Raw genomic sequence first — 57,490 nt, 5'->3', positions numbered from 1 at the left:
GGAACGAGGTTGAGCTTGCTCCACTGGACGACGAGCCGCTGGTAGGAATCGTCGCGCGTGACCTGCTTCGCGAGGGCGGCATCGATCAGCCGGTGGTAGGAGGCGTAGACGTTGTTCTCGTTCGCCGCGATCTGCTTGAGCAATGCGGGGGTGGGAACGGGGATCATGTCGCCGTTGTAATCCCCCGAGATCGGTTCCCGATTGCCAAGCACTTGCAGAAGGTGACATATCGGTAGGCGCTCTGTGGTGCTGTTCCTACCCATGCCACGGCACGTCGCGTTGGCAGGCCCGCAGGTCTTGACGGCTTCGGTACCGTGCGGGGCTATGGCGGAGAACGTATACGTGGGTAACGCTCATCTGGACTCGGTCGCCGACCGCGGGTGGCTGCTGGGGCATTTCAAGCCCGCCGACGATGTGCGGCACAGCGAGGACGTCGAGATCAAGTGGTACGCGCATCCCCGGGGCGATCGGCGTGCGGAGTGGGTCACCGGCGAGAAGCGCACCGCGCTCCTCGTGCTGATCAGCGGCCGTTTCCGCGTCGAACTTCCCGGGCGGAGCGTGCTGCTGGAGAAGCAGGGCGATTACGTGGTGTGGGGCCACGGAGTCGATCACTCCTGGCACGCCGAAGAGGAGTCGGTGGTGCTCACCGTCCGGTGGCCGTCGATTCCGGGATACGCGGTCTCCGGCCCGGATTCCGCGTAGCGCCACGGACGCGCCCGGGTCGGCGGGCGGACCCCCGAGTGGTGAGGGCACCGGCCGGAGGGCCCGCGGAGCCGTCTCTAGAATCTTGTTCCATGGCGATGTACGTGTCCCTCGGCGAGGGCCGATACCAGGCGACAGAGCACACCCAGGGGCCGTGGGATCCACGGCAGCAGCACATGGGACCCGTCACCGCGCTGCTGGTGCACGAGCTCGCCCGTGTTCCCGGCCTCCCTCTGGCCCGGCTGGCGGTGGACGTGCTCGCCCCCGTCCCGGTGGCGGAGGTGGAGGTGCGGACCGACATGATCAGGGACGGCAGGCGGGTGCAGTGCCTCGGCGCGTCCGTCACCTCCGGCGGGCGTGAGCTGGTCAGGGCGACCGCGTGGCGGATCAGGGAGGCCGACAGCCCGGGGGGCGGGGCCGCGCCGCCGCCCGCGCCGGTCCCGCCACCGGCCCCTGCCGACGCGGAGTCGTGGATCGCGCAGGGCTTCGGGTACGGCAGGGCCACGGATTGGCGGTTCGTCAAGGGCTCCGCCGACGAGGCCGGGCCCGCGGTCGCCTGGGGCAGGGCGCGGGTGCCGCTCGTCGACGGTGCGGAGATCACGCCGCTGGAGCGGCTCGCGATGTTCGCCGACAGCGGCAACGGCATCAGCGGTGTCCTGGACTTCGACGACTACCTGTTCGCCAACGTGGACCTCATCATCGCGCTCTTCCGCGCGCCGGAGGGGGAGTGGATCTGCCTGGACGCGGCCACGACGATCGGCTCGCGGGGACGCGGCCTCACCCGCACCACGCTGTTCGACCAGTCCGGCGAGATCGGCACGGCCACACAGACGCTGTTCGTCGGGCCGCGCTGATCCGGGCGGGCGTCACGACGCCGTGCAGGTGACCGGCGACGGCGTGCCGTTGGCGCCGCCGGACCAACTGCCGGTGAAGCCGATCGTCGTCGACGCGCCCGGGGCGAGGGCGCCGTTCCAGGACTCGTTGGTGACGGTCACCGTGGATCCCGACTGCGTGTAGTGGCCGCCCCACAGCTGGGTGATGCTCTGGCCGTTCGGGAAGGCGAAGGTGACGGTCCAGGAGGAGACGGCCGCCTTTCCCGAGTTGCTGACCGTCAGCCCGCCCTGGAAGCCGCCCGGCCACTGGTTGGAGATCTGGTACGTCGCGGAGCACGCGCGCGTGCCGGCCGACGGCGAGGCGCTGGGGGAGACCGTGGGGCGGGCGGACGGCGACACGCTGGGCGACGCTGAGGGGCTGGGCGATGCTGAGGGGCTGGGCGATGCTGAGGGGCTGGGCGACGACCCGCCCGCGGGCGGAACGCGAATGATGCGGTCGTCGGCAGCGACCGGGGTCCCTCTGCCGTCACGGTTGCTCGTCGTCACCCAGAGCCAGCCGTCCGGGCCCACGGCCGCGGCCCGCAGCCGGCCGTAGGTCCCCTGGAACTCGGCCACCGCGTTGCCCGTCCTGCTGCCGGCGCTGACCGGTACGGTCCACAGCCGCTTGCCGCCCAGTGCCGCGGCGAAGAGCGTGCTGTTGGCGTACGCGAGACCGCTCGGTGAGGACTCGGAGGTGCTCCAGGTCTGGATGGGGTTGGTGAAGCGCGAGTCGCTGCACACGCCCTCGCAGGTCGGCCAGCCGTAGTTGCGGCCCGGCTGGATGTAGTTGATCTCATCCCAGGTGTTCTGGCCGAACTCCGTGGCGTACAACCGGCCGCTCTCGTCCCAGGCGAGCCCCTGGACGTTGCGATGGCCGTAGGTGTAAACGCGGGAACCGGAGAACGGGTTGTCCGAAGGGACCGTGCCGTCGGGCCGCATCCGCAGGATCTTGCCGCCGGGGCTGTTCAGGTCCTGGGCGTTGGCGGAGGTCCCGGCGTCTCCCGTGGTCACGTACAGCATGCCGTCCGGGCCGAAGGCGATGCGTCCGCCGTTGTGGAACTGGGCGCGAGGAATGCCGGACAGGAGCACCTGCTGGGTCTGGGGTGCGCTGAGCCGGAACCGGACCACCCGGTTGTCGGACGCGGAGCTGAAGTAGGCGTAGACCCACTGGTCCTGGGCGTAGGTGGGGGAGACCGCGATGCCGAGCAGGCCGCCCTCGCCCTGCGGTGACACGTTCGGGACGGTGGCCACCCGCGTCGGCGCCGATCCGGGACGCACCTGCGCGATGGCGGCGGTGTCGCGTTCGGAGACGAGGGCGCTGCCGTCCGGAAGGAAGGCGATGCTCCAGGGGACCTGCAGCCCGGTGGTCGCGATCTGGGCGCGCGTGAAGTCGAACCCGCCGGTCGCCGCGCTCGTGGGGAGCGGCTGGGTCACGACGAGCGCGGCGACGGCGGTCACCGTGCCGAGTGTGGTTGCGAGTGCCGCGGCGAGGCGCTTGGGCATCAGAGGCTCCAGGTCGGGACGTCGGGTTCCGGCTCGTGACCCATCGAACGCGCCCGCCGTGCCCCGTGCAATCACCGCTCTGCGAACCGGGCGATCATTTCCACGCCACACTCTCGCCGTTTCCCGCTGACCAGCGTGTTGTGTCCTGTGCCACCGACCGGGACGGCGGCCGGGGCCGGGAAAATTTCATCGCCAGGGGAAGGTTTCCCGGGGCTTCCGCCGCCACGGTGACCGTGGCGCGGACAGGACGGACAGTAGTCAGGCGGCCGTGCAGGTGGCCACCGGCACCTCGACATCGCCACCGGGCCAGCCGATCGCGAAGTCGATCGTCACCGCCGCGCCCGGCGGCAGCGTGCCGTTCCAGGACTGGTTGGTGACGGTCACCGTGCCTCCCCGCGGGGTGTAACCGCCGCTCCCCAGTTGCACGTAGCTCAGACCGTTGGGGACCGTGAAGGTGACGATCCACGCGGAGATGGGCAGCGTTCCCGTGTTCCGCACCGTCAGCTCGCCCCGCGAGGCCGCCGTCCACGACAGGATGAAACGGATGGTCGCTTCGCACGACCGTGTGCCCGCGGACGATGAAGGGCTGGGGGACGGTGAGGGGCTGGGCGACGGTGAAGGGCTGGGGGACGGTGAGGGGCTGGGCGACGGGGAGGGGCACGGTGAGGCACTGGGCGACGGCGACGGCGACGGCGACGGCGACGGTGAGGGGCTGGGCGAGGGAGACGAGGACGCGCTGGGCGACGGTGAGGGGCTGGGCGAGGGAGACGAGGACGCGCTGGGCGACGGTGTGGGGCTGGGCGACGGGGAGGGGCTGGGAGATGGTGAAGGGCTGAGCGACGGGGAGGGGCACGGCCCGGGGCCGCCGGAGGGCGAGGGCGACGGGCTTGCAGACGGTGAGGGCGACAGCGACGGACCGGCCGACGTCGAGGGCGACGGACTCGCCGGCGGCCACGAGCTGCCGACGGGCGGGATCCGGATGATCCGGTCGTCGCCGAGGACAGGAGTCCCGCCGCTGTCGTAGTTGCTCGTCGTCACCCACAGCCAGCCGTCCGGACCGAGGGCCACGGTGCGCAGCCGTCCGTACCTCCCCTGAAGCTCTGCCACCGGGGTGCCCACGGTGCCGCCCGCGACCGGCACCGCCCACAGCCGCGTGCCGCGCAGGGCCGCGGCGAAGAGCGTCCCGTTGGCGTACGCGAGACCGCTGGGTGACGCCTCGGCCGGGTGCCAGGTCACCAGCGGGTCGCGCACGCGCGAGTCGCCGCACACGCCCTGACAGACCGGCCAGCCGTAGTTGCCCCCGGGGACGATGGCGTTGAGCTCGTCCCAGGCGTCCTCACCGAACTCGGTGGCGTACAGCCGGTCGTCGGCGTCCCAGGCGAGGCCCTGGACGTTGCGGTGGCCGTAGCTGTAGACGGGCGAGCCGGCGAACGGGTTGTCCACGGGCACCGAGCCGTCGGGCCTGACACGCAGGATCTTTCCGCCCAGGACGCCGGGGTTCTGGGCGTTGGCGCGGTTCCCGGCGTCGCCGGTGGAGACGTACAGCATGCCGTCGGGGCCGAACGCGATCCGCCCGCCGTTGCCGGTCAGGCCGCGGGGAATCCCGCTGAGGACGACCTGCTGCGCGTCGGGGTAGCCCCACCGGAACCGGACCACGCGGTTGTCGGAGGCGCCGGTGAAGTAGACGTAGACCAACTGGTCCTGCGTGAAGGTGGGGGACAGGGCGATGCCGAGCAGGCCGCCGTCACCCGCCGTGTACACGTTCCGGATGGTGGTGACCAGCGCAGGGGTGTATCCCGGGTACACCCGCCAGATCTGCGCCGTGGTGCGTTCGGTCACGAGGGCGCTGCGGTCCGGCAGGAAGGCCATTCCCCAGGGTGACCGCAACCCCGAGACGGCGACCTGCGCCTTGGTGAAGTCGAACCCGCCGGTGGCCGCGCCCGCGGGTGCCGGCCGGGTCACGACGAGCGCCGCGGCGGCGGTCACGACGCAGAGGACGGCCGCGAGTACCGCGGACAGACGCTTGGGCATCACGTGCTCCCGGGAGGGTCGGGGGGCGCATACCGGCTCGTCAACCATCGAAAGTGCCCACCGCGCCCGAGGCAATCGACCGGCACAGGTCCTTGCACCGGCCTGCGCGTTCGTCCGCCGCCGGTGCCCGGGTGAGGAAACTTTCAGACCCCGCGGCGGTGAGGGCGACGGTCAGCGGGCCGCGGGCGGGACGCGGATGATCCGGTCGTCGCCGTCGGCCGGGGTTCCCCTGCCGTCGCGGTTGCTCGTCGCCACCCAGAGCGAGCAGTCGGGCCCGACGGCCACCGCACGCAGCCGCCCGTACGTCCCCTGGAACTCGGCCGCCGGGGTGCCCGGCGTGCCGCCGCTGATCGGGACCGTCCACAGCCGCGTCCCACGCAGGGCCGCGGCGAAGAGCGTGCCCTTGGCGTACGCGAGACCACTGGGGGACGCCTCCGCGGGGCTCCAGACCACGAGGGGATTGGTGAAGCGAGGGTCGGAGCACACGCCCTCGCAGATCGGCCAGCCGTAGTTGCGGCCGGGGAGGATGCGGTTGAGCTCGTCCCAGGTGTTCTGGCCGAACTCCGTCGCGTACAGCCTGCCGCTCTCGTCCCACGCGAGCCCCTGCACGTTGCGGTGGCCGTAGCTGTAGACGGGCGAGCCTGCGAACGGGTTGTCCACGGGCACCGTGCCGTCGGGTCTGATGCGCAGGATCTTGCCGCCCAGGCTGTTCGGGTTCTGGGCGTTGGCCGAGTTCCCGGCGTCGCCCGTGCCCACGTAGAGCCTGCCGTCCGGGCCGAACGCGATCCGCCCGCCGTTGTGGGTCTGGGCGCGGGGGATGCCCGTGAGGATCGGCTGCTGCGCCTGGGGCGAGCTCAGCCGGAACCGGACCACCCGGTTGTCGGAGGCGCTCGTGTAGTACGCGTAGACCCACTGGTCCAGGGCGTAGACCGGGGAGACCGCGATGCCGAGCAGGCCGCCCTCGCCGCCTGGCGACACGTTCGGGACCGTGGCCACTTTCACGGGAGCGGATCCGCGGCGCACCCGCATGATGTCCGCCGTGTCGCGCTGGGAGACGAGGGCGCTGCCATCGGGAAGGAAGGCCATCCCCCAGGGCGCCCGCAGCCCCGTGGCGACGACCTGCGGGTGGGCGAAGTCGAACCCGCCGGTGGCCGCGTTCGCGGTGCCGGGCCGGGCCACGACGACACCGGCGGCGGTCACCGCGCTGAGTGCGGTCGCGAGCGCCACGAAGAGACGCTTGGGCATGAGAGGCTCCCGTGGCGTGACATGGGCTTACGGCTCGTGACGTACGACTCGCGAACCATACAACTCACGAATCCGGGAATCCTCGTGCCGCGCCGCTGTCGCCGTCACGGAGACGGCGCCGCGGAGGGTGTACGGCAGGACGCGCCTGCGGGCCGGCTTTCCAGGCAGGGGGTGAGCACCTCCAATTCGGCGGCAAGCCGCTCACAAGTCGCGTCGCGTACAAACAGTGGCGTGAACGACTACGACATCCGGCGGCCGACGACCGCCGACGCGGCGGCCATCCACGAGCTGGTCGCCGAGCACGACATCGAAGTGACCGGCAAACCCGACTGGACACTCGACGACATCGCCGACACCCTCGGCGAGCTTGACCTGGAGCACGACAGCTGGGTGGTCCGCTCGGGCGGGCGGCTGCTCGGCTGGGGTTACGCCATGCGCAAGGGCGCGAGCGACAACGTGGACGTCGAGGTGCAGGCGCGCGAGCCCGGCGCGGGCGCCCTCATCTGGGACCTGGTGCTCGGCCGGGCCGGCGACCTCGCCCGTGAGGCCGGGCATGACCACGCCGTCGTCGACGTCAGCGTCTACGAGCGGGACACGGTCATGCGCGAGGCGGCCAAGGAGCGCGGCTTCGCGCCCGCGACCAGTTTCCACCGCATGCGCACCGACCACGCCGGTGTACGGCCCCTCTTCCTGCCCGGCGCCACGGTCGAGACCGGCGCGCCCGGCGGCCAGGAGGTGCTGCGCACGGCACACGCCGTGCAGCAGGAGGCGTTCGCCGAGCACTTCGGCTTCGTGCCGAAGACGTTCGACGAGTGGGCCGACGAGATGGAGGCGTCGAGCGCGAACGACTGGACGCAACTGCTGCTGGCCCGGGTCCACGGCGAGCCCGTGGCGATGCTGCTCGGCACCAACCACTTCGTGCCCGACGAGAACTGCGGCTACGTCCGGACGCTGGCGGTGCGGCCCGCCTTCCGCGGGCGCGGGCTCGGCCGGCTGCTGCTCTCGCGGGCCTTCGAGGCCGACGAGCGGCGCGGGCGGGTGGGCACGATCCTGCACGTGGACAGCAACAACACCACTCCGGCACTCGGTCTCTACCGGTCGGTCGGCATGCGTCCGGTGCTGGTCATCGACGTCTGGCGGGCCCTCGTACGTCCCACGCGGTGAGACGGTTGCTCACACCCCGGATACCTCTAGTGTGAAATGGGGAGGAACCAGACAACAAGGGAGTGGTTGATGCTGCACGAGAGACTCGAGGCCGTTTACGACAACGTTTTGCGCCGCAATCCCGGTGAGACCGAGTTCCATCAGGCGGTACGCGAGGTGCTGGAGAGCATCGGCCCGGTGCTCGGGAAGCACCCCGAGTACGCGGAGCAGAAGATCATCGAGCGGATCTTCGAGCCGGAACGGCAGATCATCTTCCGGGTGCCCTGGGAGGACGACCGGGGAGAGGTGCACATCAACCGCGGCTTCCGCGTGGAGTTCAACAGCGCGCTCGGGCCGTACAAGGGCGGCCTGCGCTTCCACCCCTCCGTCTACCTCGGCATCATCAAGTTCCTGGCGGTCGAGCAGATCTTCAAGAACAGCCTGACCGGCCTGCCGATCGGCGCGGGCAAGGGCGGCTCGGACTTCGATCCGAAGGGCCGTTCCGACCGGGAGATCATGCGCTTCTGCCAGAGCTTCATGACCGAGCTCTATCGGCACCTGGGCGAGAACACCGACGTGCCGGCGGGGGACATCGGCGTCGGGGGCCGGGAGATCGGTTACCTGTTCGGCCAGTACAAGCGCATCACCAACCGGTACGAGTCCGGCGTGATCACCGGCAAGGGCCTGGCGTACGGCGGCGCCCAGGTCCGCACCGAGGCCACCGGCTACGGCTGCGCGTTCTTCGTCGAGGAGATGCTCAAGGCCCGGGGCACGTCGTTCGACGGCAAGAGGACGGTCGTCTCGGGCTCGGGCAACGTCGCCATCTACGCCATCGAGAAGGTGAACGAGCTGGGCGGCGTCGTCGTGGCCTGCTCCGACTCCTCCGGCTACGTGGTGGACGAGAAGGGCATCGACCTCGACCTCCTCAAGCAGGTCAAGGAGGTCGAACGGCGCCGCCTCAGCGCGTACGCCGAGCGCCGCGGCGCCGAGGCGACGTACGTGTCCGGGCGCAGCGTGTGGGAGGTGCCCTGCGAGGTGGCGCTGCCGTCGGCCACGCAGAACGAGGTCACCGGCAAGGACGCCGAGGCGCTCGTGCGGGGCGGGTGCGTCGCGGTCGGCGAGGGCGCCAACATGCCGACCACGCCGGAGGGCATCCGGGTGTTCCAGGAGGCCGGGGTGGCCTTCGGTCCCGGCAAGGCCGCCAACGCGGGCGGCGTGGCCACCAGCGCCCTGGAGATGCAGCAGAACGCCAGCCGCGACTCGTGGACGTTCGAGTTCTCCGAGCGGCGGCTCCAGGAGATCATGAGCGACATCCACGCCCGCTGCCTGGAGACCGCCGACGCGTACGGCATGCCGGGCGACTACGTGGCCGGCGCGAACATCGACGGCTTCAGGAGGGTCGCGGACGCGATGCTCGCACTCGGCCTCATCTGAGCGCCCGCCCGGGTGCTCGTCCGGTGCTCGTCCGGTGCCTGACGGTGCTCGGACGGGTGCTCATCCCGGGTCCCGGCGGGTGCGCAGGAGAGGCAGCGCGCACCCGCCCGCGGCCAGCGAGACCGCGGCCAGCCACAGCGACGTCACCGTGGCGGCGTGTGCGGACGGGGCGAGGCTGAGGAACAGCGTGCCGAAGACGGCCACGCCGACGACCTGGCCGAGCTGGAGCATCATCGCCAGCAGGCCGCTGGCGTCGGCCGCGTCGGCGGGCGCGACCCGGGCCAGCGCCACCGCCATGAGCGGGCTGAAGGTGCCCGCCATTCCGGCTCCGATGGCCGCGAAGCTGATCTCCAGCAGCGGCTCGCCGTGGCCGCCGCCGGACAGCGCCGCCGCCAGGGCCAGCTCGCCCGCGGCGGTGACGACGGCGGCGGCGACGATCACCGGCCGGTGCAGGCGGGCCGGCAGCCGCTTCCAGTTGAGGCTGGTCAGCCCGAAGGCGGCGGCCGCGGGGATGAACAGGCAGCCCGCCCGCAGGGCGCTGTCGCCGAGGCCGCCCTGCAGGTGGAGGGCCATGGCGAACAGCCAGCCGCCGTAGGCCGCCATCACGAGGAAGATGCCGGACGCGGCGGCGGCCACGCCGGGGGCGCGCAGCAGGCGGCCGGGGACGAGCGGATGCGCCGTACGCCGCTCCACGAGCAGGAACGCGCAGAACGCGAGAACCGACAGGCCCATCGCGACCCACCCCCACAGCGGCCAGTCCTCCTCGTGCCCGAGCACGAGCGGCACGACCAGCAGGCAGACCGCGAGCGACAGGGTGACCAGGCCGGGCACGTCGAGACCCTGCTCACGCCGCACGTGCGCGGCGGGCAGCCTCCGCGCTCCGACGGCCAGCAGGGCGAGCCCGATCGGCACGTTGACCAGGAAGACCGGCCGCCAGGCCGTGCCGAACAGGTCGGCGGTCACCAGCAGCCCGCCGAGCACCTGTCCGACGACCGCGCCGGCCGAGATGACCGTGGCGTAGACGCCGAGCGCCCGCCCCCGCGAGGCGCCGTCGAAGGTGACCTGGATCAGGCTGAGCACCTGGGGCACCATCAGGGCGGCTCCCGCGCCCTGCACCAGCCGGAAGGCGATCAGCACGCCGGTCGACGGGGCGAGCCCGCACATCAGCGACGCGGCCGTGAACACCGCGAGCCCGGTGAGGAACAGCCGCCGGTAGCCGAGCAGCCCCCCGAGGCGCGCCCCGGTGATCAGCAGCATGGCGTACGCGACGGTGTAGCCGGAGATGACGAGTTGCAGCCCGGAGCCGGTGGCCCCGAGATCGGCGCGCATCGTGGGCGCGGCGACGTTGACGATGGTGGCGTCGAGGATGGCCATGAACTGCCCCGCCAGGATGACGGAGAGCAGCAGAGCCTGCGAGGTTCGCCGCGCGGCCGGCGCGCGGGTGGTGACAGTGGTCATGCAGGCAACGATGCGGCCGCCCGGATACCGGTAACGAGAGCCTGCGGATACTGGTACTGACACCACCTGGCAACGCGGTCGCGCAGCCGCGAGGATGGGGAGGTGACGACGGGGACGCGCATCAGGAACACCAGGCGTGAGGAGCTCGCGGCCTTCCTGCGCAGCAGGCGCGAGCGGATCCGGCCCGAGGACGTCGGCCTGCCGCCCGGCCTGCGCCGCCGTACGCCGGGCCTGCGGCGGGAGGAGGTCGCCCAGCTCGCGGGCGTTGGCGTGACCTGGTACACCTGGCTGGAGCAGGGCCGCCCCATCAACGCGTCGGTGCAGGTGCTCGACGCCATCGCCCGCACGCTGCGGCTGGACGCGGCCGAACGGGAGCACCTCTACCGGCTGGCGGACCTGCCGGAGATCGCCGATCCGGCGGGCGACGGGGAGGGCCTCGACGCCGAGGTGCACACGATCCTGCGCCAGCTCGGCCCGCTGCCCGCGTGCGTCTACAGCGGGCGTTACGACCTGCTCGCCTGGAACGCCGCGTACGGCACGCTCTTCGCGTCCGTGGTCGATCGGCCGCGGCTGGAGCGCAACGTCCTGTGGCGGGTGTTCACCATGCCCGACTGCTGCTGCCCGCTCGTGAACAAGAACGAGGAGCTCCCGCAGATGGTCGCCACGCTGCGGGCCGCCTTCGGCAGGCACGTGGGAGAGCCGGCCTGGTCGGGTTTCGTCACCCGGCTGTCGGCGGCCAGCCCGGAGTTCGCCCGGATGTGGGCGATGCACGAGGTGGCCAGGCCCGGCGTCCGGATGAAGCTGTTCAAGCACTCGTCGGTGGGCCTGATCCGCCTGACGTCCACCAGCATGGCGCTGGCGGCGCCGCCGGAGGCCCGCGTCGTGGTCTACACGCCGATGGACGACGAGAGCAGGCAGCGCATCGATTGGCTGGCGGTGCATCCGGAGGTCGCCCACTGCCCGCTGCATGGGGAGCCGGTCCGCGGGTAAAGCGGCAGTCATGGCCTGTCGTATCAGTGAACTCGTCGTCGACTGCCACGACCCCGAGCGGCTCGCCGCCTTCTGGTGCGAGGTGCTGGGCTTCGAGGTGATCGAGCGCAAGGACGGCTGGGTGGAGATCGGGCCGCCCGGCACCGGCTTCGGCGGTCTGCAGCCGACGCTCATCTTCGAGCCCGTGCCCGAGCCCAAGCGGGACAAGCTGCGCCTGCACATCGACGTCAACCCCACCGACCGTGACCAGGAGGCGGAGCTGGAGCGCCTGCTGAAGCTCGGCGCCGTGCCGGCCGACGTGGGCCAGACCGGCGAGGAGGACTGGCACGTGCTCGCCGACCCGGAGGGCAACGAGTTCTGCCTGCTGCGCCGCCGCCTGTGAGCCTCGGACGGGGTGATGCGGTAGCGTCCGGAGGGTGGCGAGGATCTTCACGGTCGACGAGGCCAGGTCGCTGATGCCGGCGGTGCTGGAGCACGCCCGCGCGTTCGTCGCCGTACGCGCCGACCTGGCCGAGCTCACCCACGACCTGCGGCACTCGGGCGCCTCACCCCTCGGCGGCGTGCCGGAGGCCAAGGGCCTGGAGGCGCGGATGGACGAGATCCTGAGCTGGTTCGACGCCGAGGACATCGAGATCAAGGGCGTCGCCCCGCTGCTCGTCGACTTCCCCGCCGTGCTCGGCGAGGTGTCCGTACGGCTGTGCTGGCTGGAGGGGGAGACCGCCCTCGGCTGGTACCACCGCAGCGACCTCGGCTTCCCCGGCCGCCGCGCCCTGCCGTGACCCGCCGGCCTCGCCTGCCCTGATCGTCGTCGCCTCGATCGCGGCTTCTCCGAAGCGGGCACGCCGTGGATCATGAGGGGATGTCGCGGAACTCGCTGGATCGGGCCCGCCGGATGTGGGCGGCGCTGGCCCGCGTCCCTGTCACGTTTCCCGGTCCCGGGAACGTGGCCGTGGTGGTCTCGCCCGAGTCGTGGTTGTGCCCGCCGGGATGGACGGGCGTTGTGACGCTGGACGGCGCCGCCCTGGTGACCGTGCCCGACGCCGATCTGGCCGAGCCGTTGCGCGACGCCCTGCTCGCCGGCCGTATGGATCCTTCCCCGCTGCCCGCCCGGCTTGCCGTCCGCGACGTGCTGGGCCCGGCGACGCTTGCGTACCTCGACGCCGGAGACTTCGCCCCCGCCCACACCGGCACCCGGGTCGAACGTCTGCCGGCGGGCCATCCGGACATCGGCGCCCTGGCGGCCGCGGCGGGCGAGCGGGACGCGGGGGAGAGCGCCGTGGAGGAGATCTCCTCGGCGGTCTGGGTGCTGCGCGACGGCCGGGACGTGGTCGCCGCCGCCGGGTATCGCCCGTGGCTCGACACTGCGGCGCACATGTCCGTCCTGACGGCGGCCCGGTGCCGTGGCCGTGGCCTGGCCCGAGTCGTGGCCTCGGCGGCTGTGGCCGATGCGCTCGCCGGGGGGTTGCTGCCGCAGTGGAGGGCGCGCCCGGAGCCGTCGCGACGCGTCGCCCGGGCCCTCGGGTTCCGGGAGGCCGGTGCCCAGATCAGTCTTCTCGTGCGGCGCTGACCGCGACATCCGTACGTCATCGCGGGGCCGGCAACACGTTCGGGCTTGGCAAGTTGTTATCCATGCGTATAACTTTATCCGCATGGATAACAAAGTGAAATGGACTGTCGTGCGGGCGCTCTTCGTCGCCGTCCTCGTCATCTCGATCGCGGCACTCGGCGTGGCCGCCGTCGTCGGCGGCACCTGGGTGGTGTGGCTGCGCGGGGCGGCCGTGGCCGCGGCGTCCGTCTGGCTCATCGCCCTGACGGGGCAGGCCGCGAGTGGCAAGAGGGCCGCGTACGTGCGCATCCGCTTCGTCAGCATCGCCGCGCCCATCGGCATCGTGCTCATCCTGCTCGCGCCCGACAGCGGCTATCCGATGTGGATGAAGGCGGAGCAGGGCGTGGTCGGCGTCCTGGTCGCGGCCGTCGCGCTGATCGTCAACCGGCGCGCGGTGCGCGAGGCGTACCCGAAGGGTGGCAAGCTGAGGTGACATGAGAAGCCCTGGGACCCGTCAGGTGGCCACCGAGGCGCGCAGAGCTCAGATCGCCTCGGCGGCGATCGCCGTGCTCGCCGAGCGCGGCTACGCGGAGACCACGTTCGAGGCCATCTGCGAGCATGCCGGGCTCAGCAGCAAGAGACTGATCACCTACCACTTCTCCAGCAAGGACCGGCTGTTCGAGGCCGTCGTCCAGCAGGTCGTCGCCGACGCCGCGGCCTTCATGCGACCGGCGTTGCAGGCCGCGCACGGAGCCCGTGCTCAGCTGGAGGCGTTCATCAGGTCGAACATCGCCTTCGTCGCCCGCCATCCCGGGCACGTGCGCGCGGTGCAGCAGATCGCCTTCAACAAGGCCCCTGCCGGAGGCGCGGAACGGGACGCCGCGATCGCCAGGATCGTGGCGCTGTTCGCGGACGGGCAGCGTACGGGGGCCTTCCGCAGCTTCGACTGCACGGTGATGGGAGCGGCACTGCGCGCGTCCATCGACACGATGGCCGAGCGGGTCGTCGACGGTTCCGATCCCGGCGTCTGCGCGGACGAACTGGTCGAACTGTTCGACCGCGCGACCCGCGCCGAGTAGTCCGCCGGCGCGGGCGACCGGAATCAGTCGGACAGGTCGTCGAAGCCGTCGAAACCGCCGAAGGCGGCGCCGTACCGCACGCACACCATACGGGCCACGGACTCGTGCGCGCCGAGGGGCTCGGCACACCCGGCGCCGATCGAGCCGGCGGCCGCCGTGATCCGATCGAGGTCGGTCTCGGGTCCGATGACGTACGGCACCATGGCGAGCCGGTTGGCGCCGATGTTGCGCAGGCGCTCGGCGGCGTCGCGCACGCTCGGCTGGCCGTCCAGCGCGGCGGGGACGACGGGGAGCGTCAGACGGGCGGCCAGCAGGACGGCCGTCGCGTCGGCGCCGCGGGCGGCCTCGTCGCCCCCGGCGGTCGCGACGATGATCCCGTCGACCGGCGACGAGACGTTGAACAGGCGCATCCGGTCGGCGCGGGCCAGGCCGGCCTCGGCCAGGCGTACATGCAGGGCCTCGGCCAGCAGCGGGTGCGGGCCGAGCGGCTCGGTGACCCGCACCGCGGCCTCGCTCTGCGTCACGGCGTCCCGTACGGCGCGCAGCACGCGCGGATGGGGCCCGGTGACGAGCGGGACGACCACCGCGGCCGGTCCCTCCGCGGGCCGCTGGGCGGCGATGGACGCGAACTCCTTGGTGAGGTCGGCGCCGCCGTCGGCCAGCGAGACGATACGAAGGTCGATCTGCGGGTTGTCGAGCCTGACGATGGAGGCGACCTCCATGGCCACGTCACCGCCCGAGCCCACCGGGTCCCCGGCCTTGCCCGGCACCGCCAGGACCAGGGCAGGCGCATCAGGCGGCAGGTCGGCGGGGAGCGGCCGTCGGTGGCGGCCGGTCCCAGGCCGAGGAGAGCGCTCTCTGATGGGGAGCTTCGGCGGGTCCTCGTGACCTTCGTTCACATCGGCGGATTCTAGGGCGAATCTGGTCGAAGAGCAGAACCAACGCGCGGCTTGTTGCGGCTTGGTGATCTAGGCGGTTTACCTGTTCGTTACTTGACGCTCCCCAGGGGACCCGGTTTGATATGGACTCATCCGGCCGTAAACGTTTACAGACTGCTGCACGTTACTGGCCAGTAAACGATTACAGGACACTCTCTTCCAAGTGAGGTGCCGTTGACCGAGGGTCCCACGATCACCACGATCGCGCAACGCGCCGGTGTGTCGATCGCCTCGGTGTCACGAGTGCTCAACGGGCTGCCGACGCGCGAGGACACCGTGCGGCGCGTCATGCGCGCGGCCGACGAACTCGGCTACGTCCCCAATTCGGTCGCCCGCTCGCTGCGCAACCGCCGCACCGACCAGATCGCCTTCGCCATGGCCGACATCGGCAACCCCGTCTACGTGGCGATGGTGCGCGAGATCCAGCCGCTGCTGAAGGAGGCCGGCTACCGGCTCCTGATCCATTCCACGGACGGCGAGGCCGAGGACGAGCTCGGCGTGCTGCGCGGGCTGCGCGAGCGCTACGTGGACGGCCTCATCATCAGCCCGCTGCGCGGCGTCACCGAGGAGCACATCGAGGCCATCGTCGCCGCGCGCGCTCCCGTCGTCGTCATCGGCTCGCTGCCGGACGACATGCCGCAGGGCGCGCTGGTGGACAACGTGCGGACCGACTCCAGGACCGGTGTGCGGCTCGCGCTCGACCACCTGCACGCCATCGGCAGGCGGCGCATCGGCTTCCTCAACGGCCCGCTCGACACCGTTCCGGGCGCCGCCCGTGCCGCCGCCTACCGGGAGGCGCTGGAGGCGCTGGGCCTGCCGTACGACGAGGACCTCGTCGAGGTGGGCGACTTCTACCGCGACAGCGGCGCGAGCGCCGCGCGGGCGCTGCTGTCGCGCGTGCCCGGCGTGGACGCGCTCATGTGCGCCAACGACCTCATCGCGCTCGGCGCGCTCGACGTGCTGCGTGAGCAGGGTAGGGACGTCCCCGGCGACGTGGCGGTGGTCGGCATGGACGACACCGACCTCGCCTCGGTGACCTGGCCGACGCTGACCAGCGTCTCGCTCGGCTCGGCCGAGCGCGGCCGGGCGGCGGCCGGGCTGCTGCTCGACCGGCTGCAGAACGGCCCGCGCGAGCCGCGGGTGGTGGTCGTGCGGCCGAGCCTCACCATCCGCGGCTCGACCACTCTTCCGGGGACGTCGCCGGGAGGCGCCCGATGACCGCGGTCGCCGCGCACGGCGGCGCGGGAGGCGGGCCGCCGCGCGTGTTCCGGTCCGGAAACGGGCTCGCGCTGCTGCTCCCCGCGCTGGTGCCGGTGCTGCTGTTCAGCGTGGGCCCCCTGGTCTACGGCATCCTGCTGGCCTTCACCGACGCGCGGTCCGGCCGCAACACCGAGACCTCGTTCGTGGGCCTGGAGAACTTCGCCGAGCTGCTGTCGGACGGCGACTTCTGGGAGTCGTTCCGGATCGGCATGGTGTGGGGCCTGTCGGTGACCGTGCTGCAGTTCCTCGCCTCGCTGGGGCTCGCGCTGCTGCTGAACCAGGACCTGCGCCTGCGCGGCGTCGCCCGGGTGCTCGCGGTCGTGCCGTGGGCGATGCCGCCCGTGGTGGTCGGCCTGATGTGGCGGCTGGTCTATCACCCGGACGCGGGCCTGCTCAACGGCCTGTTCGGTTCGGACGTCGACTGGCTGCACGACTTCTCCCTCGCGCTGCCCGCGGTCATCGTCGTGGGGGTCTGGACCGGCATGCCGCAGACCACGGTCGTGCTGCTCGCCGGCCTGCAGAACGTGCCCGGGGAGCTGTACGAGGCGGTCAGCGTGGACGGCGCGGGCGTCTGGCGGCGGTTCTGGAACGTCACGCTGCCGCAGCTGCGGCCCGTGATCGTGGCCATCACCTCGCTCGACTTCGTGTGGAACATCAACCAGTTCAGCCTGGTCTACGTGCTCACCCAGGGCGGGCCGGGCGGGCGGACCCGGCTGCCCATGCTGTTCGCGTACGAGGAGGCGTTCCGGTACGGCTTCTTCGGATACGCCGCGACGCTCGGCGTGGCGATCACGATCGTCGTGCTGGTCGTGCTGGGCCTGTACCTGTGGCGGCAGGCGCGGGAGGGAGACTGACATGACCCGCCCGCTGAAGTACCTCGCCCTGCTGGGATACGTCGTGTTCCTGGCGTTCCCGCTGCTGTGGCTGCTGTCCACGGCGCTGAAGACGCCGCAGGAGATGGCCGTCCTCGATCCCACGTGGATCCCGCGCCGGCCCACGCTGGCCAACTTCGCCGACGCCTTCGCGGAGCAGGACCTGCTCGGCGCGGGGCTGCGCAGCCTCGTCGTCGCGGTCGCCACCGCCCTGATCACGGTGGCGCTCGCGCTGCCCGCGGCGTACGCGCTGGCCCGCTTCCGCGGCGTGGCCGGCCGGATCGCGATCGGCTGGGTGCTGGTCAGCCAGGTCTTCCCGGTCGTCCTGATCATCATTCCGCTGTTCATGGTGCTGCGGCGGCTGGAACTGGTGAACACCCTCGCCGGGCTCACGCTCGTGCACGTCACCTTCGTCCTGCCGTTCGCGCTGTGGATGCTGCGCGGATACGTGCGGGCGGTGCCGCGCGAGCTGGAGGAGGCGGCGGCCGTCGACGGCGCGGGGCGGCTGCGCGCACTGGCCGCCGTCGTCGCGCCGCTGCTCGCGCCCGGCGTGGTCGCGACGCTGCTGTTCAGCTTCATCTCGTCCTGGAACGAGTTCATGTTCGCCCTCGTGATCCTCAAGGATCCCGAGGTGGAGACCCTTCCGCTGACGCTGGTGCGCTTCGTCGGCCCGGAGGGAGTCGCCCGGCTCGGCCCTCTGGCCGCGGCGTCGCTGCTCGCGACCGTGCCGAGTCTCGTTTTCTTCGCGATCATCCAGCGGCGCCTGCGGTCCGGCCTGATGGCCGGGGCCGTCAAGGGCTGACCGGCATGGCGACCTTCAACAAGGAGGGTTCTCATTGGCATCGTCCCCTCCCTTAAGAAAGGGGATTCCAACCGTCGCCGGTCAGGCTTCCTGCTTCGCCGCCGGTTGCCTCGTCCGAGAGGACTCTCGTTGAGGTCTTACACCGGCTCCACAGGCGTTTTGCCTCTCCGCCCGCCCGGCGGCGAGGATGTTCTTGGCGGCGTTGACGTCCCGGTCATGGACCGCCCCGCAGGTGGATTCCCAGGTCCGGACGGTCAGCGGCATCGACTCCCGTTGTGCCCCGCAGGCGGAGCACAGCTTGGAAGAGGGAAACCACCGATCCACGACCAGCACCTGCCGCCCGTACCACCGCGCCTTGTACTCCAGCATCGACCGCAGTTTTCGCCAGGTCGCATCGGAAATGGCGCGGGCCGGCGAGCGGTTCTTGACCATGTTGCGGACGGCGAGGTCCTCGATCACGACCGTTTGGTTCTCACGGACGAGCCGAGTCGAAAGCTTGTGCAGGAAGTCCCGGCGGCGGTCGGTGATGCCGGCGTAGACGCGCGCGACCTTGAGCCGGGCCTTGGCCCGGTTTGCGCTGCCCTCGGTTTTGCGTGCCAGATTTCGCTGAGCCTTGACGAGGCGGCGCCGGTCGGCTCGCTCATACTGAGGGTTGGGCACCTTGCCGTCCTCGCCGGTCAGCCCGTTGACCGGGCGGGACAACGTGAGGAGGCTTGTGATTCCCACGTCCACGCCGACCTGGGTCTTCACGGCAGCCAACGGCGGAATCGTCTCCTCCACGAGGATGGACACGAACCACCGCCCCGCCGGATCTCGGGTGACGGTCACGGTGGACGGTTGCGCCCTCAGCGGGAGCGGACGCGACCACACAATCTTCAGCGGGTCGCGCATCTTGGCCAAGGTGAGCTGCCCATCGCGCCAGCGGAACGCAGATCGGGTGTACTTCGCCGCCGCTCTGGACTTCTTGCGCGACTTGAAAGTCGGGTACTTGGACCGCTTGGCGAAGAAGTGCGCGAACGCAGCCTGCAGGTGCCGCAGGGCTTGCTGCAACGGCACGCTGGAGACCTCGTTGAGGAAGGCCAGCTCCTTGGTGCGTTTCCACCGCGTGAGCGCGGCCGAGGACTCCATGTAGGAGATGCGGTGGCCTTCCGTTATGTAAGCGCGAGTCCGTTCTTCCAGGGCCTTGTTGTAGACCAGGCGCACGCATCCGAATGTCCGGCCAAGCTCATCAGCCTGTTCGGGGGTCGGGTAGAAGCGGTACTTGTATGCCCGCCTCACGATCTGCGCCATGCCTCACATCATGTACGTTCCGTTAAGGCTCGTGCGTGTGTTCATACGGTCTTCGCCTGTCGGCGAAGCGCCTACCCTCCCCTGCTCCGCAGGAATTCCCATCCATCCCCCGCCTTCCGGCGGGGTTCCTCGGAGGACTTTGATGACAGAGCGTAGCGAGCGACAGGAGATACAGCTTTCGGCGAATGTCGCTCCGGGCCGAAGGCGAGTAGGTGGCATGAAGAGATTGGGTGCCGCGCTGGCCGTGGCGGCGGTCGCGCTCGCGGCGGCCGCGTGCGGGAGCGGCGGCGACGGCGGCGGCGACGCCGCGTCCGGGGAGCCGGTGAAGCTGCGCTTCCTCAGCCTGGCCTGGCAGAAGGAGTCGATCGAGGCCAACAAGCAGATCGTCGCCGACTGGAACACGGCCAACCCGAAGATCCAGGTCGAGTACGTCCAGGGGAGCTGGGACAACGTCAACGACCAGCTCGTGACCTCGTTCGAGGCCGGCGACCCGCCGGACGTCATCCACGACGACTCCCCGGCGCTGTCGAGCTTCGCCTCGCGGGGCTTCCTGCTCGACCTCACCGGCAAGGTCCCCGCCGAGCTGAAGAGCGACATCCCGCAGGCCGCGTGGGACACGGTCACCTTCTCCGACGGCAAGAGCGGCCAGGGCGTGTACGGCGTGCCGTTCCTGCAGGAGTCGCAGGTGCTCATCGCCAACAAGAAGCTGCTCGACGGCGCCGGCGTGCGCGTGCCCACCCCGGACTCCCCGTGGACGTGGGACGAGTTCGCCGACGTGTCGAAGAAGCTCACCGCGAAGGGCGCGTACGGCGTGGCCTGGCCGATGAAGTCGCCGGTCAACAAGGTGCTCAACCTGGCGCTCAACTTCGGCGGCACCTTCTTCGACACGCAGAACGGCAAGACCACGGTGAAGGTCGGGCCGCAGGAGCGCGAGGTGCTCCAGCGCATCCACGACCAGCTCTACACCGACAAGTCGGCCGACCCGTCCGCGCTGGGCATGGGCACCGCCGACCCGCTGCCGGGCTTCTTCGCCGGCAAGTACGCGATCGTCCCTGCCGGGGTGTACCTGCGCCAGCAGGTCGCCGAGCAGGCGCCGAGCGGGTTCGAGTGGGTCACGCTCCCCCCGCTGCGGGGACAGACCTCCCAGCAGGGCGCGGTCTCCCAGACGCTGTCGGTCGCCGCCGACAGCAAGCACCCCGACGAGGCGCTGAAGTTCATCGCCTACTTCCTGAACGGCCCGAACCAGGCGAAACTGGCCAAGGGCGACTGGCTGCTGCCCACCAGCACGTCCGCGGCCAAGGACCCCGCGCTCACCACGGAGGAGAACGGGTGGGACGTCGCCACCGCCTCGGCGAAGGACCTCGTCGTCGCGCCGTTCCTCAAGGTGAACGGGTTCGACGAGTGGAAGAGCAAGGTGGCCACGCCGGCGATGCAGGAGTACTTCGCCGACAAGATCAGCCTGGACGAGCTGGCCAAGCGGCTCGTCGAGGAGGGGAACAAGGTGCTGGAGCGGTACAGCCGTTGACCTCCGTACGCGACCGCGCCCGGGGCTGCCTGCTCGGCCTCGCCGCCGGCGACGCCCTGGGCGCCCCCGCGGAGAACCTCGCTCCCGAGGAGATCGCCGCCCGGTGGGGCGTGCTCACCGAGATCGAGCGCGGCGGCACCGACGACACCGAATACACGATCTTCGCCGCCACCGTGCTCCTGCGCCACGGCCACGCGCTCACCTCCGAGGACGTGGCGCGGGCCTGGCGCGAGGAGATCGTGGCGCGGCTCGACGGGCCGATGCGCGGCGCCGGGTTCTCCGAACTCGGCACCGTCGAGGCCCTGCGCCGTGGGCTGCGGCCGCCGCTGACCGGCCGGTGGCACGCCCACGGCTGGTCCGACGGCCTCGCCATGCGGGCCGCGCCGTACGGGATCTTCGCGGCGGGCGACCCGGACGAGGCGGCGCGGCTGGCGGAGACCGACGGGCGGGTGAGCCACACCGGCGAGGGGATATTCGGCGGCCGGGCGGTGGCCGCGGCGGTCGCGGTCGCGATGACCGGCGCCTCGCCCGCAGAGGTGGCCGCGGCGGCCCTGCGGGCGGTGCCGGAGGACTCCTGGACGGCCCGCAGTCTCCGCGCCGCGCTCGACGTCGCCGCCCGCACGCCCCGCCCCCTCCTGGGACGCACCCTCCACGACGCCGTCGTGATGGCGCACTACCCGTGGACCGACCTGGCGCCCGAGGCGGTCGCCCTCGCGTTCGCCGCCTACACGGCGGGCGGTGGGGAGGTCGAGGCGTCGGTCGTCATCGCGGCCAACCTCGGCAGGGACGCCGACACCACCGCCGCCGTCGCCGGGGCTCTCGCGGGGGCGGGCCGCGGCGAGGCGGCGGTGCCCGCGCGCTGGGCCGAGCGCATCGGCCCGGTGGCGGGCCGCTGCCTGCCCGTGGTCGCCGGACGGGACGTCCGCGACGTCGCCGACGAGATCGTGAAAGGAATGTAGAACCACATGCCATCGGGGGACAGGCGGGACGGGCCGGACAGGCTCGACCGCGTGCGGGGGGCCTTCGCCGGTCTCGCCGCCGGCGACGCGGCCGGGTGGCCGGCCGCCCGGCACCGGTCCACGCTGCTGGCCGGCTGGAGCAGGCGGCTGCGCAGGGAACTCGACGCGTTCGCCGAGGAGCACCAGGTCACCACGCTGCCGGTGCCGTTCGCGCTGAACCAGCCGGTGGCGCCGCTGGCGGCCGGCCCGTCGGACGACGCCGAGTGGCTGGCCTGGACGGCCCTGACCATCGGAGAGGACCGGGCGGAGGCGTTCGGCCGCCTCGCGGGCCGCGACGACGTCCGGGCCCGCATCTCGGTGTGGGCGGCGCTCGACAACCTGGCGGCGGGCAAGCGCCCGCCCGCAAGCGGCCACGACAACCCCCACCACTTCGACGACGCCGCGGCCGTGCGGGCCGTCGCCTTCGGCGCGGCCGGGCTGGACCCGCTGGAGGACGCGCGCGTCACCAACGCGGAGGACGGCGTGCTCGGCGCGGTCGCGATGGCCCGTGCGGTCGCGGCGCTGACGGACGGCGCCCCGATGGGCGACGCGGTGGAGGCGGCGCTCGGCGCGCTGCCGCCGGACACGGCCATCGGGCACGCGGCGCGCGAGGCGCTCGCGGCGGCGCGGGCGGCGGGCTCGCCCTTCGCCTCGGTCCCGGCGCTGGACGCCGCCGTGCTCGACCACGTCTACAGCTATGGCGTGGCCGCCGCGCAGACGGTGCCGATTGCGCTGGCCCTCGCGGACGTCGCCGTCTCCGCGGCGACGCCCGGGGCGGGGGAGTTCGGTGGGGAGGAGTTCGGTGCGGAGGCGTTCGGTGCGGGCGTCTCCGCGGCGGCCTGCCTCGCGCCGGTCGCCGACTCCGCTCCCGCGCTCGCCGGCGCGCTGCTCGGCTGCGCCGCGGGGTACGACGCGCTGCCCGCCGCCTGGCGCGAGCGGGTCCGCACCCTGGCCGGCTGCTGCCTGCCCGAGCTCGCGGGAGCCGACCTGCTGGACATCGCCGGGCGACTCGCATGACGCCCGGCACATCACGCGTACGCACGAGGGGGAGGACCGGATGACGCCGCAGGAGGACCTGCCGGATGACGACCTGCTGGCCGATCGCGCCGTGGGGTGTGTGGCGGGCGCCGCGGTGGGCGACGCGCTCGGCGGGGCCACCGAGGGATGGACGCCCGAGCAGATCCAGGAGCGCTACGGAGGCCGGGTCCGCGGCGTCGTCCCGCCCTTCAACGAGGACTGGCGCAACGCCCGCCCGATCGCGCCGTACCACAAGGGGGACGGCCACGTCACCGACGACACGTTGATGACGCACGCCCTCATCCGGGTGTACGAGCGGGCCGGCGGCCACCTGGACGCCTACGCCGCCGCCGAGCACCTGGTCCCCGAGATGATGGGGGAGAAGCGGTGGATTCCCGAGCTGGAGGCCGAGGCGCTGCCGCTCCACCGGGTGTTCCTCGCCGAGAAGTGGCTCGTGCTGCGGCTGCACTACGGCCACGCCGACCCCCGCGAGGCCGGTGTCGGCAACATCGTCAACTGCGGCGCGGCGATGTACATGGCCCCGGTCGGTGTCGTCAACGCCGGCGACCCCGACGGCGCGTACGCCGAGGCGATCGACCTGGCCGGGGCGCACCAGTCGAGCTACGGCCGCGAGGCGGCGGGCGTGCTGGCGGCGGCGGTCGCCGAGGCGATGCGGCCGGGGGCGACGCCCGACTCGGTCGTCGCGACCTGCCTGCGGCTCGCCCGCGACGGTACCCGGGCCGCCATCGACGCGGTCTGCTCGGCCGCCCGTGGCCTCGGCCACTGGGACGGCTCCTCCGAGGCCCTGCGGGCGGCGATCCGGCCGTACGACACGGTGGCCGACACCTACCGCGACCAGGGGCTCGGGGCGCGCAGGCCGAGCCGGGTGCACAGCATCGAGGAGCTGCCGCTCGCGCTCGCCTTCCTGGTGATGGCCAAGGGCGACTACCGCGAGACCGTGCTCGGCGGCGTCAACTACGGGCGCGACGCCGACTCGATCGCCTCGATGGGCGGCGCCGTCGCCGGGGCGCTCGGCGGGCGGGCCGCCGTCCCCGCCGACTGGCTGGCGCAGGTGGCGACGGCCAGCCGTACGGACCTGGTCGGGCCGGGGCTGGCGCTCGCGGCCGTCGCGCGGCGGGTCCACCGGGCCGACCGGGAGCGCCGCCGCGCGCACGAGGCCGCCTTCGACGCCCTGCTCGCGCCGCAGGCGGAGGGAGACGCGCGATGATCCGGCTGACGTGGGTGCAGCCGGAGGACCTCGTCGGCCACGAGCTGCGGCAGGCGGCCGAGGACGGCCGGGGAACGCTCCCGGAGGTGGCGGCCGTCGCCGGCCGCTGGCACGCCGCCGGCGGACACGACGCGCCGCCCCGGGCGGGCGCCTCCCCGGGGCCCGCCCCCGAGGGGCTGCGCACCCTGGCCGGGGAGCTGCTCGACGAACTCGCGGCGATCCCCTCGCCGCTGCCCGAGCCGTCGGAGCTCGACGAGATCGTCGCGAGCTGCCCCGGCTGGCCCGCCTCCCGCGCCCGGGCCCGGCAGGTCCGTCCGGAGCCCGCCCGCGTACGCGGGGCGTGGTGGGGCCGGGCGGCCGGCTGCCTCCTGGGCAAGCCGGTGGAGAAGATCCCCCGCGAGGGGATCAGGGCCATCGCCGAGGCGACCGGCAACTGGCCGATCCGCGGCTGGTTCACCGCGAAGGGGCTGCCGCGGGAGATCGCGGAGCGGTGGCCGTGGAACCGCCGCAGCGCGGCCACCAGCCTCGCCGAAAACATCGACGGCGTGCCCGAGGACGACGACCTCAACTACGCGCTGCTCGCGCTCACCGTGCTCGAACGGCACGGACGGGACTTCACGACCGAGGACGTGGCGCGGACCTGGCTCGACGCGCTGCCCGCCGGGCGGGTCTTCACCGCCGAGCGGGCGGCCTACCGCAACATGCTCGCGGGGCTCGAACCTCCCGCGACCGCCGTCCACCGGAACCCGTTCCGCGAGTGGATCGGCGCGCTGATCAGGGCCGACGTGTACGGCTGGGCCAATCCGGGCGACCCGGCGACGGCCGCGGCCTGGGCATGGCGGGACGCCCGGCTCAGCCACACGGCCAACGGGATCTACGGCGCGATGTTCGCCGCCGCCATGTGCGCGCAGGCGCTCGTGGCCGGGGACGTGGACGAGGTGATCGAGGCCGGGCTCTCGGTCGTGCCGCCCGGCTCGCGCCTGGCCGACGCCGTACGGCAGGCCGTCGCGGACGCCGCGGCGGAGCGGGACTTCGAGCGGGTCGCCGACCGGCTGTACGCGCGGCACGGACAGCTGCACTGGGTGCACACGGTCAACAACGCGGCGCTGCTGGCGGCGGCCCTCGTCCACGGCGCCGGGGACTTCGCGGCGACCGTCGGCACGGCCGTGGCCGGAGGCTGGGACACCGACTCGGCCGCCGCCACGGCCGGGTCGATCGCCGGGGCGCTGGCGGGCGGCGTCCCCGAGCGGTGGACGACCCGGGACCGGCTGGCCAGCAGCCTGCCCGGCTTCGACGGCGTCTCCATCGAGTCGCTCGCCGCCCGCACGCTCGCGCTCAGTGAGGGGGACCGGCGATGATCTCGGTGTTCGGCAGCGCCAACATGGACCTGGTGGCGTACGTCGCCGAGGCCCCAAAGCCGGGGGAGACCATCACGGGCCGGGAGTTCCGCACGATTCCCGGAGGCAAGGGGGCCAACCAGGCGATCGCCGCGGCCCGTGCGGGAGCCGACGTGGCCTTCCTCGGAGCCGTCGGGGACGACGCGTTCGGGCCGGGACTGCGGGCCGCGCTCGCCGAGGCGGGCGTGGACACCGCCGGGCTGCGGGTCGTGCCCGGCCCGTCGGGCGTCGCCCACATCGTCGTGCAGGACGGCGGCGACAACTCGATCATCGTGGTGCCCGGCGCGAACGGCACGGTCACCGGACCCGCCGGGCGGGACGCGGAGGTCATCGCCCGGTCCGGCGCCCTGCTGCTGCAACTGGAGCTACCCATGGACGCCGTGGTCGCCGCGGCCCGGATATCCCGTGCCGCGGTGCCCCGTGCCGCGGTGCCCCATGCCGCGGTGCCCCGTGCCGCGGTGTCCCGTGCGGAGGTGATCCTGACCCCGGCCCCGGCGGCGCCGCTGCCGGCCGAACTGCTGGAGGCCGTCGACCTCATCGTGCCCAACGAGCACGAGGCGGCGGCCCTCACCGGCCGCGACGACCCAGGGGACGCGCTGGAGGCGCTGCTCGACCTCGTCCCCGAGGCCGTCGTCACCCTGGGCGTCCGGGGGGCGCTGTACGGCTCGCGCGACGGCACTCGCCTGCACGAGCCCGCCGTACCGGTGCGTGCGGTGGACACCACGGCGGCCGGGGACACCTTCGCGGGAGCGCTGGCCGTGGCCAGGACCGAGGGGGCCGCCCCGGCGCGGGCGCTGCGCTTCGCCTCCGCCGCGGCGGCGCTTTCCGTGCAGCGGGAGGGCGCCAGCACCTCCATGCCGCACCGCCACGAGATCGACCGCCTGATGGAGGACCTGTGAACGGGCCGCTCGACGGCGTACGGGTGATCGACGCCGCGACGCTGTTCGCCGGGCCTACCGCGGCGATGCTGCTCGGCGACTACGGCGCGGACGTCGTCAAGGTGGAGCACCCGCGCAGGCCGGACCCCTCGCGCGGGCACGGGCCCGACGGGCTGTGGTGGAAGATGCTCGGCCGCAACAAGCGGACGATGACGCTCGACCTGTCCACCGAGGAGGGCCAGGACCTGATGGTCCGGCTCGTCGAGGACGCCGACGTGCTCATCGAGAACTTCCGCCCCGGCACGCTGGAGCGCTGGAACCTGTCCTGGGACCGGCTCAGCGAGGTCAACCCCGACCTGGTCCTCGCCCGGGTCACCGGCTTCGGCCAGTTCGGCCCGTACGCCAGGCGGCCCGGCTTCGGCACGCTCGCCGAGGCGATGAGCGGGTTCGCCGCGATGACGGGGGAGCCGGACGGGCCGCCCACGCTGCCGCCGTTCGGGCTCGCGGACGGCATCTGCGCACTCGCCACGGCGTTCGCCGTGATGACGGCCCTGCGCTCGGGGCGCGGGCAGGTCGTCGACCTGTCGATCATCGAGCCGATCCTGACCGTGCTCGGCGCCCAGCCGACCATCTACGACCGGCTCGGCGTCGTGCCCGCGCGCACCGGCAACCGTTCGGTCAACAACGCGCCGCGCAACACCTACCGCTGCCGCGACGGCTCCTGGGTCGCGGTCTCCACCTCGGCGCAGAGCATCGCGGAACGCGTGATGCGCCTGGTCGGACGGCCCGACCTGGTGGACGAGCCGTGGTTCGCCACCGGCGCGGGCCGGGTGGCGCACGTCGACGAGCTCGACGCGGCCGTGGCGGCGTGGGTCGGCGAACGCACCCGGGAGGAGGTGCTGCGGGCGTTCGAGGAGGCGGAGGCCGCCGTCGCGCCGATCTACGACGTGCGCGACGTGCTGGCCGACCCGCAGCTGACGGCGCTCGACGCGGTGACCACCGTGGAGGACCCCGAGCTGGGCCCGCTGCGGATGCAGAACGTGATGTTCCGGCTGTCGGAGACCCCGGGACGGATCCGGTGGACCGGCCGTCCGCACGGCGCCGACACCGGCGAGATCCTGCGCGGCCTCGGCCTGACCGGCGCGCAGATCGAGGCCCTGAGGGCCAAAGGAGTGGTGTGACATGCCTTCTTCCGGTCCTTCTGCCGTCCCCCTGACGTGGTTGTACGTGCCCGCCGACCGCCCGGACCGGATCGGCAAGGCCCTCGGGGGCGAGGCGGACATGGTGATCGTGGACCTGGAGGACGCGGTCGCCCCGGAGAACAAGGGTGTCGCCCGGGCCGGGGTCGTCGCCCTGCTGGCCACGCCGCAGCCGCGGGTGGAGGTCCGCGTCAACGACGTCCGCACGCCGGACGGCCAGGCCGACCTGCACGCGCTCGGAGCGCTGCTGCACGGCGGCGGCGGCGTGCGCGTCCCCAAGGTGGAGTCGGCCGACGAGGTCCGCTGGATCGCCGACGCGGTGCCGGGCGTGCCGCTGCGCCTGATCATCGAGTCCGCCATCGGGCTGGAGCGCGCCTTCGAGATCGCCACCGCCTCGCCGGCCGTCGCCGGGATCGGTCTGGGCGAGGCCGATCTGCGCGCCGACCTCGGCGTGACCGACGAGGCGGGCCTGGCCTGGGCGCGCTCCCGCATCGTGGTGGCGGCCCGGGCGGCGGGGCTGCCGGCCCCGGCCCAGTCCGTGTACGCGAACGTCCGCGACCTCGACGGCCTGGCCGCCTCCTGCGCAGTGGGCCGGGCCATGGGCTTCCGGGGCCGGGCGGCCATCCACCCCATCCAGCTTCCGGTGATCGCGGCGGCGTACCGGCCGACCAGGGAGGAGATCGAGGCCGCCCTGGAGGTCGTCTCCGCCGCCGACCAGGGCGCGGTGGCCCTCGCCGACGGCCGCTTCGTCGACGAGGCCGTCGTCCGCCAGGCCCGCCGCCTCCTCACCGACGCCGGCGACCACTGAGCGCCGCCGAGACCGCCGCGGCCGGGCGGACTACGGTGTCCGCCCGGCCTCGGGGGTTGGCCGGTTCAGCCGGGTCGGGTCATGGGCAGTTGCCGATGTCGCTTTCCGCGGAGGCCAGGACGACGTCGGTCTTGGCCAGGCCGAGGGCGTTGACGGTGACGTGGACCGCGTTGACGGTCAGGCCCTTGTCGGGGGTGGTGAAGGGAATCTGCTCGTTGAGGACGAGCTTGACGACGCCGACGTTGACCGTGGTGTTGGGCTGGACATTGGTGGGGGCCGCGATGACCACCGTGTTGCCGACCTTGAGTGAGGCGATGGTGGTCGTCCCGGTGGATCCGGCGCAGGTGGTGGTGGAGCCGGACTTGATGGTCTTGAGGCTGATCACCGGGATGCCGGTGATCCCGATGGTGGTGTCGTCGATGGAGGCGGTGGCCTCGGATTTGCCGGGGAACTCGGTGGTGACGACCTTGGCGCACAGGGCGTGCGCGCTGATCAACCCGCTGAGGGTGGCGGTGCAGGGCACCGAGGTGCTGCCGGTCGACGTGGTGGAGACGGGGCCGGTGTCGGGGGTGCGTGCGATGTTGACCAGTTGCAGGCCGGCCAGGGAGGCGCTGGCGGTCAGGCCGTAGGCCCGTCCGGTCAGCCGCTGCGGTGTGACGTCGACCTGCTCGTCGCTGCACGGAGAGGTGACGGAGTTGTTGTCGTCGTCGCCGCTGTAGGTGGCGGTCCACCGGTAGGTGCCGGCCGCGCCGATGGTCACGTCGCCGGACGCGGCGGTGCCGCCGCCGGACAGCTCCTCGGTGCGGGTGGCGATCGGCGTCGCGCAGTCGGTGTCGCCGGGGGCGTACAGCTGGAACTCGACGGTGCCGGTGGGGTGGAACCCGCCCGAGACGGTGGCGGTGTCGGACACGGCGCCGCCGGCCGGCACGGACCCCGATGGCGTGGTGGCGATGCCCGGGGTGGCCTTGACGACCTCGACCTCCTCCTCGCCGCATTCGGAGGTGACCGGGTTGTTGGCGTCGTCGCCGCTGTAGGAGGCCACCCACCGGTAGGTGCCCACGCCGCCCGCGGGGATGTCCCCGGACGCGGCGGTGCCGCCGCCGGACACCGTCCCGGTACGCGTCGCGATGGGCGTCTCACAGTCGGTGTCGCCGGGACCGAACAGTTCGAACGTCACGGTGCCCGTCGGGTGGTAGCCGCCGGACAGTGTCGCGGTGTCCGAGACGTTTCCGCCCGCGGGCACCTGGCCCGAGGGTGTGGTGGCGATCGCCGGGGTCACCTTCGGGACGTGTTCGGTGATCGTTTCGGTGAAGCCGGGCGACAGGACGTCGTTGAGCAGGAAGTCCACCTTGCAGGTGAGGGTGCTTCCCGGCGCGGCTCCGGCGCCGACGGAGACGGTCTCGGTGAAGGTGGCGTCGTCGCCGCTGGTCACCGCTCGGCTGGCCGGGGTCAGGGACACCGACAGGCTGGGATCGCAGTCGCGGAGCTTGTGGGTGACCGTGACCGGCAGGTTGTGCAGGGCCGCCAGGATGGTGTCGCTGACCTCCGAGGCGTTGAGGCCGGAGAACAGCTGTCCATCCGTCGCGTCGGCGATCGCGGTCGCCTGCCCGCTCGAGTTCAGCCCGGCCAGGTCGAAGGCGAGCACGGTGATGTCGGCCGCCTGCAGGGCGCTGATCGCGTTGGCCAGCGTATGACCGTTGCTGGGGTCGTGACTGGGGGCGTCTCCGATCAGCAGGACGATCCGGGTGCTGTTCGGCCGGAAGTCGACCGCCCCGGACGCGACCTGGAACAGGCCGTTGATGCCGTCCTCGGGGAAGTCGCCTCCGCCGGCCGCGGCCAGCGAGTTGATGCCATTGGTGACGTCGGCATGGTTGGCGGTGAGGTTCTGCGCCACCCGGAACGGCGGCGAGTCCGCCGCGTCCTTGTACTCGGCGACCGCGAACTGCGCGTCCGGCTGCGCCGCGGCGACGTTGGACAGGATGGTGTTCGCGTTGGTCCGCACGTTCGAGATGACCCCGCCCATGCTCCCTGTGGTGTCGATCAGGAAGGCGATATCCGGCTTGGGGGGGATCGCCGGAGTGGATACGGTCTTGGTGATCGTCTTCGACTCGCCCGGATCCAGGTTCAGCGTCACGTCCGCCGGGGTGACCCCGGGCTCGGCGTACGCCGTCCCCACCCCGGCCACCAGCATCGCACCGGCCGCCACCACGCACACGGCGGCCCGTAATCGTCGCGTCATTCTCACGGTGTCATTCCTTCTGGTGTGGCGTTATGCCATACGGAATTCGGGAACATCGCCCATCCAGAATTTCGGTGATTGCGTCGTCCGGGACGCCCTCTCCTCGCATTCCGATATGAGCGGATGCCGAATTCCATTGGTTGACTACCTCGTTGACCCTTTTCGGCGCCGGCGCTGATCAGCGAGGGGGTGTGGCCACGGACATATGGTGACCGGTCAATGAATAGATGTAAATAGGCCGCTTACGGCAAGTTCCCGGTTGGCCACAGTCGGCCACTTCCGGCCGATGGGAGGCGCCCGCGAGCAGCGGCTCTCGCCGAGATCCCCCTCGGGCATGCCCAAGGAAATGAGTAATCCTCAGTTTTTCTGTCGCAGAAAAGAACGGCCGTTTCCACCCTTTATCGGCAGGCTCTGTGGTGCCTCAGGTCGTACGCTGCGCGACGAACACGAACTCACGACCCGGGCGGTCGGGGGCCTCCCGCACGTCCAGCACTCGGTAGCCGTTCGCGGCCAGGCTCGTTTCCACCTCGTCCCGGTCGCGGAATCGGAGGGTCGAATCCGATGTGACCACCGCGCCGTCCGCCATAAAGGTGTAGGTGTAGCGGAACGACACCAACGGCAGGCTCACATCGGTGACCTCGATGCGCTGCTCCACGAGCCCGGCCTCCGGAAGATCGAGGACGACGGGGCCGGTGCCGGAAGCCCACTCCTCCCACGCCCGGCGTCCGGGGCGCCTGGTCTCGAACACGAGATGGCCCCGCGGGCGGAGCGCGCCGTGGATGCCCCGCAGAGTCCGCGACCAGTCGTCGTCGGTGAGGAAGACCTGCGCCACGTTCCCCGTCATCACGGCGAGATCGGCGCCGAACGCCGGGACCCCGGTGGCGTCGCCGTGGATCCAGGTGATCCTTCCGGCCCGATCCTTCGATCTGGCGATCCGCAGCGACGCCTCGGCGGGATCGACGCCCATGACCGTGCGTCCGCTGTCCGCGAGCAGAACCGCCAGAGATCCCGTTCCGCAGCCGACGTCGAGCACGCGGTCCGCGCCCAGTTCGCCGGCGATGGCGAGATAGGCGCCTAGGTCGTCGCGGTCTCCGTCGAAGGCGTCGTAAACGGCGGCCAGGCGAGGGTGGGCGAAGATCGGGTCAGGCACCCGGCGACCCTACTCCAGCCCTTCACCCGGCAGCCGGTTACGCCTCCCGGTCCGGGCGCTCTTCGGCGAAGATGCGGGCGAGTTCGGCCCGGGACGCGATGTCGAGCTTGGTGAAGATCCGGCGAAGATGGGCCGAGACCGTGTGCGGGGACAGGAACATCCGTGCGGCGGCCTGACGATTGGTCAATCCCTGGGCGATCAGCTTGGCCACCGCGCGTTCAGTGTCGGTGAGGCTGTCCCAGCCGAACTCCCGCTGGTGCGACCGGGCCCAGTGACGGCGCCGGACGCCCAGTGCGCGCAGGCGCGCCCGCGCGCGGGCCGCGTCCCGGAGGGCGCCGATCTGCTGGTAGCCGTCGTGCGCCTGGTCGAGGCTGCCGATGGCCCGCTCGCGGTCGGCGGAGGCGCCGGACATCGTGAGCAGGACCCCGAGGTCCTCGGCGGCCGAGGCGCGCTCCCACAGTTGCGGGTGGTTGGCGGCGGCGAAGGCGAGGTCGGCGGGGTCGGCGTGAAGAAGGCCGCGGGCGTGTGCGGCCGCGGCGGCGAAGATGGGGTAGCCGGGGTTCCTCCGCGCGAGCTGGTCGGCCGTGTCGACGATCGTCTGCGCGTACGCCCGGTTTCCCGAGGCCAGCGCCAGCCGGGTCATGAAGGCGGCCGCGAGGGGCGCCGTGATGAGCGTCCGTCGTTGTCTGTCCACGTCGGTGTAGGTGGGGCGCAGGATGTCCATCGCCCGTTCGCGATCGCCCTGGGCCTCGGCGACCACGGCCTCCACCCACCTCTCCCAGGCTGATCCGAAGAGCATCCCGGGGGCGCCGGGCTCGCACGAGTACCTCTTCATGTTCCGGGCCGCGCCGTCCATGTCGCCGCGCCGCACGGCGATGTACGCGAGTATCGACAGCCCCACGCGGATGAACCCGTGCGTGCCCATGTCGTCCGCGATCGTCATTCCGGCCTCGGCCTCGGCGGCGGCGTCGTCGAGCCGGGCGGCGGCCAGTTTCACGCGGGCGCGGAAGAGCGCGGGCTGCGCGGCCAGCACGGTGACGCCGAGGGCCTCGATCTCCTCCTCGGCCGACCGGATGGCCAGGTCGGCCGCGTCGAACTGGCACAGGCACCGGTGCAGATGACCCAGCAGCAGCCGGGCGTACGGCCGCTGGACGGCCTCCACGGCGCCGCTGTTCCCGATCTGCAGGGCCTCGTCCAGATGCGTGAACGATTCGTCGACCCGTCCGTCGGTCATTGCGCACCGGGAGCGCATCAGCAGGGCGCCCACCACGGCCGCGTCGGAATGCCTGTCGCGATCGGCGAGGACGGCCTCCGCCCGGCGTTGTCCCTCCCCCAGATCGTTCAGGGAGATGAGCCCCCAGAACACGGTCCACTGGGCGACGCCGCGGAGGTCACGGGAGATGTCTTCCCGGCCGAGCAGGCTGTCGGCCTGGGACACGGCGTCGGCCGGTCGGCCGCTCAGAAGCAGGATGTACGCCAGCGCGCAGCGCAGGCGATGCGCCAACGCGGAGGGAGCCCTGCTGAGCGCGGGACGAGCGAGATCGGCGGCCTCGCACAGCCGCCCGACGGCCGTCAGGGCGTCGACCGCGATGGCGGCCCGGCCCACCCAGTCGGGGTCGGTGGCATCGGTCAGCTCCAGCGCCCGGGTGGCGAGATCGGCGGCGGTCTGCGGCGAGGATCGCAGCACCTCCCGCGCCGCCAGGTCCAGCGCGCGCAGGGCGCACACGTCACCGTGGCCGGCGCTGTGGATGAGGTGCGCGGCGGCGGGAACGGCCGATCCGCCCCGTTTGAGCAGCATCTCCCCTGCCTCTCGGTGCAGGGCCCGCCGGACGGCGCTGGACAGGCTCTCCGTCACCGCCTCCCACAGGAGGTCGTGCCGGAAGGCCAGCTCGTGCCCGGCGGATACGACGATGCCCGCCGACATCGCCTCCTCCAGCATGGGCAGCAGATCGCCCGTCGATTCGCCGAGCATCTCGGCCAGGTCCTTCACCGGGAACGAACGGCCCAGGACCCCGGCGACCTGGAGCAGGTGCCTGGTCGGTCCCGACAGCTCCTCCAGACGCTCGCGGGTGACCGCCCGGGCCGACGGCAGCTGTGCCGACACCAACGTCGCGCGGCCGTCGGCGATCCGGAACCCGCCCTCGCGCTTGAGCTTCTCGATGAGGTGGACGAGCAGGAAGGGATTGGCATCCGCGATGCCGGCCAGGGCCAGCACGTCCGGCTCCGGGGCCGCCCCGAGGACGTCGGCGACCACCTCGGTCACCGCCGCATCGTCCAGAGCCTCCAGCCGGATCCGCGTCGCGCCCTCGCGCTCCAGCGTGGTGAACACGCGGTCGAGGCACGGAGTGTGGCCGCCGCCGGTCGTACGGGCCAGCATCCAGATGAGCGGGGAGGAGGCGAAGTCCACGGTCAGCGACCGCAGCGCCAGCAGAGTCATGTGGTCGGTCCACTGCAGGTCGTCCAGGGTGAGCAGCGCGGGACCGTGCGCCACCAGCGTCTCCAGCGGTCCCTGCAGCTGGTCGAGCAACTGCAACCGCTGGTCGGCCGGGCCGGGCACACCGTCGCTGTCACCGGTGCGGAGGGTGCAGCCCGGCTCTCCGAGCGCCGAGACCAGCGGGGCCAGCGGCATCAGCTGGGTCAGCTCGTCCGCGACGCCGCGGACCACCCGGTACCCCCATCTGGTCGCGGTGGCGGCGGCCACGTCGAGCATGCGGCTCTTGCCGACGCCCGGCCGGCCCTCGACCAGCAGGACCCCGCCCCTGCCCACACGTGCCGCCCGGAGCAGGTCGGCGACGAGCGCCCACTCCCGGGAACGGCCACGCCAGCCAGGCCAGGATGTCTCCCGGGAACCGGGTCCCTCCGCCACATCCGGGACATTCCGGGATATATCCCCCATGAATCCATGAGACACCCGGCGCCTACGGCCTCGCAACAGGCCCGCGCGCTGCGCCCGTCCCGTCGCCCTCGCGGTCACGACACGGCCGGAGCGTTGATCACCCGGGAGCGAGGAGGAGCGTAAGGCTACACACATGTGTGATACGACACGCGTGCCCGGCGTTCAGGATCGTATTAGTCACCTCATTCGCTGCTGATGAGCTGACGCGGAAGGACTCCCACGACTGAGCGGTACCGGAAACATGCGCAGCGGACGACGCGTCACGCCTCCCCAGTGCTCTCAGGAGCCTGGCATCCCTCGAATTCCTATTTCGAAAGGATGGCGATGGTGGACCTGACCGATGAATTCCTGATACTCATGTGGCCGCTGTTCACGCTGCTCACGTGGATAGCCGCCGCCAAGGGCCTCGCACACGTGCTGAACGGCGGCCCGTCGACGGCCGCCTGGCACGCACTGAAGACGAGCGACAGGACGGACCACGCGAGGGCCTCTCGCGCGGAGAGCGACGAACACGGATCCCGGTTTCGGGACCCCCGCCGCCCCCAGAAGGCCGGCCGGCCGCAGCAACGGCCCCCCGCGAGCGGCTCCGCCGGCCACGCCCTCACGAAGCACGCGCACCAGACCTCCGGTCCCGCCCGAGCGTCGTCACCAGGCTCGACGGGCCCACGCTCGAGGGGGCGTGAGAACGGCTACCGGCGTCCGGACCAGCGGCGGCGGGCCCTGTGGTGGGGGGCCCTGTGGTGGCGGGCCCTGTGGTGGCGCTGGGCGCCCCGTTCGATCCGGGGGCAGATGACTCTGCTGGCCACCGTCATGACCGTCCTCACCCTCCTCCCGGCGGGAGGGGGGATGTACCTTCTGGCCAGGGCCGCGACCGTTACACGGTCGTGTGATACGTGCAGGACCGCTCCGGCGCGCGCCGTGGGTCGCCTGCCGGCGCACGGCCATGGGCGAGAGGGCGCCGCCGTCTGGGGAACGCCACCCCGGGCCCCTGCGAGGAACCTCGGGCCGCGCACGGCCACCCCCCGGCCCATGGCGGCGTATACCGCTGTCATCCCCGCCGGATCCCGGGTGGTCGTCGAGACGGTGCAGTCGCTGCTGGGCCTCGCGCGGCCCGGTCTCCCGCTGCTCGTGTCGCTCGAGACCGCCGAGCTGATCGTCCTGAACGCCTGGGTCACCTGGAAGGTGGGCGGACGGCTGCTGCGCCCCCTGGAGAAGGTGGGCGCCGAGCTCTCCCGGATCGACTTCGCTCATCTGGCCGCCGGCATCTCGGTGCCGAGTAGGGCGCAGGAGATCACCCGGTTGAGCCGTACGATCAACCAGGTCCTGGGGCGGGTGCAGAAGGCCAAGGAAGAGCTCGAGGAGCTCGCCCGTCGCCAACGGCAGTTCGCGTCGGACGTCGCCCACGAACTGCGCACTCCCATCACCGGGCTGCGGGTGCAGCTGGAAGCGGCACAGCAGGATCCCGGCTCGGTGCCGCTGCCGACGCTGCTCGAGACGACGCTGGGTCAGGTTGACCGGCTTCAGACGATCACCGAGGACATCCTCGGCCTCGCTCGCCTGCCCCACTGCCCACCCGCCGAGTGGCGGCAGGTCGACCTCGCGGCCCTGGTCAAGGCCGAGATCGCGCAACGTGCGGATCGGCACCCGGTGCGGCTCCGCATCACCCACGGGGCCACCGTCACCGCCGTGCCGTCCCAGATCAGCCGGCTGCTCGCCAACCTGCTGAACAACGCACAGAGGCACTCCAGGCGTGTGGTGTGCGTCGAGGTGCGGGCCGAGCCCACCGCGGTCGAGGTCGCGGTCAGCGACGACGGACAGGGGATCGCCGAGGCCGACCGCGAGCGGGTGTTCCAGCGCTTCACCCGGTTGGACGACGCCCGCCGGCTCGACCACCACGGCACCGGGCTGGGCCTGGCCATCGCCCGCGACATCGCCCAGGCGCATCAGGGGACCCTCAGCGTCGAAGAAAGCACAGTCGGCGGGGCACGTTTCGTCCTGCGGCTGCCCCGAGTCCGGCCGACTGAGACGGGGTCGTTATGAAGCTGGAAAACTGTTCGATCCGCGCCCGCGTGGCGCTGTTCGTCACCGTCGCGGTCAGCATGCTCTGCATCGCGTTCTCCATCGTCCTGTTGTTCGCCCTCAACAAGATGGCCACCGGGAACCTCACCAAAGAGGTGATGGCGGTCGGCGAATTGACCGCGTACGACGTCGACCACGGCCGGCTCGTCAATCCGCTGCCGCCGATCCCGCAGAACCTGATCCGCCCCGTCCAGGTGGTCGACCCGCAGGGACATGTGGTCGCCGCGACCAGGGATTTGCAGCACCGGCCGCTCATGGCGCATTTCACGCCGAAAAGCCCCAGGCGGGTGGCGACCGCCGTGGTCTGCAATTCCGTCCTGCCATCCGGCGGCTGCCACATCGTCGTCGCGCAACAGGTGTATCGCGACGGCGACTGGACCGTGTACAGCGCCGCGCCGACGCTGCCGTTCTTCGTCTATCCGGGTCTGGCGGCCCTCCTGGTCGCGGGAACCTCCCTCTTCACAGGGGCGGTCGCCTACGGGGCGCGGCACACCGTCAGCAGCTCGCTCAGACCCGTGGACGCCATCCGGGCCCAGCTCGACCACATCCGGAGCACCAACCTGGGCCGCCGGGTCCCCGTCCCCAAGGTCAAGGACGAGATCTACCGGCTGGCCCGGAGCGTGAACGAGACGCTGGACCGGCTGGAGCACATGCTCGAACAGCAGCGGCGCTTCTGCGCCGATGCGTCCCACGAGCTCCGCACCCCGATCACCGCCATCCGCGTCCAATTGGAGGACGCCCTCCTGGCGGCCGAAGACGTCGACCTGAGCAAGCTCTGCGACGACGTCCTTCCGAGCGTGGAGCGTCTCCAGTCGATCACTACCGGGCTGCTGACGCTCACCCGGTTCGACGCGGGCGCCTCGTGTCCGCGGCAGCCGGTCGACCTGGCCGAGCTCGTCGCCCTGGAGCTGAAGAGCCACCAGGTCAGCAGGAGGGTCGTCCTCCAGCTGACACCCGGGGTGATCGTCAACGGCGACCGGGCGCAGCTGCGGCAGTTGCTCTGCAACCTGATCCAGAACGCCCAGCGACACGCGTCCTCCACTGTCACGGTCACGCTCCGGCGCGAGGACGGCGACGCGCGCTTCGCGAAGGGCGTCGCGGCACTGGAGGTCCTCGACGACGGCGCCGGGATCGCCCTCGACCAGCGCGAGATGGTGTTCCAGCGCTTCGCGCGGCTGGACAGCGCACGCAGCAGGGACGCCGGAGGAATCGGCCTCGGCCTCCCCATCGCCCGGCTGATCGCCGAACGCCACGAGGGCACCCTGACCATAAGGGACAGCGATCAAGGCGCCTGCTTCGTCGTCCGCCTTCCGCTGGACCCCCAGCCCGGGGTGGCGGTGACGATGGAGACGGACGCCCCGGCCACCTGACGCGGGCCGCGCCTCGCCGCTCCTACCTGCCCGACTTCATGCGCCGCGGGCGGAGCCGTTCCTCTCGCGGTCCCGCGCGGCGCTGGTGAGCAGCATGTCCAACGCCGTGGGGTAGGCGCTGTCGTTCATGTCGGCCACCAGCAGGGGCGCGACCGCCGCGATGCTGGGGTGGGTTGCGGGGGACAGGCGGGCGTAGGTCGCCTGCCACATCTCCTCGTCCGCCCTGCGTGCCCGCTCCGGCAGCGCGAGGGACGCCGCGTCCAGCGCGGCGAAGGCCAGCGTCATGTCGATGAAGGCGTGGTAGACGCGGACCGCCTCTCGGTCGGGGAAACCGGCGCCGCGCAGCAGCCCGAGGATCGCCTCGTCGGCCGCGATCTCGTGGGACTTGCCGCTGATGCGGCTGGCGGTCAGCACCGCGGCCTGGGGGTGTTCGAGGTAGGCCGCGTGGATGCGCAGGCCCAGCTCGCGAAGGTCGGCGCACCAGTCGCCGGTGGTGTGCCAGCCGTCCATGGCCCGGCCGATGAGCAGGTCGCCGATGGCCAGGGTCAGGTCGTCGATGCCGGCGAAGTAGCGGTAGAGCGTGCTGGGGTCGGCGCCCAGGGCGATGCCGAGCCGCCGTACGGACAGTCCGGCGGAGCCGTGCTCACGCAGCATGCGCAGCGCGGTCCGCACGATCAGGTCCTCGGAGAGGACGACTCCGTTCTTCGTCGGGCGGCGCCGTCGGCGCGCCGACTCGGAAACCACCGGTTTGGGCATGGTGCTCCCTCCCTGCGTCGCCACCTTATGCCAACACCATTGACGTGTCGTACGGCTTTGACATTGGATCGTGTGCACCAAAGGGGTCTTTGTCCGGAAAAGGGAGCTTTGTCATGCGTGTTCTGCTCGTCGGCGCCGGTGGCGTGGGTACGGCGATCACCCGGATCGCGGCCCGCCGGTCCTTCTTCGAGCACATGGTCGTCGCCGACTACGACCTGTCCCGCGCGGAGGCGGCCGTCGCCGCGCTGGGGGAGGCGGGCGCCCGGTTCGCCGCCCGGCGGGTGGACGCGGGCGACGAGGCCGCGGTGGTGGCACTGCTGGCCGAGCACCGCTGCGACGTCCTGCTCAACGCCACCGACCCGCGGTTCGTGATGCCGCTGTTCCGGGCGGCGCTGTCGGCCGGCGCGCACTACCTGGACATGGCGATGTCGCTGTCGCGCCCGCATCCGGAGCGCCCGCACGAGGCGTGCGGGGTCAAGCTGGGGGACGCCCAGTTCGAGATGGCCGCCGAGTGGGAGAAGGCGGGCAGGCTGGCCCTGGTCGGCATCGGGGTGGAGCCGGGGCTGTCGGACGTCTTCGCCCGATACGCCGCCGACGAGCTGTTCGACCACATCGAGGAGGTCGGCATCCGCGACGGCGCCGACCTCACCGTCGACGGGTACGACTTCGCGCCGTCCTTCAGCATCTGGACCACCATCGAGGAGTGCCTCAACCCGCCGGTCGTCTACGAGGCCGGCCGGGGCTGGTTCACCACCCCGCCCTTCAGCGAGCCGGAGGTGTTCGACTTTCCCGAGGGCATCGGTCCGGTCGAGTGCGTCAACGTCGAGCACGAGGAGGTCCTGCTCGTGCCCCGCTGGATCGACGCCGAGCGGGTGACCTTCAAGTATGGGCTGGGCGGCCAGTTCATCGACACGCTGCGGACCCTGCACCTGCTGGGGCTGGACCGCACCGAGCCCGTCCGGGTCGCCGCCGAGGGCGGCGCCGTCGCCACGGTGTCCCCGCGCGACGTGGTCGCGGCGTGCCTGCCCGACCCGGCGACCCTGGGGGACCGCATGCACGGCAAGACGTGCGCCGGCACCTGGGTCAAGGGCGCCAAGGACGGCAGCCCGCGCGAGGTCTACCTCTACCACGTGGTCGACAACCAGTGGTCCATGCGCGAGTACGGCTCCCAGGCGGTGGTGTGGCAGACCGCGGTCAACCCGGTCGTCGCCCTCGAACTGATGGCCGCCGGCGTCTGGTCCGGCGCCGGCGTCCTCGGCCCGGAAGCCCTGCCGCCCAGGCCGTTCCTCGACCTGCTCACGGCGTACGGCACCCCGTGGGGCATGCGGGAGCAGTAGGCGGCGTGCTCGCTCTCCTGTCGCACCGCACCCTCGACGCGAACCCCGCGGAAAGGCCGCCTACCGCCGACCTTCAGCGGCCGGCGTTCAGCGGCCGACGTGCCGGTCGAGGAAATCGCGGACGGTCTCGGCGAGTTCGAGGCGGTGGTCGGAGAGGGCGTGGTCGGTGACGAACACGCGATGCTCCAGACGCGGCACCGGATGAGCGGTGTAGGCGGCCACCACGGGATCGTGGTGCTCCGCGGCGGGGGTGACGGTGTCGCGCCCGGCCGTGCCGACGAGCAGGACCGGCCGGTCCGCGAGCTTCGGGGCGAGCGCGGACAGGCGCCACGCATCGCCCGCCGCGACCATCTCGTCCACGAGCGCGGCGCCGCTGGTCCCCCGCAGGGGGAGCAGGTCGTCGCCGAACCCCTCGACGTACGCCGCCCGGAGCGCCGCGTCCTCCCGGCAGGCGGCCGCGACAGAGCCGAAGTCGAACGCCGACACCGACGCGACTGCGCGGATGCCCGGGTCGCCCGCCGCGGTCGTCAGGGCGGCGAAGCCGCCGAAGCTGTGCCCCGCCAGCGCCAGCCGGTCCGGGTCGAGGCGGTGCGCGGCGGCGAAACCCGGGTCGCGTACGGCCGCCGCGACGCGGGCGGCGTCCTCCAGTGCGCTGGCCCACGACCAGGAGCCGCCGACGCCCCAGGACCCGCGGTAGTGGAAGACGAGGGCGGCGTACCCGGCGCGGCGCAGATGCTGGGCCAGGTCGAAGTTGCGCTCGTGCCCGGGGAATCCGTGCAGCAGCACGACGACCGGATGCGGTCCCGGCCCGGCCGGCAGGTGAAGGACGCCCAGCAGCGTCTCGCCGTCGCTGTCGAACGTCACGGCGGCGTTGGCCGCGGGAATCTCGAGGGTCATCCGTCCTCGCATAGATCGAACCGATCGGTACGATCTAAGGCTACCGGATTCGGCCGCGGTGGCCGCCGGGCCCGCCGGGTGAGGACCGGAGGGCGGTCACGCGGCTTCCATGGTGAGGACGCGTCCCGCGGGCACGCGGGTGTGGGCCCACGCGGGGAGCGCGGTCAGCGCCGCGACGGCCAGCAGGATGGCGAGCGCGGCGGTGAGCAACCACGATCCCGGGGGCGTGATCGGTGTGGCGAAGAACCAGTACAGGCCGAGCCCGACCGGAATGCCCGCCGCCACTCCGGGCGCCGCGGGCAGGAGCTGCGTGACGCAGTGCGCGGCGACGATCTGGCCGGGAGTGGCGCCGAGGGTGCGGGTGATGGTCAGGGCGCGCCGGGCCTGCACGGCGGTGCCCCAGCTGAGCAGCACGGTGTTGAGCGTGGACAGCGCCACCAGCGCGAAGGTGACGGCGAGCAGCACCTGGCCGGTCTGGTCGGTCCGCACTTCGAGAGGGCCGAACCGCCTGACGGCGGGGGTCGCGTCGAGTTCGGCGTGGAAGGTGAGCAGCGCGGTGACCATGACGGTGGTGGCGGCCGTGCCGGCGGAGGCCAGGACGGCGCGGCCGGGCCGGCGGGCGAGCAGCCGGACGCCGAGCAGCAGCGAGGTGGGCAGGTAGGCCGTCACGGCGTTCAGGCGCGGGTGGCGCGTGAGCGTGTGCGCCGGGTCGGCCAGGGTCTGGACGGTGCTGCCCCGGGCGGCGCGTACGGCGGGACCGAGCGCACCGGTCACGGCGACCACGACGGCGAGGAAGACCGCGGCGAAGACGGTGACGGAGTCCGGAGGGCCGGCGGTGTCGAGCAGCCCGGCGCTGGGATCGATCAGGTGGGGCGCGGCCAGCGTCCCCGCGGTCAGTCCGAGCGCGGTGGACAGGAAGGTCAGCAGCAGGTGCGGCGCCAGCAGTACGGCGGTGACGGTGCCCGGGCCGGCGCCGACGGCCTTGAGCAGTGCGGCACGCCGGTTGTCGCGGGCGGCGCGCGCGGTGGCGAGCGCGGCGAGGGTGACGAGCGCGGCCGCGGCGAGCAGCCAGCCGCCGACGACCAGTGCGGGCTGCATGTTCCTGATCATGACGGCGTCCGTTGTGAGGACGGTCTGCCAGTTGTGGGTGTTCACCCAGGAGTCGCCCCTGCGGTCGTCGGTGAACACGGTGGCGCTCCACCGGTGGGGATCCGTGGGGTCGGTCAGCTTCAGGTGGATCAGGTGGACACCGGGGGTGTGGCCCGCCGCCGCGTGGGCGTCGGCCGTGGTGAGCCAGATCCTGCCGCCGTAGTCGGACGGCCCGGGCCCCTGGGCCCAGTCGCTCCACGGATACACCGGGGTGGCCGCGCTGATCGCGATCCCGACGACCGGATAGCTGCGTTTGACGATGGTGACGCGGTCGCCGACGCGCACGCCGAGTGCCTGCGCGAAGCCGCGCTCGACCACGGCGCCGCCGGGACGCACCCAGGTCCCGGAGGTCACCAGCGGCCGGTCCACGGCGGACGGTGCGTTGTCACGTCCCTCGACCGAGGAGTGCGCGGCCCGGCCGTGTGCCCGGATGGTGGTGTCGAACGCGAAGATCGGGTCGGCCTGCGTGGCCACGCCGGGCGTGTCCGCGAGACGTCCGGCCAGGCCGGACGGGTCCGTGTCCGTCGTGATGGCGGTGATGTCGGGACCGGCGGTGGCCGCGCGGGTCTTCAGGTACGCCGTGGCCAGGGCGTTGCGGGCCGTCAGTCCGAGCGTCAGGGAGGCGATGGCGAGGGTGACGGCGATCAGGAACACGAGGGCCTCGGCGGGGCGGCGGCGCGTGTCGTGCCGGATCAGACGCCAGGTCAGCAGCAGGTGTCCCATGCTCAGTCCTCCCAGCGCAGCAGCGCGCCGAGCCCCGTGCCGCCGCCGAGCCCTGTGCCGCCGTGGCCGCCGCCGTGGCTGTGGGTGTGCCTCGTGCCGCGGCCGTCGCCGTCCAGGCGGGTGTCGTCCGCCACGGTCCCGTCGCGCATGGAGACGACGCGGTCCGCGGTGGCGGCGACGCGCTCGTCGTGGGTGACCATGACCAGGGTCTGGCCGGCGGCGCGCAGCTCGTCGAAGAGCCGGAGGATGTCGTGGGTCGCGGCGCTGTCGAGGTTGCCGGTGGGCTCGTCGGCGAGGACGACCAGCGGATCGTTGACGAGGGCGCGGGCGACCGCGACCCGCTGCCGCTGCCCGCCGGAGAGCTCGGAGGGCAGATGCCGGGCGCGGCCGGCGAGCCCGACCTGCTGGAGCAGCTCCGCGGCACGGCGGCGGGCGGCCCGCGGTGAGGCGCCGGCGAGCAGCGCGGGCAGCTCGACGTTCTGCGCCGCGCTCAGCTCGTGCATCAGGTGGTAGGCCTGGAAGACGAACCCCACGGAGCGGCGCCGCAGCCGGGCCAGCGCCCGTTCGCCGAGGTGGTCGATGCGCAGGCCGCCGAGCCACACCTCGCCCTCACTGGGCCGGTCGAGCCCGCCGAGGAGCTGGAGCAGCGTGGACTTGCCGCAGCCGCTGGGCCCGGTCACGGCGAGCGTCTGCCCGGCGGGGACATCGAGGTCGACCCCGTCGACGGCCCACACCAGGCTCTCGTCCTCTCCGTACACGCGCGTCAGGCCGACCGCCCGTAACGCCGGCCCGGCAGGCTCGGCGGGCCGGCGGGCGGCCGGTCCCGAGCGCGGGCTGTCGCCCGTCTCACTCCGCGACGACCTGCCCCTGCCCCTGCTCTTGCCGCTGCCCCTCGGTACGACTGTCTTCATCCGTTTCCTTCGCCTTCCCCGCGTGGGACGCGGGCGGACCAGGTCCGCTCGCACGCCTCCAACCAGCGCAGATCGGCCTGCAGCCGGAGCGCGATGCCCTCCAGAAGCAGTCCGGCCTCCGAGACCGTGTCGTGAGCGAGGGCGGCGCGCTGGGCCTCGGCGAGGCTGCGCATCAGCTCCCGCCGCCGCGCGTCCACGAGCGCGAGCGGGTCGGCCAGGCCCGACTCCGCGGCGGCCACCAGCTTCAGATGGAACTCCGTCACATCCGCTCTGGGCCCGGCGCTCTCGGCCATCCACGCGGCCACCCGCTCCTGCCCGGCCGCGGTCAGCGCGTACACCTTGCGCCGCGGGCCGCGCACCGGCGCGTCCTCACGCTCCTGGACGACCAGGCCCGCCTTCTCCAGCCGCGTGAGCGTCACATAGATCTGCCCCGCGTTCAGCGTGTCCCCCAGCGGTCCGAGCGCTGCCGCCAGCCGCTGGCGCAGGTCGTAGCCGTGCGACGGCTCCTTGGTCAGCAGCGCCAGCACCACGTCCTGCACGGGCCACCCTCCTCTGCGACCCCTCAATAGATAGCGGTTAGCCAAAAGGGCGTCAACCGGCCCCGTGCACCCGGACCCGGTTCGCGAGAGGAACGGGAACGGCCCCGCCCGCGCCGAGGCGCGGGCGGGGCCGCCGCGAGGGGCCTACCGCGTGAGACCCGGGACGGAGCCGGTCACCTGGGCGTAGCCGGCGGGGCGGCTCGTGAAGGAGCCCCTGCCCTGGGTCCGGCCGCGCAGCCGGGTCGCGTACCCGAACAGCTCGGCCAGCGGCACGGTCGCGGTGACCACGACGGTGCCCGCCCGCGCCGCGGAACCGGTGACCCGGCTGCGCCTGGCCGCGAGGTCGCCCAGCACCCCGCCGACGGCGTCCTCGGGCACGGTGACCGTGACCTCGGCCAGCGGTTCCAGCAGCGCCATCTCCGCGGCACGCAGCGCCTCCCGCAGCGCGAGCCGCCCGGCCGTGCGGAACGCCATCTCCGAGGAGTCCTTCGGGTGGGTCGCGCCGTCGGTCAGCGTGACCCGCAGGCCGGTCACCGGATGACCTCCGAGCGGGCCCGCGGCGAGGGCGTCCCGGCAGCCGGCCTCCACCGCACCGACGTACTCGCGCGGCACCCGGCCGCCGGTGACCGTGGACCGGAACTCGAAGCCCGCGTCGTGTTCCAGCGGTTCCACGTCGAGCACGACGTGTGCGAACTGCCCGGCGCCGCCGTCCTGCTTGACGTGCCGGTACAGCAGCCCGGACACCCCGCGGACGACCGTCTCCCGGTAGGCGACCCGGGGCCGTCCGACGGCGACGTCGAGCCTGTGGTCGCGCCGGAGCCTCTCCACCGCGACCTCCAGGTGCAGCTCGCCCATTCCCGACAGCAGCGTCTGGCCGGTCTCGGGGTCGGTGCGGACCGACAGCGAGGGGTCCTCGTCGGCCATGCGGGCCAGCGCGGTCGCGAGCCGGTCGGCGTCGCCGCTCCCGCGCGGCTCGACGGCCACGGAGACAACCGGCGATGCCGTGACCGGCGGTTCGAGCACCAGCGGCGCCCCGGGAGCGCAGAGGGTCGCTCCCGCGCGGGCGGCCTTGACCCCGGCCACCGCGACGATGTCCCCGGCCGTGGCGCGGTCCGTCTCGGTCCGCCGGTCGGCCTGCACCCGGAGGATGCGTCCGATCCGCTCGGTGCGCCGCGCGCCGGCGTCCAGCACGACGTCTCCTCTCCTGATCGTCCCCGAGTACACGCGCAGGTAGGTCAGCCGCCCGGTGGGGGCGGCGTGCACCTTGAAGACCAGCCCGGCGAACGGCGCCGCCGGGTCGGCGGGCCGCTCCTGCCCGGCCCCGTCCCGTACGGGCGGCACGTCGGGCGGCGCGGGCAGGTAGGCGACGACGGCGTCCAGCAGCGGTTCGACACCCCGGTCGCGGTACGCCGACCCGCACAGCACCACCACGGCCTCACCACGCAGGGTCAGGTCGCGCAGGGCGGCGGACAGGGTCGGCGTCGAGATCTCCGGCCGGGCGCAGAACTCCTCCAGCGCCGCCGGATGGAGCTCGGCCACCGTCTCTTCGAGCAGGCGGCGGCGTCGGCGGGCCTCGTCGGCGAGGGCCTCCGGCACCGGGCCTTCGGTGACCGTGTCACGGCCGGCCTCCCACACCAGCGCCCGCATCCGCAGCAGGTCCACCACGCCGGCGAACCCGTCCTCCCGCCCGATGGGCAGCTGGACGACCAGCGGGACGATCCGCAGCCGCCGGCGGATCGACTCGACCGCCGTGTCGAGGTCGGCCCCGGCGCGGTCCATCTTGTTGACGAACGCGATGCGCGGCACGCCGTACCGGTCTGCCTGCCGCCACACCGACTCGGTCTGCGGCTCGACGCCGGCGACGGCGTCGAACACCGCGACCGCGCCGTCGAGCACCCGCAGCGACCGCTCCACCTCGTCGGAGAAGTCCACGTGACCGGGGGTGTCGATCAGGTTGATCCGGTGGCCGTCCCACAGGCAGCTCACGGCGGCGGCGAAGATGGTGATCCCACGGTCGCGCTCCAGAGGGTCGAAATCGGTGACGGTGGTGCCCTCGTGCACCTCGCCGCGCCGGTGGACGGCGCCGGCGAGGTAGAGGATTCGTTCGGTGACGGTGGTCTTGCCCGCGTCGACGTGGGCGAGGATGCCCAGGTTGCGGATGCCGGTCGGCGGGACGAGGTGATTGCGGTTCAGGTCGGCGCGCATGGCCATGCCCTTCGGGAAGGTGCCTACGGTGGCGGGCGCGATTGGCCTGACGAGAGGAACCGGCCGCTTCGGGCCGGACGCGACCCCTGGGGGAGACCATGCGAGGGCCGCCGGGGATCCCGGCGTACGGCAGGCGGAGCCGTCACGTGGAGCCGGACCGCGAGCCTGCCTGAAGCCTCAAAGCCTCGAAGCGGCCCAGCGCGACCTCAGCGTGGTCTCCGGTGGTCTCCGCGTGGTCTCTGTGCCGGCCTCGGCGTGGCCGGAGCGGCTCCAGAGCGGTTGCAGTGCAGCTCGAGAGCGGCCCCGGGCCGGGGGTCCGTCCTTCGCAGGGGTGCGGAGTTCGTCAGGAACGTCCGGTGCCGGCCGCGCGGCGGGCACCGGGAAGCGACGTAGACACCAGGATCACCTCGTGCCGTGACCGGAGGACGACGACCGGGATGCGCTTGCGCATGGTCAACTCCTCTCTCTCGGTCAAGGCGCGCGTCGCGGTGCGGCGGCGCGCGTGATCATTGGCGAGTGTACGGATACCGCCCCGGGCGGGAAAGGGGTTTTTCCGGCACGACCGGCGGACGTGAGCACCCCGATGGGCCGTGCGGGAAACACCGCGGGGGAAGATCTGACGGACACTTCCACAGGAGCCGATAGGAGAACGCATGCAGGTCCACGACCTGTCCGCCGGCGGTGACGTCCTCACCCGCGTCGAGGGGGTCGCGCGCCGCGCCCTTCGGCGCTACGACGTGTCCCCTGAGGCCTCCGTGACGCTGCTCAACGTCTCGGAGAACGCGACCTTCACCGTCGGCGACGGCGGGCGCCGGGCGATCCTGCGGGTCCACCGGCTCGGCTACCACTCGCTGGAGGCCATCGCCAGCGAGCTGGCGTGGCTCGACGCGCTGCGTGACGAGGCCGGGGTCGTCACGCCGCGCGTGCTGCCCGCCCGCGACGGGTCGCGCGTCGTCACCGTGCGGGAGCCGGGTTCGGAACCGCGTCACTGCGTGATGTTCGAGTTCCTCCCCGGTGCGGAGCCGGCCGAGGACCGGCTGGTGGAGGAGTTCGAACGGCTGGGCGCGCTGACCGCCCGCATGCACCGCCACGCCCGCGCCTGGGCGAGGCCGGCGTCCTTCACCCGATTCCACTGGGACCTGGACGCCGCCTTCGGCCCGCGGGCGCGGTGGGGCAGGTGGCAGGACGGCGTCGGTGTGGACCGGGAGGCGCACGCCGTGCTCGCCCGGCTGGAGGACGAGCTGCGCCGCAGGCTGGAGCGGTTCGGCAAGGGCCCCGACCGGTACGGGCTCATCCACGCCGACCTGCGCCTGGCCAATCTCCTGGTGGACGGCCGGGCCGGAACCAGCGTCATCGACTTCGACGACTGCGGCCTCGGCTGGTATCTCTACGACCTCGGCGCCGCCGTCAGCTTCATCGAGCACCGGCCGGAGGTGCCGCACATGGCCGAATCGTGGGTGCGCGGCTACCGGTCCGTGCTCGACCTCCCGAAGGAGGACGAGGCCGAGATCTGGACGTTCATAATGTTCCGCCGCCTCCTCCTCGTCGCGTGGATAGGCTCCCATTCGGCCGCCGACGTCGCGGGGGAACTCGGCGCCGGCTACACCCAGGGCAGCTGTGAGCTGGCCGAACGCTACCTCGGCGGATCACTCTGAGAAGTCCATGTGACCACGCCTGATGGCAGGATGCGACGAGCGGGTTGTGGTTCAATCGGGCGGACCATGCTCTGTCATGGTTCGTCCCTGGGAAGTGGAAAGGGTGAGCAGGTGTCCCGCGACCCGGATGGCGAGAGCGCGGCCGAGGCGGTGCGGCGGGAGGTCCTTCGGCTCATCACGAGCGGCGAGCTCCGGCCGGTCCGGCTCGCGCGCTTCCCGGCGGTGACGGGGTGAGGGCACACCCGGCCCCCTGGGCGGTGCGGGTGGCGAGCGCGCCCGTCAACTTCGGCGTCTACCGGCAGGACGGCGCGCCGCTGGGGCCGCAGGAGGTGCTCGCGACGATGCGCGAGGCCGGGTACGACGGCACCGACTCCGGCCCGCTCGGCTACCTGGGCACGGCGCGTACCCTTCCCGAGCGGCTCGCGGCGCACGGTCTCGGGCTCGCCGGCGGCTGGGTGGACCTGCGCTACGACGACCCGGACGGCTTCCGCGAGGACCTGGCCGCCCTCGACGCCGCCCTCGACGTGTTCACCGCCGTCCACGACGCCGGGGCCGGGGCCGGGGCGGACGATCCGCGGTTCGCGCCGCGGCCGACGCTCGCCTGCCCGGACCGGCCCGAGCGGTTCGCCCGTCCCGGCATGCCGGCCGACCCGAGGATCTCCTTGCCCGACCGCGACTGGCCCGCGTACGCCGGACGGATCGCCGAGGCGGCGGCCCGCTGCCGCGACCGCGGCCTGGAACCCGTCTTCCACCACCACCTGGGCACCGATGTGGAGACGCCGGAGGAGATCGAGCGGCTGCTCGGCTCGACGGACGTCTCGCTGTGCCTGGACACCGGGCATCTGTGGCTGGCCGGGGGCAACCCTGTGGCGGCGATCCGCGACTGGTCCCCGCGCATCCGGCAGGTGCACGTCAAGGACGCCTCCCGGGACGTCCTCGCGCGGATCCGCGCGAGCGGCGGCGACCTGTGGGACCTGGTCGCGGCGGGCGGCTTCCCGCCGCTCGGGCAGGGCGATCTGGACCTGCCCCCCGTCCTGGCCGAGCTGCGGCGATCGGGTTACGAGGGCTGGATCGTGATCGAGCAGGACGTTCCGGTTTTCCGCGCCTCGGACACCGAGGCACTCGGGCGGGCGGTCGCCGATCAGCGGGCCAACCGCAGCGTCTTCGGCGAGGCCCTCCGCGCCGCGGGTCTCGCCTGATCCCGCTCCGCCGCGCGCGCCGGCGGCGGGACTCGACGACGATGGCGGTATGACGACCGCCGAGATCTACGCCGAGTTCGCCGCGCGAGAGGCACACGGCGTGTCCCCGTCATACGAGCGCCTGGCGCTCGCGGTCGCCCGCGACCCCGAGATGCTCGCGCTGCTCCGCGCGCTCCCGCCGGCGAAGCGGCAGCCGAACCTGCTGTTCGCCGTCGTACGTCTCCTCGGCGGCCCGGTCGAGGACCCCGCGGCGTTCCGCGACTACACCATGGGGAACTGGCCGGCGGTCGAAGCGGAGATGCGCACCCGGGCCACGCAGACCAACGAGGCCGGGCGGTGCGCGGTGCTGCTGCCGGTGCTCGCCGCGCTGCCGCAGCCGCTCGCGCTGCTTGAGGTCGGGGCCTCGGCCGGTCTGTGCCTCTACCCCGACCGGTACGCCTACCGCTACGGCGACCGTCCGGTCGGCTCGGGCGAGCCCGTCCTGAAGTGCGAAGCGACCGGGGTGGCGCCGCCGGCCCGGCTACCCGACGTGGTGTGGCGGGCCGGTCTGGATCTGAACCCGCTCGACGTGACCGATCCCGCCGACCTCGCGTGGCTCGACGCCCTCGTCTGGCCGGAGCACGAGGGGCGGCGGGCCCGGCTGAGGGCTGCGGCGGCCGTCGCGGCGGCCGAGCCGCCGCTGCTCGTCCGCGGCGACCTGGCGGACGACCTGCAGGGGCTGGCCGCGAAGGCCCCTGCGGGGGCCACGCTGGTGGTGTTCCACACCTCGGTGCTCTACCAGGTGCCCGCGCCGCGGCGCGAGGCGTTCGCCGAGGTGGTCCGGGGGCTGCCGGGGCACTGGATCGCGAACGAGACCGCGGATGTGCTGCCGTACGCCGGTCTGCCGGAGCCGCCGGGCGCGGCACTGCACAGTGTCCTCGCGCTGGACGGGAGACCGCTCGCCTGGACCCTGCCGCACGGGCAGGCGATGACCTGGTTCGCATGACCTCGCCCGCGTCACTGCCAGGGGCGCGGCCTGCGGGAGGAAGGCCAGGAGACCGGGCCTCGGGCGCCCGTCGCCACCGGCCTCCGTTACTACATCGTGGGAACCGGCCGACGCGGACGACGGCGTGCGGCCGCGCGCCGCCGGATTTGTCGTCTGTGCCTGCTATAGATGGCGCCGTCATTCGATCTTTCCTGGCGACTTCCGGCGGGTCCGTTCATGAACGTTTCTGACATACAGCTGTCTCCGCAGGCACGGCACCTGCACGACCTGCTGACGGGCGTGGTCACGGACGCCGCACAGTGGCCCGACGCCTCCCCGCTCAGCGCGTACGAGCTGGGCGCACTGCTCCCCTCGGCGTACCGGGTCGGCAAGCAGCGAGGCGATGCCATTGCGGCCAGGTTCGCGGTCGAGGACCAGGCCAGGGAGCGCCAGCCGCTCTTCACGCCCGCGGCGTGTCTGGACCTGTTCGACGCCCTGGTCGAAGGCCTGGCGACCCGGAAGTGGGCGGACCTGTGCGTCGGCGTGGGCGCGCTGGTCCGCTGCCCGGCGGGTGCGCCGTACGACCGGCTGGCCGGCCGGGCCCGCACTCTGGTGAGGTTCCTGCTCCGGCGAGAGCGCTTCGGGGAGCCCTTCCCGCTGCTGGCGGTCGCCGGGCTCGCGGGGCTGGACGCGGAGGTGGCCGGGCGGCTCACCGCCGGGCGCGGGCCGCTGGCCGTGACCGAGCTGGAACTGCTGCCCGGATGGGACGTGCCACGGCGGGCGCTGTTCGCCGAGTCGGTGTGCGAGCGCTCCTACAACGCCTCGCCGCCCCTGCCCGACGTCCGGGAGCGCCTGGCCGCTCTTCCCGGCTACGCCGTCTTCGTCCGGGACACGTTGGAGGCGGCCGACGCCCGCGTCGTCGCGATCCACGCCGGGGAACTGCCGTACAAGGCGGACAAGGCCTTCGCCGAGGGGGAGAAGGAGACCATCGGGCGCGCCGCACGGCTCGCGCTCTTCCGGGACGAGCCGTGGCTGCCCGACCTGCTGGAGCGGCTGGTACGCGGGCTCGCGGTGGCGCCCACCCAGGCCAGGACGCTGCCCTCCCAGGGCGTGTTGTTCGAGATCGCCCGCGCGGTCGAGGACCACCCGACTCCGGAGGCCGTCTCCGCCCTCCGCGCGGCCAGGGACGTGACGCGGCACGCGGGGGTGTCCAAGCAGCTGGACCGCATGCTGAAGCGCGTCGAATCCGCGCTGGCCGACCGGGTGGAGGTCGCCTTCCGCCTGCCTGACGGGCGTGTACGGCAGACGCTGGGCGAGCACACCGCGGTCATCTCGACCGAGGGCGAGGCCGAGCTGTCGTGGTGGCACGGGGACAGGAGGCTCAAGACGGTCCCGGCCGCGGTCAGACGGGAGCACCCCGATGAGGTCAAGCGGTTACGCGAGCTGGCCAAGCAGGCCCGCCGGCGCCAGACGACCCTGATCAGAGCGCTGGAGGCCGGCTACGCCCACGAGGTCACGCCGCCCTACCGCCAGTTGGAGGGGCACCCGATCGCGGACCGGCTGATCTGGGACTTCGAGATGTCGCCCGGGGTGTGGCGCAGCGAGCTCGGGATGAACGTGCCGGACGTTCCGGTGCGGCTGTGGCATCCGGCCCGCGCCACGCCGGAAGAGGTGCGGGCCTGGCGTGAGGCCGTGCAGGACAAGGAGCTGCGCCAGCCGCTCAAGCAGGCCTTCCGCGAGGTGTACCTGCTGACGCCCGCCGAGGAGTCGACCGCGACGTATTCCGACCGGTTCGCCGGGCACGTGGTCGGCTACCGCAGGCTGTACGCGCTGTTCAAGCAGCGCGGGTGGCAGGCCGACTATCTGGGGCCCTGGGACGGGGGCGGCGAGGGGGAGGCCAGGCGAGTGCTGGCCGGTGGACGGTGGCGGGCGACGTTCTTCCACGAATACCTCTGGCACGAGGACGGCTACGCCGCCACCGACCAGGTGCGCTTCCACCGGATGGCCGGGGGAGGCTGGCGCGAGGCGCCGCTGGCCGAGGTGCCGCCGCTGGTGTTCAGCGAGGCGATGCGGGACGTGGACCTGTTCGTCGCGGTCGCGTCCATCGGCGCCGATCCGGAGTGGCTGGACCAGGGGGAGGAACGGCTGCGGGACTACTGGCGGTCCTACGGCTTCGGGGACCTGTCCGAGAACGCCCGGGTGCGTCGTGACGCCCTCGCCCGGTTGCTGCCGCGGCTGGCGATCGCCGATCGGTGTGGGCTGACCGATCGTTTCCTGGTGGTGCGGGGTGAGCTGCGGACGTACAAGATTCATCTGGGGTCGGGCAACATCCTGATGGAGCCCGACGACGCCTATCTGTGCATCGTCCCCCGGGGGTCCGGCGACCGGGTCTTCCTGCCCTTCGAGGAGGACGGCGGCATGCTGTCGGTGATCGTGTCCAAGGCCTTCCTGCTCGCCGCCGACACCGAGATCACCGACCCCATGATCGCCCGTCAGATCCGCTCGTGACTCACTGCGTGCGGCGCAGCCTGCGGAGGAACGCCAGGAGACCGGACCTCGGGCGACCGTCGCCGCCGTCCTGCGTGGCGTCCTTCAAAGCCGGTGGCGACGGCTCACCGCCGGATTCGGGCCGGGGCGTGCCGGAGAAGCTCCGGCTGAGCTCGTAGTGCACGGGCAGGGCGCGCAGCGCGCGCACGAAGGGGGAGGGGCGCCAGGGAAGCCGGCCGGACGGCAGCGCCGGCTTCAGCGTCGAGAACCGGTCGAGAAGGCGGCGCACCGCGATCGTGGACATCTGGGTGGCCAGCCGCTGGCTCGGGCACCTGTGCGGGCCCGCGCCCCACGCGAGGTGGGCGCGGGTGCTGCGGATGGTGTCGCGGGCGAGCGCGCCGGCGAACCGCGGGTCGGCGTGCGCGCCCGCGATGGACAGCATCACCGGGTCGCCGGCCGCGATCGTGAAGCGGCCGAGCTTCACCTCCGTCCTGGCGTAACGGAAGGTCAGGTTGGCCAGCGCCGGGTTGGCCAGGGCGACGCGGTTGACCACCTCCTCGATCGCGCCGACCGACAGGCTCTCCCTGAGCCGGGGATTGGTGATCGCCTCCAGGATGACGTTGCAGATCAGGCTGCCCGTGAAGTCGAGGAAACCGGACAGCATCATCAGCTCGCGGGCGAGTTCCTCGTCGGTGAGGTCCGGCTTCGCCTCGATCATGTACGACGGCAGGTCGTCGCCGCGCCGCTGCCGTTTGACCGTCGCCAGTTCGAGGAGGGCGGCGTGCAACCGCTGGTACGCCCCGGCGGAGTCGGCGCCGTCCAGCAGGCGCCACTGGTCCTCCAGCAGTTCCTCGCCCCGCTCGATCGTGACGCCGAGCAGGTGGTTGGCGACGAGCAACGGGAACGGCCGCGCGTACTGCGCGGCGAGATCGGCCGACCCGGCGGGCCCGCCTTCCGCGATCACGCCCACGAGGTCGTCGCAGTATCTCACCATGGCGCGTTCGAGCCGCTGCGCCTGCTCGCTCCCGGGCTCCTGGAACGGCCGGAGCCCCGCGATCCAGGCGCCGCGAAGACCCCGGTGCCTCTCCCCGTCGTGGAAACCCGAGTTGTCGGCCTGGAGGAGGGCGAGCAGCGGCCAGTCGGCGGGAACGCGCCCTTCCGCGTACGCCCGCCAGTGGTCCACGCGCTTGCTCCACACCTCGCGCGCGTTCTGCATGATGTGCAGCACCTCGTCGTAGCCCATCGCGAACCAGACCGGCACGCCCATGACGTCGATGGGGGCCACCGGGCCATACCTGGTGCGCAGACGCTCGTGGACGAGCGCGGGATCGGCTTCGTAGTCCCCGGTGAGCAGGGACTCCAGCGGCAACGAGATGAGCCCTTCCACGGCCGACGCGGTCCATCGTTCGGAGATCAAGGGCTGCGCCCGCCTTTCCTGCCACATATGCGGTATGGGCGGCGATCTTAGAGTGTCCGACCGCGAATGTCAGCGCCCCGGCGCCACGCGTGCCGCCGGTTGGGGGAGGAGACGCGACGTAGTGTGGCGGCATGACGCTGGAGCTCGACGGCAGGATCGTGAAGATCACGAATCCGGACCGCGTGGTCTTCCCGCGGACCGGGCACACGAAGCTCGACCTGATCTCCTACTACCGCGTGGTCGCCGAGGGGGCGGTGCGCGGCGTGGCCGACCGGCCGGTGATACTCAAGCGGTTCGTGCACGGCGTCGACCGGGAGGCGTTCTTCCAGAAACGCGCACCCGCCAAGCGCCCCGAGTGGGTGGAGGTCGTCGAGCTGAGCTACCCCTCCGGCCGCACGGCGGACGAGGTGGTGATCCGCGACCTCGCCCACCTGCTGTGGACGGTGAACCTGGGCTGCGTCGACCTCAACCCCCATCCCGTGCGGGCCCACGACCTCGACCACCCCGACGAGCTGCGGATCGACCTCGATCCGGTGCCCGGCGTCGGCTGGGGGGAGATCGTCCGGGTCGCCCTGGTCGCCAGGGACGTGCTGGAGGAGCACGGCCTGACCGCCTGGCCCAAGACGTCGGGCTCGCGCGGATTCCACGTCTACGCCCGCATCGAGCCGCGCTGGACCTTCCGGGAGGTGCGGCGGGCCGCCGAGGCCGTGGCCAGGGAGGTCGAGCGCCGGGAACCGGACGTCGCCACCAGCCGGTGGTGGAAGGAGGAGCGGCAGGGCGTCTTCGTGGACTACAACCAGAACGCCCGCGACCACACCGTCGCCTCCGCCTACTCCGTACGGCCGACCGGCCTGGTCTCGGCCCCGCTGGCCTGGAACGAGGTGCCCGGGTGCCGGCCGGAGGACTTCACGCTCACGTCGATGCCCGACCGGTACGCCGAGACGGGCGACCCGTGGGCCGGGATGGACGAGCGGGCGGGGTCCCTCGACGCCCTGCTTGAGCTGGCCGAGGCCCAGGGGCCGCGGCCGGACAAGCCCGCGGCCCCGCCCCGGCAGGGGCGGCGTCAGTCCGTCATGCCGCTCGTCGAGATCGCCAGGGCCGCCACGCGGGACGAGGCGATGGCCGGGCTCGAACGGTGGAAGGCCCGTCACCCCGAGGTGGCCCGCCTGTTGCAGCCGGCCGACGTCCTGGTCGACTCGATGCGGGGGCGCAGCTCCACCTGGACCAGGATCAGGGTCAACCTCCGGCACGTCCCCGAGCCCGACCGGCCGGATCAGGAACCGCTGGAGGTCGACTACGACCCCTACGGGAGAGATCAGCCGGGGCCGTAGACCTCCCACAGCTCGCCCAGGAAGAACCGGCAGAAGCGGGTCACGGCCGCCGCGCCGTCCGGCCCGGCCGTACGGAAGGTCGTGAGCATCCGTACGAGGTCGGACGGCAGGATGCGCAGCGTGCCCGTGGCGACCACGGCGGCGTCCTCGTCCCCGTCCTCCTCGACGTGCCCCTCCAGCAGGCGGGCGTGCAGGGTGGAGGTGTCCAGCCACAGGCGGGTCGGCGCGCCCGGCTGGATCTCCTTGTGCCCGGCCAGGGTGCGGGGGCGGTCGTCGGCGTCCCAGAAGTGCAGGCGGTAGCACATGCGCCGCTGCCCGGCCGTCTCCCCGGGGACGAACAGGTTGAACGAGCCCCGGGCGATCGGCCGCCGGCCCCCGCAGAGGTCGGCCTCGATCCAGCCCTCCGCCCTGCCCTCGTGCTCGGGCTCGGTGAGGAAACGGTCGATGTCGTCGATGGTGATCGTGAGCCGGAAGGCGATCGGGCATCCTCCGGCCCCGCCCCTGTGGGCCGGGCTGCGGGGCGGGCCGGGCATCAGGAGTCCTTGCATCTCCTCCACGAACCACAGCGACGTCCGGCCCTCGAACACGCTCGGCTCGTCCGCGGGCCGGGCCGTGAAGGGACGGCCCCCGGAGACGGCGGCCTGTGCCCCGCCACCCGCCTGTGCTGCGCCGGCGGCCTGTGCTGTCCCGCCACCTGCCTGCGTCTCCGGTGCTCCCATCGTCTCCTGAGCCTCCTGCGTGGCGACCGGCACCGCGCCGGCCGCCGCCCCCACCGGCACAACCCCCGGCCCCACCGCGACCGGCCCCACCGCGACCGGCGGCACGGCGGACATCCTCACGGCCTCGGCCCTCGCCACGGAAGCGGCGACGGACGCGCGGGCCTCCAGGATCCGGGTGCTCATGCGGTCGGCGAGCGCGGCGATCGTCAGCGACGGGTTGGCGCCGACCGGCCCCGGCAGGGCCGCGCCGTCCGCCACGTACAGTCCGGGGAAGCCGAAGACCTCGCCGTACGCGTCGCAGACCCCCTCGCCCGGATGGCGGCCCATCGGCGCGCCGCCCAGCGGATGCACGGTCATGACCCGCTTGCGCCACCACGGCGGGCTGTCGGCGTACTCCGCGCCGAGCACGTCGCCGATCCTGCGCATGATCGCACGCAGCCGCTCGTAGTAGTCCTCGCTGCTCTCGGCCGTCCAGTCCACGTCGAGCCGGCCGTCGCGCAGGCGCAGCCTCCCGTCGGGGACGTCGCGGCCCATGCCGAGCAGCGGCAGCGAGGTGCCCGACAGCTCGCCGCGCCCGATCAGGTCGGCGAACTCCGCCGACAGGTTGGTGTCGTGGGTGAGGATGTTGCGCAGCCGCCGCAGCAGGAACCGGGCGACCCGCCCCGGCCTCATGTCCGCGCCCTCGACCAGGTAGTCGACGAACTCGGGATAGCCGCCGTCCTCGATGTAGGCGCCGCGCCCGTCCGCGCCGTCGTCGAGGCGGATCGCGCTGGTGATGACCGGCCCGCGGCTCGCGCGGATGGGCCGGGTCCTGCTCCGGTCGGTGGCCCGCAGCAGGAACGCCAGCATGTCCCCGTTGCCGCAGAAGCGGGTGCCGAGCGTCCCGCTGAGGCCGGGGAAGGCCGCCCGGTTCTTCAGCAGCAGGTAGGACGTGCCGTAGGTGCCGGCGGCCAGGACGAGCCGGTCGCAGCTGATCGTGTGCGGCCCGGTCCACCGGGGCGGCCCGTCGCCGTCCGAGCCCGCCTCGTCCCCGCGCGGCATGTGCTCGACGTACTGCACGTCGTAGCCGCCGCCCACGCGCGGCCTGATGCGCCGCACCTCGTGCAGCGTGCGCAAATCGGCGCCGTGGTGCCGGGCGGCCGACAGGTACGTGTGGTCGAGGCTGTTCTTCGCGCCCTCGTTGCAGCCGAGGTCGCACTCGCCGCACAACCGGCACGTACGGCGCGGCACGCCGTGCAGGTTGCCGTACGCG

The 57,490-nt window shown here is 72.6% G+C and carries 48 protein-coding genes (2 of these 48 running past the window's edge); 30 read left to right on the top strand and 18 right to left on the bottom strand.

The features are described 5' to 3' along the window. Positions 1 to 167, bottom strand: partial view of a M35 family metalloendopeptidase gene (locus BXA11_RS06740; protein ID WP_143734120.1) — the beginning only. The gene continues 1,261 nt to the left of window position 1, outside the view; 167 of the gene's 1,428 nt are visible here — the first part of the coding sequence; its start codon is at positions 165 to 167; the stop codon falls past the left edge of the window. A 157-nt stretch (positions 168 to 324) separates the two neighbouring features. Here BXA11_RS06740 and BXA11_RS06735 point away from each other — a divergent pair, with 157 nt between their 5' ends. Further along, entirely contained in the window at positions 325 to 702 is a 378-nt protein-coding gene (locus tag BXA11_RS06735) for a cupin domain-containing protein (RefSeq protein WP_076433634.1), read from the top strand. Between the two features lie 92 nt (positions 703 to 794). Continuing rightward, a complete protein-coding gene (locus BXA11_RS06730) occupies positions 795 to 1,556 on the top strand; it encodes a thioesterase family protein (protein ID WP_076433632.1) in 762 nt (253 codons plus the stop codon). Between the two features lie 12 nt (positions 1,557 to 1,568). Here BXA11_RS06730 and BXA11_RS06725 read toward each other — a convergent pair whose 3' ends face one another. From BXA11_RS06725 to BXA11_RS06715, 3 genes are all read right to left on the bottom strand, one after another. Beyond that, positions 1,569 to 3,077, bottom strand: a complete 1,509-nt coding sequence (locus BXA11_RS06725; RefSeq protein WP_076433629.1) for a PQQ-dependent sugar dehydrogenase — start codon at positions 3,075 to 3,077, stop codon at positions 1,569 to 1,571. A 258-nt stretch (positions 3,078 to 3,335) separates the two neighbouring features. Then, a complete protein-coding gene (locus BXA11_RS41930) occupies positions 3,336 to 5,108 on the bottom strand; it encodes a PQQ-dependent sugar dehydrogenase (RefSeq protein ID WP_076433627.1) in 1,773 nt (590 codons plus the stop codon). A gap of 171 nt (positions 5,109 to 5,279) precedes the next feature. Next, positions 5,280 to 6,353, bottom strand: coding sequence for a PQQ-dependent sugar dehydrogenase (locus BXA11_RS06715; protein ID WP_076433625.1), 1,074 nt, complete (start codon positions 6,351 to 6,353; stop codon positions 5,280 to 5,282). A 231-nt stretch (positions 6,354 to 6,584) separates the two neighbouring features. Between BXA11_RS06715 and BXA11_RS06710 the strand changes: the two genes are divergently transcribed. Continuing rightward, positions 6,585 to 7,517 (top strand): GNAT family N-acetyltransferase, encoded by a 933-nt coding sequence (locus BXA11_RS06710; protein WP_076433623.1) that lies wholly within the window; start codon positions 6,585 to 6,587, stop codon positions 7,515 to 7,517. 69 nt (positions 7,518 to 7,586) lie between these two features. Continuing rightward, positions 7,587 to 8,930 (top strand): NADP-specific glutamate dehydrogenase, encoded by a 1,344-nt coding sequence (gene gdhA / locus BXA11_RS06705; RefSeq protein ID WP_030505195.1) that lies wholly within the window; start codon positions 7,587 to 7,589, stop codon positions 8,928 to 8,930. 60 nt (positions 8,931 to 8,990) lie between these two features. On the opposite strand, the gene BXA11_RS06700 is transcribed toward gdhA, so the two are convergent. Next, positions 8,991 to 10,388: an MFS transporter gene (locus BXA11_RS06700; protein WP_083744011.1), complete on the bottom strand. Its 1,398-nt coding sequence runs from the start codon at positions 10,386 to 10,388 to the stop codon at positions 8,991 to 8,993. A 102-nt stretch (positions 10,389 to 10,490) separates the two neighbouring features. Between BXA11_RS06700 and BXA11_RS06695 the strand changes: the two genes are divergently transcribed. The 6 genes from BXA11_RS06695 (at position 10,491) to BXA11_RS06670 (ending at position 14,003) form a co-directional block, all read left to right on the top strand. Then, positions 10,491 to 11,378 (top strand): helix-turn-helix transcriptional regulator, encoded by an 888-nt coding sequence (locus BXA11_RS06695; RefSeq protein WP_051761106.1) that lies wholly within the window; start codon positions 10,491 to 10,493, stop codon positions 11,376 to 11,378. 10 nt (positions 11,379 to 11,388) lie between these two features. Next, a complete protein-coding gene (locus BXA11_RS06690) occupies positions 11,389 to 11,760 on the top strand; it encodes a VOC family protein (RefSeq protein WP_076433619.1) in 372 nt (123 codons plus the stop codon). A gap of 34 nt (positions 11,761 to 11,794) precedes the next feature. Continuing rightward, positions 11,795 to 12,157 carry a DUF2203 domain-containing protein gene (locus tag BXA11_RS06685; RefSeq protein WP_076433617.1) on the top strand — a complete coding sequence of 121 codons (363 nt, stop codon included), beginning with the start codon at positions 11,795 to 11,797 and terminating at the stop codon, positions 12,155 to 12,157. Between the two features lie 80 nt (positions 12,158 to 12,237). Continuing rightward, complete coding sequence (locus tag BXA11_RS06680; RefSeq protein ID WP_030505190.1) at positions 12,238 to 12,945, top strand: GNAT family N-acetyltransferase; 708 nt, start codon at positions 12,238 to 12,240, stop codon at positions 12,943 to 12,945. A gap of 94 nt (positions 12,946 to 13,039) precedes the next feature. After that, the gene (locus tag BXA11_RS06675) at positions 13,040 to 13,417 is read left to right on the top strand and encodes a hypothetical protein (protein WP_143734119.1); all 378 of its coding nucleotides are present in this window, start codon (positions 13,040 to 13,042) and stop codon (positions 13,415 to 13,417) included. A 1-nt stretch (position 13,418) separates the two neighbouring features. After that, positions 13,419 to 14,003: a TetR/AcrR family transcriptional regulator gene (locus tag BXA11_RS06670; RefSeq protein WP_076433613.1), complete on the top strand. Its 585-nt coding sequence runs from the start codon at positions 13,419 to 13,421 to the stop codon at positions 14,001 to 14,003. Positions 14,004 to 14,026: 23 nt separating this feature from the next. Here the strand turns inward: BXA11_RS06670 and BXA11_RS06665 are convergent, their stop codons facing one another. Next, entirely contained in the window at positions 14,027 to 14,902 is an 876-nt protein-coding gene (locus BXA11_RS06665; RefSeq protein WP_063754517.1) for a sirohydrochlorin chelatase, read from the bottom strand. 213 nt (positions 14,903 to 15,115) lie between these two features. On the opposite strand from BXA11_RS06665, the gene BXA11_RS06660 reads away from it, so the two are divergent. Genes BXA11_RS06660 through BXA11_RS06650 form a run of 3 tightly spaced genes read left to right on the top strand, consistent with a single transcriptional unit; the run spans position 15,116 to position 17,875 of the window. Further along, positions 15,116 to 16,159 carry a LacI family DNA-binding transcriptional regulator gene (locus tag BXA11_RS06660; RefSeq protein ID WP_076433611.1) on the top strand — a complete coding sequence of 348 codons (1,044 nt, stop codon included), beginning with the start codon at positions 15,116 to 15,118 and terminating at the stop codon, positions 16,157 to 16,159. After that, complete coding sequence (locus BXA11_RS06655) at positions 16,156 to 17,055, top strand: carbohydrate ABC transporter permease (protein ID WP_081903164.1); 900 nt, start codon at positions 16,156 to 16,158, stop codon at positions 17,053 to 17,055. The genes BXA11_RS06660 and BXA11_RS06655 overlap by 4 nt, the downstream gene beginning before the upstream one ends. A gap of 1 nt (position 17,056) precedes the next feature. Continuing rightward, positions 17,057 to 17,875 carry a carbohydrate ABC transporter permease gene (locus BXA11_RS06650; protein WP_076433609.1) on the top strand — a complete coding sequence of 273 codons (819 nt, stop codon included), beginning with the start codon at positions 17,057 to 17,059 and terminating at the stop codon, positions 17,873 to 17,875. An 81-nt stretch (positions 17,876 to 17,956) separates the two neighbouring features. Here the strand turns inward: BXA11_RS06650 and BXA11_RS06645 are convergent, their stop codons facing one another. Further along, positions 17,957 to 19,165, bottom strand: coding sequence for an RNA-guided endonuclease InsQ/TnpB family protein (locus tag BXA11_RS06645; RefSeq protein ID WP_076433607.1), 1,209 nt, complete (start codon positions 19,163 to 19,165; stop codon positions 17,957 to 17,959). 217 nt (positions 19,166 to 19,382) lie between these two features. Between BXA11_RS06645 and BXA11_RS06640 the strand changes: the two genes are divergently transcribed. From BXA11_RS06640 to BXA11_RS06605, 8 genes are read left to right on the top strand one after another with little or no spacing between them, the layout of a single operon-like run. Next, positions 19,383 to 20,690: an ABC transporter substrate-binding protein gene (locus tag BXA11_RS06640; protein WP_076433605.1), complete on the top strand. Its 1,308-nt coding sequence runs from the start codon at positions 19,383 to 19,385 to the stop codon at positions 20,688 to 20,690. Next, positions 20,687 to 21,649 (top strand): ADP-ribosylglycohydrolase family protein, encoded by a 963-nt coding sequence (locus BXA11_RS06635; protein ID WP_076433603.1) that lies wholly within the window; start codon positions 20,687 to 20,689, stop codon positions 21,647 to 21,649. The genes BXA11_RS06640 and BXA11_RS06635 overlap by 4 nt, the downstream gene beginning before the upstream one ends. Before the next feature lie 6 nt (positions 21,650 to 21,655). After that, complete coding sequence (locus tag BXA11_RS06630; protein ID WP_076433601.1) at positions 21,656 to 22,705, top strand: ADP-ribosylglycohydrolase family protein; 1,050 nt, start codon at positions 21,656 to 21,658, stop codon at positions 22,703 to 22,705. 40 nt (positions 22,706 to 22,745) lie between these two features. Beyond that, positions 22,746 to 23,933, top strand: coding sequence for an ADP-ribosylglycohydrolase family protein (locus BXA11_RS06625; protein WP_076433599.1), 1,188 nt, complete (start codon positions 22,746 to 22,748; stop codon positions 23,931 to 23,933). Beyond that, positions 23,930 to 25,291, top strand: coding sequence for an ADP-ribosylglycohydrolase family protein (locus tag BXA11_RS06620; RefSeq protein ID WP_076433597.1), 1,362 nt, complete (start codon positions 23,930 to 23,932; stop codon positions 25,289 to 25,291). The genes BXA11_RS06625 and BXA11_RS06620 overlap by 4 nt, the downstream gene beginning before the upstream one ends. Further along, positions 25,288 to 26,229, top strand: coding sequence for a ribokinase (locus tag BXA11_RS06615; RefSeq protein WP_076433595.1), 942 nt, complete (start codon positions 25,288 to 25,290; stop codon positions 26,227 to 26,229). The genes BXA11_RS06620 and BXA11_RS06615 overlap by 4 nt, the downstream gene beginning before the upstream one ends. Next, positions 26,226 to 27,389, top strand: coding sequence for a CaiB/BaiF CoA transferase family protein (locus BXA11_RS06610; protein ID WP_076433593.1), 1,164 nt, complete (start codon positions 26,226 to 26,228; stop codon positions 27,387 to 27,389). The genes BXA11_RS06615 and BXA11_RS06610 overlap by 4 nt, the downstream gene beginning before the upstream one ends. A gap of 1 nt (position 27,390) precedes the next feature. Then, positions 27,391 to 28,215 (top strand): HpcH/HpaI aldolase/citrate lyase family protein, encoded by an 825-nt coding sequence (locus BXA11_RS06605; RefSeq protein WP_076433591.1) that lies wholly within the window; start codon positions 27,391 to 27,393, stop codon positions 28,213 to 28,215. A gap of 79 nt (positions 28,216 to 28,294) precedes the next feature. On the opposite strand, the gene BXA11_RS45275 is transcribed toward BXA11_RS06605, so the two are convergent. The 3 genes from BXA11_RS45275 to BXA11_RS06590 form a co-directional block, all read right to left on the bottom strand. Next, on the bottom strand, positions 28,295 to 30,454 hold the full coding sequence (locus BXA11_RS45275; protein WP_083744010.1) for a vWA domain-containing protein: 2,160 nt from the start codon (positions 30,452 to 30,454) through the stop codon (positions 28,295 to 28,297). Positions 30,455 to 30,875: 421 nt separating this feature from the next. Then, a complete protein-coding gene (locus BXA11_RS06595; RefSeq protein ID WP_076433587.1) occupies positions 30,876 to 31,604 on the bottom strand; it encodes a class I SAM-dependent methyltransferase in 729 nt (242 codons plus the stop codon). A 37-nt stretch (positions 31,605 to 31,641) separates the two neighbouring features. After that, entirely contained in the window at positions 31,642 to 34,470 is a 2,829-nt protein-coding gene (locus BXA11_RS06590; protein ID WP_076433585.1) for a helix-turn-helix transcriptional regulator, read from the bottom strand. Between the two features lie 1,059 nt (positions 34,471 to 35,529). Between BXA11_RS06590 and BXA11_RS43030 the strand changes: the two genes are divergently transcribed. Both BXA11_RS43030 and BXA11_RS06580 read left to right on the top strand, forming a co-directional pair. Beyond that, complete coding sequence (locus BXA11_RS43030) at positions 35,530 to 36,540, top strand: sensor histidine kinase (RefSeq protein WP_159454740.1); 1,011 nt, start codon at positions 35,530 to 35,532, stop codon at positions 36,538 to 36,540. After that, positions 36,537 to 37,949: a sensor histidine kinase gene (locus tag BXA11_RS06580; RefSeq protein WP_076433581.1), complete on the top strand. Its 1,413-nt coding sequence runs from the start codon at positions 36,537 to 36,539 to the stop codon at positions 37,947 to 37,949. Before BXA11_RS43030 ends, BXA11_RS06580 begins: the two co-directional genes overlap by 4 nt. Positions 37,950 to 37,985: 36 nt before the next feature. Here the strand turns inward: BXA11_RS06580 and BXA11_RS06575 are convergent, their stop codons facing one another. Then, positions 37,986 to 38,705 carry a TetR/AcrR family transcriptional regulator gene (locus BXA11_RS06575; protein ID WP_076433579.1) on the bottom strand — a complete coding sequence of 240 codons (720 nt, stop codon included), beginning with the start codon at positions 38,703 to 38,705 and terminating at the stop codon, positions 37,986 to 37,988. Between the two features lie 113 nt (positions 38,706 to 38,818). Here BXA11_RS06575 and BXA11_RS06570 point away from each other — a divergent pair, with 113 nt between their 5' ends. Next, positions 38,819 to 40,042, top strand: a complete 1,224-nt coding sequence (locus BXA11_RS06570; RefSeq protein WP_076433577.1) for a saccharopine dehydrogenase family protein — start codon at positions 38,819 to 38,821, stop codon at positions 40,040 to 40,042. An 87-nt stretch (positions 40,043 to 40,129) separates the two neighbouring features. Here the strand turns inward: BXA11_RS06570 and BXA11_RS06565 are convergent, their stop codons facing one another. From BXA11_RS06565 to fusA, 5 genes are all read right to left on the bottom strand, one after another. Then, a complete protein-coding gene (locus BXA11_RS06565) occupies positions 40,130 to 40,939 on the bottom strand; it encodes an alpha/beta hydrolase family protein (RefSeq protein WP_239104908.1) in 810 nt (269 codons plus the stop codon). Between the two features lie 96 nt (positions 40,940 to 41,035). Then, the gene (locus BXA11_RS06560) at positions 41,036 to 42,811 is read right to left on the bottom strand and encodes an FtsX-like permease family protein (RefSeq protein ID WP_076433573.1); all 1,776 of its coding nucleotides are present in this window, start codon (positions 42,809 to 42,811) and stop codon (positions 41,036 to 41,038) included. A 2-nt stretch (positions 42,812 to 42,813) separates the two neighbouring features. Then, positions 42,814 to 43,722 (bottom strand): ABC transporter ATP-binding protein, encoded by a 909-nt coding sequence (locus BXA11_RS06555; protein WP_083744008.1) that lies wholly within the window; start codon positions 43,720 to 43,722, stop codon positions 42,814 to 42,816. Beyond that, positions 43,719 to 44,261 carry a PadR family transcriptional regulator gene (locus BXA11_RS06550; RefSeq protein WP_076433571.1) on the bottom strand — a complete coding sequence of 181 codons (543 nt, stop codon included), beginning with the start codon at positions 44,259 to 44,261 and terminating at the stop codon, positions 43,719 to 43,721. Before BXA11_RS06550 ends, BXA11_RS06555 begins: the two co-directional genes overlap by 4 nt. Before the next feature lie 144 nt (positions 44,262 to 44,405). Further along, positions 44,406 to 46,466 (bottom strand): elongation factor G, encoded by a 2,061-nt coding sequence (gene fusA, locus BXA11_RS06545; protein WP_076433820.1) that lies wholly within the window; start codon positions 46,464 to 46,466, stop codon positions 44,406 to 44,408. 653 nt (positions 46,467 to 47,119) lie between these two features. Between fusA and BXA11_RS06540 the strand changes: the two genes are divergently transcribed. The 5 genes from BXA11_RS06540 (at position 47,120) to BXA11_RS06525 (ending at position 52,792) form a co-directional block, all read left to right on the top strand. Beyond that, entirely contained in the window at positions 47,120 to 48,121 is a 1,002-nt protein-coding gene (locus tag BXA11_RS06540; protein ID WP_076433569.1) for a phosphotransferase enzyme family protein, read from the top strand. A 111-nt stretch (positions 48,122 to 48,232) separates the two neighbouring features. Beyond that, a complete protein-coding gene (locus BXA11_RS45270) occupies positions 48,233 to 48,355 on the top strand; it encodes a hypothetical protein (protein WP_275409687.1) in 123 nt (40 codons plus the stop codon). Beyond that, positions 48,352 to 49,320, top strand: coding sequence for a sugar phosphate isomerase/epimerase family protein (locus BXA11_RS06535; RefSeq protein ID WP_239104907.1), 969 nt, complete (start codon positions 48,352 to 48,354; stop codon positions 49,318 to 49,320). The genes BXA11_RS45270 and BXA11_RS06535 overlap by 4 nt, the downstream gene beginning before the upstream one ends. Positions 49,321 to 49,369: 49 nt before the next feature. Next, positions 49,370 to 50,305 (top strand): DUF2332 domain-containing protein, encoded by a 936-nt coding sequence (locus tag BXA11_RS06530; protein WP_076433565.1) that lies wholly within the window; start codon positions 49,370 to 49,372, stop codon positions 50,303 to 50,305. Positions 50,306 to 50,521: 216 nt separating this feature from the next. Beyond that, entirely contained in the window at positions 50,522 to 52,792 is a 2,271-nt protein-coding gene (locus BXA11_RS06525) for a DUF4132 domain-containing protein (protein WP_076433563.1), read from the top strand. 1 nt (position 52,793) lies between these two features. Here the strand turns inward: BXA11_RS06525 and BXA11_RS06520 are convergent, their stop codons facing one another. Further along, complete coding sequence (locus BXA11_RS06520) at positions 52,794 to 54,188, bottom strand: cytochrome P450 family protein (RefSeq protein WP_083744007.1); 1,395 nt, start codon at positions 54,186 to 54,188, stop codon at positions 52,794 to 52,796. A gap of 131 nt (positions 54,189 to 54,319) precedes the next feature. On the opposite strand from BXA11_RS06520, the gene ligD reads away from it, so the two are divergent. Continuing rightward, positions 54,320 to 55,519: a non-homologous end-joining DNA ligase gene (gene ligD, locus BXA11_RS06515; RefSeq protein WP_076433559.1), complete on the top strand. Its 1,200-nt coding sequence runs from the start codon at positions 54,320 to 54,322 to the stop codon at positions 55,517 to 55,519. Here the strand turns inward: ligD and BXA11_RS06510 are convergent. Then, positions 55,504 to 57,490, bottom strand: the 3' portion of a protein-coding gene (locus BXA11_RS06510) for an FAD-dependent oxidoreductase (protein ID WP_076433557.1). It continues 569 nt past the right edge of the window; only the last 1,987 of its 2,556 coding nucleotides appear in the window; its start codon lies off the right edge, out of view — the gene reads right to left on this strand; the stop codon is at positions 55,504 to 55,506. The genes ligD and BXA11_RS06510 overlap by 16 nt on opposite strands.

Origin of the sequence: Microbispora rosea (assembly GCF_900156315.1) — a bacterium.
Taxonomy (GTDB): domain Bacteria; phylum Actinomycetota; class Actinomycetes; order Streptosporangiales; family Streptosporangiaceae; genus Microbispora; species Microbispora rosea.
The sequence above is the reverse complement of the archived record's forward strand: the minus strand, read 5'-3'. Positions and strand labels throughout refer to the sequence as shown.

Excerpts from the sequence above, each read along its gene's own strand:
- BXA11_RS06735 (WP_076433634.1), top strand. The coding sequence starts at position 325 with ATGGCGGAGAACGTATACGTGGGTAACGCTCATCTGGACTCGGTCGCC.
- BXA11_RS06730 (WP_076433632.1), top strand. The coding sequence starts at position 795 with ATGGCGATGTACGTGTCCCTCGGCGAGGGCCGATACCAGGCGACAGAG.
- BXA11_RS06725 (WP_076433629.1), bottom strand. The coding sequence starts at position 3,077 with ATGCCCAAGCGCCTCGCCGCGGCACTCGCAACCACACTCGGCACGGTG.
- BXA11_RS41930 (WP_076433627.1), bottom strand. The coding sequence starts at position 5,108 with ATGCCCAAGCGTCTGTCCGCGGTACTCGCGGCCGTCCTCTGCGTCGTG.
- BXA11_RS06715 (WP_076433625.1), bottom strand. The coding sequence starts at position 6,353 with ATGCCCAAGCGTCTCTTCGTGGCGCTCGCGACCGCACTCAGCGCGGTG.
- gdhA (WP_030505195.1), top strand. The coding sequence starts at position 7,587 with ATGCTGCACGAGAGACTCGAGGCCGTTTACGACAACGTTTTGCGCCGC.
- BXA11_RS06700 (WP_083744011.1), bottom strand. The coding sequence starts at position 10,388 with ATGACCACTGTCACCACCCGCGCGCCGGCCGCGCGGCGAACCTCGCAG.
- BXA11_RS06690 (WP_076433619.1), top strand. The coding sequence starts at position 11,389 with ATGGCCTGTCGTATCAGTGAACTCGTCGTCGACTGCCACGACCCCGAG.
- BXA11_RS06680 (WP_030505190.1), top strand. The coding sequence starts at position 12,238 with ATGTCGCGGAACTCGCTGGATCGGGCCCGCCGGATGTGGGCGGCGCTG.
- BXA11_RS06670 (WP_076433613.1), top strand. The coding sequence starts at position 13,419 with ATGAGAAGCCCTGGGACCCGTCAGGTGGCCACCGAGGCGCGCAGAGCT.
- BXA11_RS06655 (WP_081903164.1), top strand. The coding sequence starts at position 16,156 with ATGACCGCGGTCGCCGCGCACGGCGGCGCGGGAGGCGGGCCGCCGCGC.
- BXA11_RS06650 (WP_076433609.1), top strand. The coding sequence starts at position 17,057 with ATGACCCGCCCGCTGAAGTACCTCGCCCTGCTGGGATACGTCGTGTTC.
- BXA11_RS06645 (WP_076433607.1), bottom strand. The coding sequence starts at position 19,165 with ATGGCGCAGATCGTGAGGCGGGCATACAAGTACCGCTTCTACCCGACC.
- BXA11_RS06640 (WP_076433605.1), top strand. The coding sequence starts at position 19,383 with ATGAAGAGATTGGGTGCCGCGCTGGCCGTGGCGGCGGTCGCGCTCGCG.
- BXA11_RS06630 (WP_076433601.1), top strand. The coding sequence starts at position 21,656 with ATGCCATCGGGGGACAGGCGGGACGGGCCGGACAGGCTCGACCGCGTG.
- BXA11_RS06625 (WP_076433599.1), top strand. The coding sequence starts at position 22,746 with ATGACGCCGCAGGAGGACCTGCCGGATGACGACCTGCTGGCCGATCGC.
- BXA11_RS06620 (WP_076433597.1), top strand. The coding sequence starts at position 23,930 with ATGATCCGGCTGACGTGGGTGCAGCCGGAGGACCTCGTCGGCCACGAG.
- BXA11_RS06615 (WP_076433595.1), top strand. The coding sequence starts at position 25,288 with ATGATCTCGGTGTTCGGCAGCGCCAACATGGACCTGGTGGCGTACGTC.
- BXA11_RS06605 (WP_076433591.1), top strand. The coding sequence starts at position 27,391 with ATGCCTTCTTCCGGTCCTTCTGCCGTCCCCCTGACGTGGTTGTACGTG.
- BXA11_RS45275 (WP_083744010.1), bottom strand. The coding sequence starts at position 30,454 with ATGACGCGACGATTACGGGCCGCCGTGTGCGTGGTGGCGGCCGGTGCG.
- BXA11_RS43030 (WP_159454740.1), top strand. The coding sequence starts at position 35,530 with ATGGCGGCGTATACCGCTGTCATCCCCGCCGGATCCCGGGTGGTCGTC.
- BXA11_RS06580 (WP_076433581.1), top strand. The coding sequence starts at position 36,537 with ATGAAGCTGGAAAACTGTTCGATCCGCGCCCGCGTGGCGCTGTTCGTC.
- BXA11_RS06575 (WP_076433579.1), bottom strand. The coding sequence starts at position 38,705 with ATGCCCAAACCGGTGGTTTCCGAGTCGGCGCGCCGACGGCGCCGCCCG.
- BXA11_RS06570 (WP_076433577.1), top strand. The coding sequence starts at position 38,819 with ATGCGTGTTCTGCTCGTCGGCGCCGGTGGCGTGGGTACGGCGATCACC.
- BXA11_RS06565 (WP_239104908.1), bottom strand. The coding sequence starts at position 40,939 with ATGACCCTCGAGATTCCCGCGGCCAACGCCGCCGTGACGTTCGACAGC.
- BXA11_RS06560 (WP_076433573.1), bottom strand. The coding sequence starts at position 42,811 with ATGGGACACCTGCTGCTGACCTGGCGTCTGATCCGGCACGACACGCGC.
- BXA11_RS06555 (WP_083744008.1), bottom strand. The coding sequence starts at position 43,722 with ATGAAGACAGTCGTACCGAGGGGCAGCGGCAAGAGCAGGGGCAGGGGC.
- fusA (WP_076433820.1), bottom strand. The coding sequence starts at position 46,466 with ATGCGCGCCGACCTGAACCGCAATCACCTCGTCCCGCCGACCGGCATC.
- BXA11_RS06540 (WP_076433569.1), top strand. The coding sequence starts at position 47,120 with ATGCAGGTCCACGACCTGTCCGCCGGCGGTGACGTCCTCACCCGCGTC.
- BXA11_RS06530 (WP_076433565.1), top strand. The coding sequence starts at position 49,370 with ATGACGACCGCCGAGATCTACGCCGAGTTCGCCGCGCGAGAGGCACAC.
- BXA11_RS06525 (WP_076433563.1), top strand. The coding sequence starts at position 50,522 with ATGAACGTTTCTGACATACAGCTGTCTCCGCAGGCACGGCACCTGCAC.
- ligD (WP_076433559.1), top strand. The coding sequence starts at position 54,320 with ATGACGCTGGAGCTCGACGGCAGGATCGTGAAGATCACGAATCCGGAC.